51 protein-coding genes and 3 pseudogenes are annotated in these 41,712 nt (G+C 64.1%); 47 read left to right on the top strand and 7 right to left on the bottom strand.

The window, feature by feature from the left end:
- The 32 genes and pseudogenes from AB4Y43_RS25280 to dsbD form a co-directional block, all read left to right on the top strand.
- Positions 1-127 (top strand): annotated as a pseudogene (locus tag AB4Y43_RS25280) (elongation factor Tu); the annotation flags it as partial.
- Positions 128-264: 137 nt separating this feature from the next.
- Entirely contained in the window at positions 265-576 is a 312-nt protein-coding gene (gene rpsJ / locus AB4Y43_RS25275; protein ID WP_017777154.1) for a 30S ribosomal protein S10, read from the top strand.
- Between the two features lie 200 nt (positions 577-776).
- A complete protein-coding gene (rplC, locus tag AB4Y43_RS25270; RefSeq protein WP_052406167.1) occupies positions 777-1,436 on the top strand; it encodes a 50S ribosomal protein L3 in 660 nt (219 codons plus the stop codon).
- On the top strand, positions 1,436-2,056 hold the full coding sequence (gene rplD / locus AB4Y43_RS25265; RefSeq protein WP_028206512.1) for a 50S ribosomal protein L4: 621 nt from the start codon (positions 1,436-1,438) through the stop codon (positions 2,054-2,056). Before rplC ends, rplD begins: the two co-directional genes overlap by 1 nt.
- Positions 2,053-2,367, top strand: coding sequence for a 50S ribosomal protein L23 (gene rplW / locus AB4Y43_RS25260; RefSeq protein ID WP_028206513.1), 315 nt, complete (start codon positions 2,053-2,055; stop codon positions 2,365-2,367). Before rplD ends, rplW begins: the two co-directional genes overlap by 4 nt.
- A gap of 2 nt (positions 2,368-2,369) precedes the next feature.
- The gene (gene rplB, locus AB4Y43_RS25255; protein ID WP_069268211.1) at positions 2,370-3,197 is read left to right on the top strand and encodes a 50S ribosomal protein L2; all 828 of its coding nucleotides are present in this window, start codon (positions 2,370-2,372) and stop codon (positions 3,195-3,197) included.
- Positions 3,198-3,207: 10 nt separating this feature from the next.
- Positions 3,208-3,483 carry a 30S ribosomal protein S19 gene (gene rpsS / locus AB4Y43_RS25250; RefSeq protein WP_027797286.1) on the top strand — a complete coding sequence of 92 codons (276 nt, stop codon included), beginning with the start codon at positions 3,208-3,210 and terminating at the stop codon, positions 3,481-3,483.
- Between the two features lie 12 nt (positions 3,484-3,495).
- Positions 3,496-3,825 carry a 50S ribosomal protein L22 gene (rplV, locus tag AB4Y43_RS25245; RefSeq protein ID WP_004199272.1) on the top strand — a complete coding sequence of 110 codons (330 nt, stop codon included), beginning with the start codon at positions 3,496-3,498 and terminating at the stop codon, positions 3,823-3,825.
- Between the two features lie 11 nt (positions 3,826-3,836).
- Positions 3,837-4,628, top strand: coding sequence for a 30S ribosomal protein S3 (gene rpsC, locus AB4Y43_RS25240; protein WP_027797287.1), 792 nt, complete (start codon positions 3,837-3,839; stop codon positions 4,626-4,628).
- A 2-nt stretch (positions 4,629-4,630) separates the two neighbouring features.
- Complete coding sequence (gene rplP, locus AB4Y43_RS25235; protein ID WP_027797288.1) at positions 4,631-5,047, top strand: 50S ribosomal protein L16; 417 nt, start codon at positions 4,631-4,633, stop codon at positions 5,045-5,047.
- Between the two features lie 10 nt (positions 5,048-5,057).
- Positions 5,058-5,252, top strand: a complete 195-nt coding sequence (gene rpmC / locus AB4Y43_RS25230) for a 50S ribosomal protein L29 (RefSeq protein WP_028206515.1) — start codon at positions 5,058-5,060, stop codon at positions 5,250-5,252.
- Positions 5,249-5,521 (top strand): 30S ribosomal protein S17, encoded by a 273-nt coding sequence (rpsQ, locus tag AB4Y43_RS25225; RefSeq protein ID WP_028206516.1) that lies wholly within the window; start codon positions 5,249-5,251, stop codon positions 5,519-5,521. The genes rpmC and rpsQ overlap by 4 nt, the downstream gene beginning before the upstream one ends.
- A 346-nt stretch (positions 5,522-5,867) precedes the next feature.
- Positions 5,868-6,236 (top strand): 50S ribosomal protein L14, encoded by a 369-nt coding sequence (rplN, locus tag AB4Y43_RS25220; protein ID WP_028206517.1) that lies wholly within the window; start codon positions 5,868-5,870, stop codon positions 6,234-6,236.
- A gap of 9 nt (positions 6,237-6,245) precedes the next feature.
- On the top strand, positions 6,246-6,554 hold the full coding sequence (gene rplX, locus AB4Y43_RS25215; RefSeq protein WP_069268212.1) for a 50S ribosomal protein L24: 309 nt from the start codon (positions 6,246-6,248) through the stop codon (positions 6,552-6,554).
- Between the two features lie 16 nt (positions 6,555-6,570).
- The gene (gene rplE / locus AB4Y43_RS25210) at positions 6,571-7,110 is read left to right on the top strand and encodes a 50S ribosomal protein L5 (protein ID WP_069268213.1); all 540 of its coding nucleotides are present in this window, start codon (positions 6,571-6,573) and stop codon (positions 7,108-7,110) included.
- A 7-nt stretch (positions 7,111-7,117) separates the two neighbouring features.
- A complete protein-coding gene (rpsN, locus tag AB4Y43_RS25205; protein ID WP_069268214.1) occupies positions 7,118-7,423 on the top strand; it encodes a 30S ribosomal protein S14 in 306 nt (101 codons plus the stop codon).
- 14 nt (positions 7,424-7,437) lie between these two features.
- Positions 7,438-7,833: a 30S ribosomal protein S8 gene (rpsH, locus tag AB4Y43_RS25200; RefSeq protein ID WP_069268215.1), complete on the top strand. Its 396-nt coding sequence runs from the start codon at positions 7,438-7,440 to the stop codon at positions 7,831-7,833.
- Positions 7,834-7,851: 18 nt separating this feature from the next.
- Positions 7,852-8,382 carry a 50S ribosomal protein L6 gene (gene rplF / locus AB4Y43_RS25195; RefSeq protein WP_069268216.1) on the top strand — a complete coding sequence of 177 codons (531 nt, stop codon included), beginning with the start codon at positions 7,852-7,854 and terminating at the stop codon, positions 8,380-8,382.
- A 12-nt stretch (positions 8,383-8,394) separates the two neighbouring features.
- Complete coding sequence (rplR, locus tag AB4Y43_RS25190; RefSeq protein WP_027819343.1) at positions 8,395-8,760, top strand: 50S ribosomal protein L18; 366 nt, start codon at positions 8,395-8,397, stop codon at positions 8,758-8,760.
- Between the two features lie 14 nt (positions 8,761-8,774).
- Entirely contained in the window at positions 8,775-9,293 is a 519-nt protein-coding gene (rpsE, locus tag AB4Y43_RS25185; RefSeq protein WP_028206522.1) for a 30S ribosomal protein S5, read from the top strand.
- An 11-nt stretch (positions 9,294-9,304) separates the two neighbouring features.
- On the top strand, positions 9,305-9,487 hold the full coding sequence (rpmD, locus tag AB4Y43_RS25180; protein ID WP_010106952.1) for a 50S ribosomal protein L30: 183 nt from the start codon (positions 9,305-9,307) through the stop codon (positions 9,485-9,487).
- 30 nt (positions 9,488-9,517) lie between these two features.
- Positions 9,518-9,952 (top strand): 50S ribosomal protein L15, encoded by a 435-nt coding sequence (gene rplO, locus AB4Y43_RS25175; protein WP_028206523.1) that lies wholly within the window; start codon positions 9,518-9,520, stop codon positions 9,950-9,952.
- A gap of 59 nt (positions 9,953-10,011) precedes the next feature.
- Positions 10,012-11,358 (top strand): preprotein translocase subunit SecY, encoded by a 1,347-nt coding sequence (gene secY / locus AB4Y43_RS25170; protein WP_028206524.1) that lies wholly within the window; start codon positions 10,012-10,014, stop codon positions 11,356-11,358.
- An 8-nt stretch (positions 11,359-11,366) separates the two neighbouring features.
- Complete coding sequence (gene infA / locus AB4Y43_RS25165) at positions 11,367-11,585, top strand: translation initiation factor IF-1 (protein WP_004521905.1); 219 nt, start codon at positions 11,367-11,369, stop codon at positions 11,583-11,585.
- Positions 11,586-11,606: 21 nt separating this feature from the next.
- Positions 11,607-11,723, top strand: a complete 117-nt coding sequence (gene rpmJ, locus AB4Y43_RS25160) for a 50S ribosomal protein L36 (protein ID WP_027819338.1) — start codon at positions 11,607-11,609, stop codon at positions 11,721-11,723.
- 35 nt (positions 11,724-11,758) lie between these two features.
- Positions 11,759-12,124 carry a 30S ribosomal protein S13 gene (gene rpsM, locus AB4Y43_RS25155; RefSeq protein ID WP_028213337.1) on the top strand — a complete coding sequence of 122 codons (366 nt, stop codon included), beginning with the start codon at positions 11,759-11,761 and terminating at the stop codon, positions 12,122-12,124.
- 28 nt (positions 12,125-12,152) lie between these two features.
- Positions 12,153-12,557 (top strand): 30S ribosomal protein S11, encoded by a 405-nt coding sequence (gene rpsK / locus AB4Y43_RS25150; RefSeq protein ID WP_006052224.1) that lies wholly within the window; start codon positions 12,153-12,155, stop codon positions 12,555-12,557.
- 156 nt (positions 12,558-12,713) lie between these two features.
- Positions 12,714-13,337 carry a 30S ribosomal protein S4 gene (gene rpsD / locus AB4Y43_RS25145; protein ID WP_069268217.1) on the top strand — a complete coding sequence of 208 codons (624 nt, stop codon included), beginning with the start codon at positions 12,714-12,716 and terminating at the stop codon, positions 13,335-13,337.
- Positions 13,338-13,461: 124 nt separating this feature from the next.
- Positions 13,462-14,439, top strand: a complete 978-nt coding sequence (rpoA, locus tag AB4Y43_RS25140; protein WP_069268218.1) for a DNA-directed RNA polymerase subunit alpha — start codon at positions 13,462-13,464, stop codon at positions 14,437-14,439.
- Between the two features lie 128 nt (positions 14,440-14,567).
- Positions 14,568-14,960, top strand: a complete 393-nt coding sequence (rplQ, locus tag AB4Y43_RS25135; protein ID WP_027797304.1) for a 50S ribosomal protein L17 — start codon at positions 14,568-14,570, stop codon at positions 14,958-14,960.
- 249 nt (positions 14,961-15,209) lie between these two features.
- Positions 15,210-15,521, top strand: coding sequence for a divalent-cation tolerance protein CutA (gene cutA / locus AB4Y43_RS25130; RefSeq protein WP_176732981.1), 312 nt, complete (start codon positions 15,210-15,212; stop codon positions 15,519-15,521).
- Positions 15,514-17,481, top strand: coding sequence for a protein-disulfide reductase DsbD (gene dsbD / locus AB4Y43_RS25125; RefSeq protein ID WP_368729025.1), 1,968 nt, complete (start codon positions 15,514-15,516; stop codon positions 17,479-17,481). Before cutA ends, dsbD begins: the two co-directional genes overlap by 8 nt.
- Before the next feature lie 95 nt (positions 17,482-17,576).
- Here dsbD and hemB read toward each other — a convergent pair whose 3' ends face one another.
- Together hemB and yihA are read right to left on the bottom strand one after the other, a co-directional pair.
- The gene (gene hemB, locus AB4Y43_RS25120; RefSeq protein ID WP_069268220.1) at positions 17,577-18,575 is read right to left on the bottom strand and encodes a porphobilinogen synthase; all 999 of its coding nucleotides are present in this window, start codon (positions 18,573-18,575) and stop codon (positions 17,577-17,579) included.
- Between the two features lie 395 nt (positions 18,576-18,970).
- Positions 18,971-19,630, bottom strand: coding sequence for a ribosome biogenesis GTP-binding protein YihA/YsxC (yihA, locus tag AB4Y43_RS25115; RefSeq protein WP_368729024.1), 660 nt, complete (start codon positions 19,628-19,630; stop codon positions 18,971-18,973).
- Positions 19,631-19,868: 238 nt separating this feature from the next.
- On the opposite strand from yihA, the gene AB4Y43_RS25110 reads away from it, so the two are divergent.
- The 5 genes from AB4Y43_RS25110 (at position 19,869) to msrQ (ending at position 26,164) form a co-directional block, all read left to right on the top strand.
- Complete coding sequence (locus AB4Y43_RS25110; protein WP_069268222.1) at positions 19,869-20,543, top strand: cytochrome c; 675 nt, start codon at positions 19,869-19,871, stop codon at positions 20,541-20,543.
- A 164-nt stretch (positions 20,544-20,707) separates the two neighbouring features.
- Positions 20,708-22,927: a cytochrome c biogenesis protein ResB gene (locus AB4Y43_RS25105; protein WP_368729023.1), complete on the top strand. Its 2,220-nt coding sequence runs from the start codon at positions 20,708-20,710 to the stop codon at positions 22,925-22,927.
- Between the two features lie 46 nt (positions 22,928-22,973).
- Positions 22,974-24,218 carry a c-type cytochrome biogenesis protein CcsB gene (ccsB, locus tag AB4Y43_RS25100; protein ID WP_368729022.1) on the top strand — a complete coding sequence of 415 codons (1,245 nt, stop codon included), beginning with the start codon at positions 22,974-22,976 and terminating at the stop codon, positions 24,216-24,218.
- 206 nt (positions 24,219-24,424) lie between these two features.
- Entirely contained in the window at positions 24,425-25,426 is a 1,002-nt protein-coding gene (gene msrP / locus AB4Y43_RS25095; RefSeq protein ID WP_342949809.1) for a protein-methionine-sulfoxide reductase catalytic subunit MsrP, read from the top strand.
- 12 nt (positions 25,427-25,438) lie between these two features.
- Positions 25,439-26,164 carry a protein-methionine-sulfoxide reductase heme-binding subunit MsrQ gene (gene msrQ, locus AB4Y43_RS25090; RefSeq protein ID WP_083245570.1) on the top strand — a complete coding sequence of 242 codons (726 nt, stop codon included), beginning with the start codon at positions 25,439-25,441 and terminating at the stop codon, positions 26,162-26,164.
- A gap of 76 nt (positions 26,165-26,240) precedes the next feature.
- Here the strand turns inward: msrQ and lysA are convergent, their stop codons facing one another.
- Entirely contained in the window at positions 26,241-27,512 is a 1,272-nt protein-coding gene (lysA, locus tag AB4Y43_RS25085; protein ID WP_368729021.1) for a diaminopimelate decarboxylase, read from the bottom strand.
- Positions 27,513-27,522: 10 nt separating this feature from the next.
- Positions 27,523-27,870: a lipoprotein gene (locus AB4Y43_RS25080; protein ID WP_069268227.1), complete on the bottom strand. Its 348-nt coding sequence runs from the start codon at positions 27,868-27,870 to the stop codon at positions 27,523-27,525.
- 35 nt (positions 27,871-27,905) lie between these two features.
- Between AB4Y43_RS25080 and cyaY the strand changes: the two genes are divergently transcribed.
- Positions 27,906-28,223, top strand: a complete 318-nt coding sequence (gene cyaY, locus AB4Y43_RS25075; protein ID WP_342949811.1) for an iron donor protein CyaY — start codon at positions 27,906-27,908, stop codon at positions 28,221-28,223.
- A 121-nt stretch (positions 28,224-28,344) separates the two neighbouring features.
- On the opposite strand, the gene AB4Y43_RS25070 is transcribed toward cyaY, so the two are convergent.
- Positions 28,345-30,786 carry a penicillin-binding protein 1A gene (locus AB4Y43_RS25070; protein ID WP_368729020.1) on the bottom strand — a complete coding sequence of 814 codons (2,442 nt, stop codon included), beginning with the start codon at positions 30,784-30,786 and terminating at the stop codon, positions 28,345-28,347.
- 300 nt (positions 30,787-31,086) lie between these two features.
- On the opposite strand from AB4Y43_RS25070, the gene pilM reads away from it, so the two are divergent.
- The 8 genes and pseudogenes from pilM to ugpQ all read left to right on the top strand — a co-directional run bounded on the left by pilM (position 31,087) and on the right by ugpQ (position 39,142).
- Positions 31,087-32,067: a type IV pilus biogenesis protein PilM gene (pilM, locus tag AB4Y43_RS25065; RefSeq protein WP_069268230.1), complete on the top strand. Its 981-nt coding sequence runs from the start codon at positions 31,087-31,089 to the stop codon at positions 32,065-32,067.
- Entirely contained in the window at positions 32,064-32,753 is a 690-nt protein-coding gene (locus AB4Y43_RS25060) for a fimbrial assembly protein (protein WP_342949814.1), read from the top strand. Before pilM ends, AB4Y43_RS25060 begins: the two co-directional genes overlap by 4 nt.
- Positions 32,750-33,622: a hypothetical protein gene (locus AB4Y43_RS25055; protein WP_368729019.1), complete on the top strand. Its 873-nt coding sequence runs from the start codon at positions 32,750-32,752 to the stop codon at positions 33,620-33,622. The genes AB4Y43_RS25060 and AB4Y43_RS25055 overlap by 4 nt, the downstream gene beginning before the upstream one ends.
- Positions 33,619-35,229: a type IV pilus secretin PilQ gene (gene pilQ, locus AB4Y43_RS25050; protein WP_368729018.1), complete on the top strand. Its 1,611-nt coding sequence runs from the start codon at positions 33,619-33,621 to the stop codon at positions 35,227-35,229. The genes AB4Y43_RS25055 and pilQ overlap by 4 nt, the downstream gene beginning before the upstream one ends.
- 131 nt (positions 35,230-35,360) lie before the next feature.
- Entirely contained in the window at positions 35,361-35,915 is a 555-nt protein-coding gene (aroK, locus tag AB4Y43_RS25045; protein ID WP_028213320.1) for a shikimate kinase AroK, read from the top strand.
- Between the two features lie 66 nt (positions 35,916-35,981).
- The gene (aroB, locus tag AB4Y43_RS25040) at positions 35,982-37,073 is read left to right on the top strand and encodes a 3-dehydroquinate synthase (RefSeq protein WP_176732982.1); all 1,092 of its coding nucleotides are present in this window, start codon (positions 35,982-35,984) and stop codon (positions 37,071-37,073) included.
- Between the two features lie 127 nt (positions 37,074-37,200).
- A pseudogene (locus tag AB4Y43_RS25035) lies at positions 37,201-38,334 on the top strand (deoxyguanosinetriphosphate triphosphohydrolase); the annotation flags it as partial.
- Positions 38,335-38,383: 49 nt separating this feature from the next.
- Positions 38,384-39,142 (top strand): glycerophosphodiester phosphodiesterase, encoded by a 759-nt coding sequence (gene ugpQ / locus AB4Y43_RS25030; protein ID WP_069268236.1) that lies wholly within the window; start codon positions 38,384-38,386, stop codon positions 39,140-39,142.
- A 36-nt stretch (positions 39,143-39,178) separates the two neighbouring features.
- On the opposite strand, the gene AB4Y43_RS25025 is transcribed toward ugpQ, so the two are convergent.
- Complete coding sequence (locus AB4Y43_RS25025; RefSeq protein ID WP_069268237.1) at positions 39,179-39,553, bottom strand: YqjD family protein; 375 nt, start codon at positions 39,551-39,553, stop codon at positions 39,179-39,181.
- A 374-nt stretch (positions 39,554-39,927) separates the two neighbouring features.
- Positions 39,928-40,647 carry an OmpW family protein gene (locus tag AB4Y43_RS25020; RefSeq protein ID WP_368729017.1) on the bottom strand — a complete coding sequence of 240 codons (720 nt, stop codon included), beginning with the start codon at positions 40,645-40,647 and terminating at the stop codon, positions 39,928-39,930.
- Positions 40,648-40,836: 189 nt separating this feature from the next.
- Between AB4Y43_RS25020 and AB4Y43_RS25015 the strand changes: the two are divergent.
- Positions 40,837-41,526 (top strand): annotated as a pseudogene (locus AB4Y43_RS25015) (transposase); the annotation flags it as partial.
- Positions 41,527-41,712 lie beyond the last annotated feature (186 nt).

The following is a 41,712-nucleotide window of genomic DNA, read 5'->3' as shown; positions in this document are numbered from 1 at the left end:
GGGCGACAACGTGTCGATCACGGTGAAGCTGATCGCTCCGATCGCGATGGAAGAAGGTCTGCGCTTCGCAATCCGCGAAGGTGGCCGTACCGTCGGCGCCGGCGTGGTTGCAAAGATCATCGAGTAAATCGGGTAGAATACCCGGCTTGCTGTAGAAGTTGATGTACCCAGGGACCACCTCGCGGCGCCTTGCCGCGGGGTGGTCCTGCGCTCTTTATATCGTCTGGCGGCGCAAGTCCGCCTCGCTCTTTTCAAGGAATCATCATGCAGAACCAAAAAATCCGTATCCGCCTGAAGGCTTTCGACTACCGCCTGATCGACCAGTCGGCGGCTGAAATCGTCGACACGGCGAAGCGTACGGGTGCAATCGTTCGTGGCCCGGTGCCGCTGCCCACGCGTATCCAGCGTTTCGACATCCTGCGTTCGCCGCACGTCAACAAGACGTCGCGCGATCAGCTCGAAATCCGCACGCACCTGCGCCTGATGGACATCGTCGACCCGACGGACAAGACCGTTGACGCGCTGATGAAGCTGGACCTCCCGGCTGGCGTGGACGTCGAAATCAAGCTGCAGTAAGAGCCTCCAGCGCCGCCAGAATCTTCGGGTGGCGCTAAGTCTTTGATTGCTTGCGGAAAACGAAAAAGGACGTTATACTTGACGTCTTTTCGCGCGTTTGCGCAAAAAATCGGTGTGTCCCCTTCGAGCCTTTACCTCGAAAACATGCCGGTACTTTGTAAATTAGCCCCGACCAATCGCAGTCGGGAATGGAGAAAACGATGAGCCTTGGACTCGTAGGTCGCAAGGTTGGCATGACCCGTATCTTCACGGCCGAAGGGGATTCGATTCCCGTGACCGTGCTGGACGTGTCCGACAACCGCGTGACGCAGATCAAGACTGTTGAAACCGACGGCTACACGGCCGTGCAGGTTGCTTTCGGTACTCGCCGCGCATCGCGCGTGACGAAGCCGCTCGCAGGTCATCTCGCCAAAGCTGGCGTTCAAGCCGGTGAAATCCTCAAGGAATTCCAGATCGACGCCGCTAAGGCCGCCGAACTGTCCGCTGGCGCCGTGATCGGTGTGGAACTCTTCGAAGAAGGCCAGAAGATCGACGTGCAAGGCACCTCGATCGGTAAGGGCTACGCCGGTACCATCAAGCGTTACAACTTCGCTTCGGGTCGTGCTTCGCACGGTAACTCGCGCTCGCACAATGTGCCGGGCTCGATCGGTATGGCGCAGGATCCGGGTCGCGTGTTCCCGGGTAAGCGCATGACCGGTCACATGGGTGACGAAACCGTGACGGTGCAAAACCTCGAAATCGCCCGTATCGACGCAGAGCGCAAGCTGCTGCTGGTCAAGGGTGCCGTGCCGGGTGCAAAGGGCGGCAAGGTTTTCGTGACGCCCGCCGTCAAGGCGCGCGCCAAGAAAGGAGCGCAATAATGGAACTGAAGCTCCTGAACGCTAATGGTCAGGAAGGCGCAGCTGTTAACGCGTCGGACGTCGTGTTCGGCCGTGACTACAACGAAGCGCTGATCCACCAGATCGTTATCGCCTACCAGGCGAACGCGCGCAGCGGCAACCGCGCGCAGAAGGACCGCGAACAGGTCAAGCACACCACCAAGAAGCCGTGGCGTCAGAAGGGTACGGGCCGCGCTCGTGCCGGTATGTCGTCGAGCCCGCTGTGGCGTGGCGGTGGTCGCATCTTCCCGAATTCGCCGGAAGAAAACTTCTCGCACAAGGTCAACAAGAAGATGCATCGCGCAGGTCTCTGCTCGATCTTCTCGCAGCTGGCCCGCGAAGGCCGCATCTCGGTCGTCGAAGAGCTCTCGCTCGAAGCGCCGAAGACGAAGCTGCTGGCCGAAAAGTTCAAGGCCATGGGTCTCGAATCCGTGCTGGTCATCACCGACACGGTCGACGAGAACCTGTATCTCGCGTCGCGCAACCTGCCCCACGTGGCAGTCGTTGAGCCGCGTTTTGCCGACCCGCTCTCGCTGATCTACTTCAAGAAGATCCTGATCACGAAGGCAGCGGTCGCCCAGATCGAGGAGTTGCTGTCATGAGCGAGATTCGCAAGAACGATCATCGTTTGATGCAGGTCCTGCTCGCACCGGTGATCTCCGAAAAGGCGACGCTGGTTGCGGAGAAGAACGAACAAGTCGTCTTCGAAGTCGCGCCGGACGCGAACAAGCAGGAAGTCAAGGCTGCTGTCGAGCTGCTGTTCAAGGTGGAAGTCGAGTCCGTCAACGTGCTGGTCCAGAAGGGCAAAGCCAAGCGCTTTGGCCGCTTCAACGGCAAGCGCAAGGACGTGAAGAAGGCGTATGTCTGCCTGAAGCCCGGCCAGGAAATCAACTTTGAAGCGGAGGCCAAGTAATCATGGCAATCGTGAAAGTTAAGCCGACCTCGCCGGGTCGCCGCGCGATGGTCAAGATCGTCAACAAGGACCTCCATAAGGGCGCGCCGTTCGCGGCACTGCTCGAAAAGAAGTCCTCGACGGCCGGCCGTAACAACAACGGTCGCATCACGACGCGTCACCAGGGTGGCGGTCACAAGCAGCACTACCGTGTGATCGATTTCCGTCGTACGAAGGATGGCATCCCCGCGAAGGTGGAGCGTCTCGAGTATGACCCGAACCGTAGCGCGAACATTGCGCTGGTTCTTTACGCAGACGGCGAGCGCCGCTACATCATCGCGCCGAAGGGCGTGACGGTTGGCACGCAGCTGATGTCGGGTTCGGAAGCGCCGATCCGTGCAGGCAACACGCTGCCGATCCGCAACATTCCGGTCGGTACGACGATCCACTGCATCGAAATGCTGCCGGGCAAGGGCGCGCAAATGGCGCGTTCGGCTGGCACGTCGGCAATGCTGCTGGCACGTGAAGGCGTCTACGCGCAGGTTCGTCTGCGTTCGGGCGAAATCCGTCGCGTGCACGTTGAATGCCGCGCAACGATCGGTGAAGTCGGCAACGAAGAGCACAGCCTCCGTCAAATCGGTAAGGCTGGCGCGAACCGCTGGCGCGGTATCCGCCCGACGGTCCGTGGCGTTGCAATGAACCCGGTCGACCACCCGCACGGTGGTGGCGAAGGCAAGACTGCGGCTGGTCGCGACCCGGTGAGCCCGTGGGGCACGCCGACGAAGGGCTATCGCACCCGCAGCAACAAGCGCACGACGAGCATGATCGTCCAGCGCCGTCACAAGCGTTAAGGAGTAGGCAATGGCACGTTCTATTAAGAAAGGTCCGTTCTGCGACGCCCATTTGCTGAAGAAGGTTGAGGCGGCTGCAGCTACGCGCGACAAGAAACCGATCAAGACCTGGTCGCGTCGTTCGACGATCCTGCCGGACTTCATCGGTCTGACGATTGCCGTGCACAACGGCCGTCAACACGTTCCGGTGTATGTCACGGAAAACATGGTCGGCCACAAGCTTGGCGAGTTCGCATTGACCCGTACGTTCAAGGGTCACGCGGCCGACAAGAAGGCCAAGAAATAAGGGGCAATCAAGATGGAAGTGAAGGCAATTCATCGCGGTGCCCGCATCTCGGCGCAGAAGACGCGCCTTGTGGCTGACCAGATCCGCGGTCTGCCGGTCGACAAGGCACTGAACGTTCTGACGTTCTCGCCGAAGAAAGCGGCTGGCATCGTGAAAAAGGTTGTGCTCTCGGCGATCGCAAACGCGGAACACAACGAAGGTGCTGACATCGACGAGCTCAAGATCAAGAGCATTTACGTCGACAAGGCAGCTTCGCTGAAGCGTTTCACCGCGCGCGCCAAGGGCCGCGGCAACCGCATCGAGAAGCAATCCTGTCACATCACTGTGACGGTCGGGAATTAAGGAGCCATACGATGGGACAGAAAATTCATCCGACTGGCTTCCGTTTGGCCGTCAGCCGCAATTGGGCTTCGCGTTGGTACGCGAACAACAACAATTTCGCGGCGATGTTGAAGGAAGACATCGGTGTTCGTGAATACCTGAAGAAGAAGCTGAAGAACGCTTCGGTGGGCCGTGTTGTGATCGAGCGTCCGGCAAAGAACGCTCGCATCACGATTTACAGCTCGCGCCCGGGTGTGGTGATCGGCAAGAAGGGCGAGGACATCGAACTCCTCAAGGCCGAACTCCAGAAGCGCATGGGCGTTCCGGTTCACGTGAACATCGAAGAAATCCGCAAGCCGGAAACCGATGCTCAACTGATCGCCGATTCGATCACGCAGCAGCTCGAGCGCCGCATCATGTTCCGTCGCGCAATGAAGCGCGCGATGCAGAACGCGATGCGTCTGGGTGCCCAGGGCATCAAGATCATGAGCGCCGGCCGTCTGAACGGTATCGAAATCGCACGTACCGAGTGGTACCGCGAAGGTCGAGTGCCGCTTCACACGCTGCGTGCTGACATCGACTACGCAACCTCGGAAGCGAAGACGACGTACGGCATCATCGGCGTGAAGGTTTGGGTCTACAAGGGCGACACGCTCGGCCGCAACGACGCACCGGTGGTGGAAGAAGTCGCCGAAGAAAAGCGTCCGCGCCGCAACGCGCGTCCGGGCGATCGTCGTCCGCGCCGTGATGGCGAAGGCGCACCGGGTGCCCGTCGCGGCGCACCGCGCCGTGGCGCCGGCGGTGACGGCAAGAGTGGAGAATAACGATGCTGCAACCGAAACGCAGGAAGTATCGCAAAGAGCAGAAGGGTCGTAACACCGGCGTCGCAACGCGCGGCAACGCAGTTTCGTTCGGTGAATACGGTCTGAAGGCTATCGGTCGTGGTCGCCTGACCGCGCGTCAGATTGAAGCAGCGCGTCGTGCAATGACGCGTCACATCAAGCGTGGCGGCCGCATCTGGATCCGTATCTTCCCGGACAAGCCGATCTCGCAAAAGCCGGCGGAAGTGCGTATGGGTAACGGTAAGGGTAACCCTGAGTACTACGTCGCCGAGATTCAGCCGGGCAAGATGCTGTATGAAATGGATGGTGTGTCCGAAGAACTGGCCCGTGAAGCCTTCCGTCTGGCTGCAGCCAAGCTGCCGCTGAAGACGGTCTTCATGGTTCGCCAGCTCGGCGCCTAAGGAGTGATTGATGAAGGCATCTGAACTTCTTCAGAAAGACAAGGCCGCGCTCGACAAAGAGCTGTCGGACCTCTTGAAGGCGCAATTCGGCCTGCGCATGCAACTCGCGACCCAGCAGCTCACCAACACGAGCCAGCTGAAGAAGGTTCGTCGCGACATCGCACGTGTGCGGACCGTCCTGACTCAGAAGGCGAACCAGAAATGAACGAAAGCGTGAAAACCTCGCTTAAGCGGACGCTGGTCGGCAAAGTCGTCAGCAACAAGATGGACAAGACGGTCACCGTCCTGGTCGAGCGCCGCGTCAAGCACCCGATCTACGGCAAGTACGTTGTGCAGTCGAAGAAGTACCACGCGCACGACGAAGCGAACACGTACAACGAGGGTGACCTCGTTGAAATCCAGGAGACCCGTCCTCTCTCGAAGACGAAGGCCTGGACCGTGTCGAAGCTGATCGAAGCAGCACGCGTCATCTAAAAGTGACGCAACACCCCGGGGAGCCATTTCCCGGGGTGTAGAAGTAATTGAAATCGCTGAAGATTTCGCTTGCTAGGCCAAGATTATCGAGTTATAGTCTTGGTCTTCCCTGCTTATGGGTTTGCTGTTGGCAAAGCAGCAGGCGGATGTAGGTGGGGAAGCAGATTCGGGCGCCAGTCCGGGTTAGCAAGATTCACCGGAATGCGATGGCCGGTTTCGTTTGCCGTCGCTGCTGTTCTTACCCAAGCAGCTGAGCGGTCGTTCTAGTGGCGGCGCGGCTGACGGGACCAAGACTGACCGGATGTGCCATGGTGGCGCGACCGGATTAAGTTGGGAAAGATAAACCATGATCCAGACCGAAACTCGGCTTGAAGTAGCCGACAACACGGGTGCACGCGAAGTTCTGTGCATCAAGGTGCTCGGCGGCTCGAAGCGTCGTTATGCCAGCATTGGCGACATCATCAAGGTGAGCGTCAAGGAAGCAACGCCGCGCGGGCGCGTGAAAAAGGGCGAAATCTACAACGCTGTTGTGGTTCGCACTGCGAAGGGCGTGCGCCGTCAAGACGGCTCGCTGATCAAGTTCGATGGCAACGCCGCCGTGCTTTTGAATACCAAGCTTGAGCCGATCGGCACCCGTATCTTCGGGCCGGTTACGCGTGAGCTGCGTAGCGAACGATTCATGAAGATCGTTTCGCTGGCGCCGGAAGTGCTGTAAGGAGCCGCGATGAACAAGATTCGCAAGGGTGACGAAGTTATCGTCGTTACCGGCAAAGACAAGGGCAAGCGCGGCGTCGTGCTGGCCATCGGCGAAGAGCGCGTCACTGTCGAAGGCATCAACATCGCGAAGAAGCATGTGAAGCCGAACCCCATGAAGGGTACGACGGGTGGCGTGGAAGCCAAGGCAATGCCGCTGGCTATCTCGAACGTCGCACTGGTCGACGCGAACGGTAAGCCGTCGCGCGTGGGCATCAAGGTCGAAGGGGACAAGAAGGTTCGTTTCCTGAAGACGACCGGTGCTGTTCTGAGCGCCTGACGCTGCGGAGTAAAAAATGGCACGTTTGCAAGAATTTTATAAAGAGAAGGTCGTTCCTGGCCTGATCGAGAAGTTCGGTTACAAGTCGGTCATGGAAGTGCCGCGCCTCACCAAGATCACCCTGAACATGGGTGTTGGTGAAGCCGTCGCTGACAAGAAGGTCCTCGAGCACGCCGTTGGCGACCTCACGAAGATCGCCGGCCAGAAGCCCGTCATCACGAAGTCGCGCAAGGCAATCGCCGGCTTCAAGATTCGCGAAGGCTACCCGATCGGCACGATGGTTACGCTGCGTGGCAATGCCATGTACGAATTCCTGGATCGTTTCGTGACGGTTGCGCTGCCCCGCGTGCGCGACTTCCGTGGCGTGTCGGGCAAGGCATTCGACGGCCGTGGTAACTACAACATCGGTGTGAAAGAGCAGATCATTTTCCCCGAAATCGACTACGACAAGATCGACGCGCTGCGTGGGCTGAACATCAGCATCACGACGACCGCGAAGACCGACGAAGAAGCAAAGGCACTGCTCGCCGGCTTCAAGTTCCCGTTCAGAAACTGAGGTTACCGTGGCTAAACTGGCACTGATCGAACGTGAAAAGAAGCGCGCTCGTCTGGCAGCGAAATTCGCGCCGAAGCGCGCAGCGCTGAAGGCGATCATCGACGACCAAAGCAAGTCGGAAGAAGAGCGCTATTCGGCTCGCCTGGAACTGCAACAACTGCCCCGCAACTCGAACCCGACTCGCAAGCGTAACCGCTGCGCACTCACGGGTCGTCCGCGTGGCACGTTCCGCAAATTCGGTCTCGCACGTAACAAGATTCGTGAAATCGCGTTCCGTGGTGAGATCCCTGGCATCACCAAGGCGAGCTGGTAATAGGAGAAACATAAATGAGCATGAGTGATCCTATCGCCGATATGCTGACTCGCATCCGCAATGCGCAGATGGTCGAGAAGGTTTCGGTTGCTATGCCCTCGTCGAAAGTGAAGATTGCGATTGCGCAGGTTCTGAAGGACGAAGGTTATATCGACGACTTCGCGGTGAAGACCGAAGGTGCGAAGTCGGAATTGAACATCGCGTTGAAGTACTACGCTGGCCGTCCCGTTATCGAGCGCATCGAACGCGTCTCGAAGCCGGGTCTGCGCGTGTACCGCGGCCGCAACGAAATCCCCCAGGTCATGAACGGCCTTGGTGTGGCGATCGTTTCGACGCCGAAGGGTGTGATGACGGACCGCAAGGCGCGCGCTACTGGCGTCGGCGGCGAAGTTATCTGCTACGTCGCTTAAGGCCTAAGGAGAAGAAACATGTCTCGAGTAGGTAAGAGCCCGATCGCGCTGCAAGGCGCAGAAGCGACGCTCAGCGACGAGAAGATTACCGTCAAGGGCCCGCTGGGTACGATTTCGCAAGCTGCGAACCGCCTCGTGAAGGTGGTGAACGACAACGGTACGCTCAAGTTCGAGCCGACCGACGAAAGCCGCGAAGCCAATGCGATGTCGGGCACGATGCGCGCGATTGTCGCGAACATGGTGCAAGGCGTGACGAAGGGTTTCGAGCGCAAGCTGACGCTGGTTGGCGTTGGTTATCGTGCTCAAGCGCAAGGCGACAAGCTGAACCTGTCGCTGGGTTTCTCGCACCCGGTGGTGCACCAGATGCCGCAAGGCGTGAAGGCTGAAACCCCGTCGCAAACGGAAATCGTGATCAAGGGGATCGACAAGCAACAAGTTGGCCAGGTCGCTGCGGAAGTCCGCGGCTACCGCCCGCCGGAGCCCTATAAGGGCAAGGGTGTGCGCTACGCCAACGAGGTTGTGATCCTCAAAGAAACGAAGAAGAAGTAAGGGTGCGCAATCATGGATAAGACTCAATCTCGCCTGCGCCGCGCTCGTCAGACGCGTCTCAAGATCGCTGAGCTGCAGGTCGCGCGTCTGGCCGTGCATCGCACGAACACGCACATCTATGCGCAAGTGTTCTCGCCCTGCGGCACCAAGGTGCTGGCCAGCGCGTCGACGCTTGAAGCTGAAGTGCGTGCGCAACTGGCTGACCAGTCGGGCAAGGGCGGCAACGTCGCTGCAGCCTCGCTGATCGGCAAGCGTATTGCAGAAAAGGCTAAGGCCGCCGGCATCGAATCCGTCGCCTTTGACCGCTCGGGTTTCCGCTATCACGGCCGCGTCAAGGCGCTGGCTGATGCTGCGCGCGAAGCCGGGCTCAAGTTCTAAGGAAGGAATTCGTCATGGCAAAGATGCAAGCGAAAGTTCAGGCTGACGAACGCGACGACGGCCTCCGCGAAAAAATGATTTCGGTCAATCGCGTGACCAAGGTTGTGAAGGGCGGCCGTATTCTCGGCTTCGCCGCTCTGACCGTGGTTGGCGATGGTGATGGCCGCGTCGGTATGGGCAAGGGCAAGTCGAAGGAAGTGCCCGTCGCTGTCCAGAAGGCGATGGAACAAGCTCGCCGCAACATGTTCAAGGTGCCCCTGAAGAACGGCACCCTGCAACACGAAGTGCACGGCAAGCATGGCGCATCGGTCGTCCTCCTCGCTCCGGCGAAGGCAGGTACGGGCGTGATCGCCGGCGGCCCGATGCGCGCAGTGTTCGACGTGATGGGCGTGCAGAACGTCGTGGCCAAGAGCCACGGTTCGACGAACCCGTACAACCTCGTTCGCGCCACGCTGGACGGTCTGCGCAAGCAGTCGACCCCGGCTGACATCGCGGCGAAGCGCGGCAAGTCCGTCGAAGACATTCTGGGCTAAGGGTGGGTACCATGTCTGAAAAAACTGTCAAGGTTCAGCTCGTCAAGAGCCTGATTGGGACCCGCGAAACGCACCGTGCCACCGTGCGCGGTCTCGGCCTGCGCCGCCTGAACTCGGTCTCCGAGCTGCAGGACACGCCGGCTGTGCGCGGCATGATCAACAAGGTCTCGTACCTCGTTAAGGTCATCGGCTAAGCGGTCGACCAAAGACTCCAGGAGTTGAAAATGGAATTGAATAACCTGAAGCCGGCAGAAGGCGCGAAGCACGCAAAGCGTCGCGTCGGCCGCGGCATCGGCTCCGGCCTCGGCAAGACCGCTGGCCGTGGTCACAAGGGTCAGAAATCGCGTTCGGGCGGCTTCCACAAGGTCGGCTTCGAAGGCGGTCAGATGCCTCTGCAGCGTCGTCTGCCCAAGCGTGGCTTCACCTCGCTGACGAAGGAATTCGTTGGTGAAGTGCGCCTCGCCGACATCGAGAAGCTGCCGGTCGACGAAATCGATCTGTTGGCTCTCAAGCAGGCAGGCCTCGTGGGCGAACTGACCAGGAGCGCGAAGATCATCGCTACCGGCGAGATCAAGCGTAAGGTCGTCGTGAAGGGTCTGGGTGCGACGAAGAATGCGCGTGCTGCGATTGAAGCAGCAGGCGGTTCTTTTGCCGAGTGATTGTGAGTGGTGCGTGCGGGCTTGCCCGCCGTCACTAGCATCTGCATCGGAGAAGCTACTTGGCTAACAGCCCGAGTCTCGCAAAAACCGGTCGCAGCGCTCCGAAGTTCGGCGACCTGCGCCGGCGTGCAGTGTTCCTGCTGCTGGCGTTGGTCGTTTATCGTATCGGCGCGCATATTCCGGTTCCGGGTATCGATCCGGACCAACTGGCGAAGCTCTTTCAGAGCCAGTCGGGCGGCATCCTTGGCATGTTCAACATGTTCTCGGGTGGCGCACTGTCTCGGTTCACGATCTTCGCGCTGGGTGTGATGCCGTATATTTCGGCGTCGATCATCCTGCAGCTGATGGCGATCGTCTCGCCGCAGCTGGAAGCGCTGAAGAAGGAAGGGCAGGCTGGACAACGCAAGATCACGCAGTACACGCGGATCTTCACGGTGGTGCTGGCGACGTTTCAGGCGTTCGGCATCGCGGTCGCGCTGGAAAACCAGCCTGGCCTCGTGATCGATCCGGGCATGGTGTTCCGCTTGACGACGGTCGTGACGCTCGTAACGGGCACGATGTTCCTGATGTGGCTTGGTGAGCAGATCACGGAACGCGGGCTTGGCAACGGTATCTCGATCATCATCTTCGGCGGGATCGCGGCAGGCTTCCCGAATGCGCTCGGTGGGCTTTTCGAACTGGTTCGCACCGGCTCGATGAGCATCATCTCGGCGATCATCGTGGTCGTTCTGATCGCAGCCGTGACTTACCTGGTGGTGTTCATCGAACGCGGCCAGCGCAAGATCCTCGTGAACTATGCGAAGCGCCAGGTCGGTAACAAGATTTACGGCGGGCAGTCGTCCCACCTGCCGCTCAAGCTGAACATGTCGGGTGTGATTCCGCCGATCTTCGCGTCGTCGATCATCCTGTTCCCGGCAACCATCCTGAACTGGTTCAGTTCGGGTTCGCGAACCGGCTGGTTTGCGGACACGCTGCACAACGTGGCCGAAGCCCTCAAGCCTGGCCAGCCCGTGTACGTGTTGCTGTACGCGTTGGCGATCGTGTTCTTCTGCTTCTTCTACACCGCACTGGTGTTCAACAGCAGGGAAACGGCCGACAACCTGAAAAAGAGTGGCGCGTTCGTACCTGGCATCCGTCCGGGCGATCAGACGGCACGCTATATCGACCGCATCCTCACGCGTCTGACGCTGGCCGGTGCGATCTATATCGTGTTTGTTTGCCTGCTGCCGGAGTTTCTGGTGCTGCGCTGGAATGTGCCGTTTTATTTTGGTGGAACGTCGCTGCTGATCATTGTCGTCGTCACAATGGACTTCATGGCGCAGGTGCAGTCGTACGTGATGTCGCAACAATATGAATCGCTGCTCAAGAAGGCTAACTTCAAGGGCGGCGGCGTCCCGATGCGTTAAAAGGACCTATGGCCAAAGACGATGTAATCCAGATGCAAGGCGAGGTTATCGAAAACCTCCCCAACGCAACCTTCCGGGTGAAGCTGGAAAACGGCCATGTCGTTCTGGGACATATTTCCGGAAAAATGCGGATGCACTACATCCGCATTCTCCCGGGCGACAAGGTGACGGTTGAGTTGACGCCTTACGATCTGTCGCGTGCGCGGATCGTGTTCCGGGCGAAGTGATTTAGGAAAAAGGGTAATATCATGAAAGTGATGGCATCGGTAAAGCGCATTTGCCGCAACTGCAAAATCATCAAGCGCAACGGCGTCGTTCGCGTGATCTGCAGCTCGGACCCGCGCCACAAGCAGCGCCAAGGCTGATTAGCGCGCTTGCGCTTTTTGTTTGAGGAAAAACAATGGCTCGTATTGCAGGGGTTAACATCCCGAACCACCAGCACACCGAAATCGGCCTGACGGCAATTTTTGGTGTTGGCCGCACGCGTTCGCGCAACATCTGCGTGGCCGCCGGTGTGCCGTTCAACAAGAAGGTCAAGGACCTGAACGACGCGGATCTGGAAAAGCTGCGTGAGGAAGTGGGCAAGTTTGTCGTCGAAGGCGATCTCCGCCGTGAAGTGACGATGAACATCAAGCGCCTGATGGACCTCGGCTGCTACCGCGGCGTGCGCCATCGCAAGGGCCTGCCCCTGCGTGGCCAGCGTACGCGTACCAACGCACGTACGCGTAAGGGTCCGCGCCGCGCAGCACAGTCGCTGAAGAAGTAAGCGGAACTGAAAGTTACAGGAAAACGTAATGGCTAAGGCTTCGAACAACTCCGCGGCGCAACGCGTTCGCAAGAAGGTTAAGAAGAACGTCGCCGAGGGCGTGGTTCACGTTCACGCGTCGTTCAACAACACGATCATCACGATCACCGACCGTCAAGGCAACGCGCTTGCCTGGGCAACGTCGGGCGGTCAGGGCTTCAAGGGTTCGCGTAAGTCGACGCCCTTCGCAGCTCAGGTCGCAGCTGAATCGGCTGGCCGTGTTGCAATGGAATACGGCGTCAAGAACCTCGAAGTGCGTATCAAGGGCCCCGGCCCGGGTCGCGAATCGGCGGTGCGCGCGCTGCATGGTCTTGGCATCAAGATCACCGCGATCTCCGACGTTACGCCGGTCCCGCACAACGGCTGCCGTCCGCCGAAGCGCCGCCGTATCTAAGGCGTCGCTTTAGCCGAACGCCTGAGCCGCCGGAAACGGCGACCCAGGCTCTCGGCGTTATTGAATTGACTAAGCCCACCGTTCGGTTCAAAGAGCCGGACTAGCGCGAAGGCCGGCGTTTAGCCCTCGCGTGATCAATTATCGAAGGAAAGCAACGTGGCACGTTATATCGGCCCGAAGGCCAAGCTGTCCCGCCGTGAAGGCACCGACCTCTTTCTGAAGAGCGCACGCCGCTCGCTCGCCGACAAGTGCAAGCTCGACAGCAAGCCGGGTCAGCACGGCCGCACCTCGGGCGCACGTACGTCCGACTACGGCACGCAGCTTCGCGAAAAGCAGAAAGTGAAGCGTATCTACGGCGTGCTCGAGCGCCAGTTCCGCCGCTACTTCGCGGAAGCTGACCGTATCAAGGGCAACACCGGCGAAAACCTGCTGCAACTGCTCGAATCGCGTCTCGACAACGTCGTGTACCGCATGGGCTTCGCTTCGACCCGCGCTGAAGCGCGTCAGCTCGTGAGCCACAAGGCTCTCACGGTGAACGGCGTCGTTTCGAACATCCCGTCGATGCAAGTGAAGGCAGGCGACGTCGTCGCGATTCGCGAAAAGGCGAAGAAGCAGGCGCGTATCGTCGAAGCCCTCTCGCTCGCAGAGCAAGGCGGCATGGCAGGTTGGGTGTCGGTCGACGCGAAGAAGTTCGAAGGCACGTTCAAGAGCATGCCTGAGCGCAGCGACATCGCTGGCGACATCAACGAAAGCCTGATCGTCGAATTGTATTCGCGGTAATCGGATTGACGGCCGGGGTAACCTCTGTGCTTCGCGCAGGAGGCGGCCTCGGCCGTTTTTTTCAGGTTGTTGCCATCTCAGCCTTATCGGTGTAACGAGCCGAGGGTATTGAAAAGGAAAACCTATGCAAACCAGTTTGTTGAAACCCAAGATCATCGCTGTGGAATCGCTCGGCGACAACCACGCGAAAGTGGTCATGGAGCCGTTCGAACGCGGTTATGGCCACACCTTGGGTAACGCGCTCCGGCGCGTGCTGCTGTCGTCGATGGTGGGCTACGCGCCGACCGAAGTGACGATCGCAGGCGTCGTGCACGAATACTCGACGCTCGATGGTGTGCAAGAGGATGTGGTCAACCTGCTGCTGAACCTGAAGGGTGTCGTTTTCAAGCTGCATAACCGTGACGAAGTGACGGTTACGCTGCGCAAGGAAGGCGAAGGCGTTGTCACCGCTGGCGACATCGAACTCTCGCACGACTGCGAAGTGATCAACCCCGATCACGTGGTTGCGCATCTGACGAAGGGCGGCAAGCTCGACGTGCAGATCAAGATCGAAAAGGGCCGTGGCTACGTGCCGGGCAACGTGCGCCGTTACGGCGAAGAGTCGGCCAAGATCATTGGCCGCATCGTGCTGGACGCGTCGTTCTCGCCGGTTCGCCGCGTGAGCTACGCCGTGGAAAGCGCGCGTGTCGAGCAGCGTACCGACCTCGACAAGCTCGTGATGAACATCGAAACCAACGGCGTGATCTCGCCTGAGGAAGCGATCCGCCAGTCGGCCCGCATCCTCGTGGATCAGCTGTCGGTGTTCGCGGCTCTGGAAGGCACGGAAACGGCCGCGGAAGCGCCTTCGCGCGCCCCGCAGATCGACCCGATCCTGCTGCGTCCGGTGGACGATCTCGAACTCACGGTTCGCTCGGCGAACTGCCTGAAGGCCGAGAACATCTACTACATCGGCGATCTGATCCAGCGCACCGAGAACGAGCTGCTCAAGACCCCGAACCTGGGTCGCAAGTCGCTCAACGAGATCAAGGAAGTGCTCGCTTCGCGCGGTCTCACGCTCGGCATGAAGCTCGAAAACTGGCCGCCGGCTGGTCTCGACAAGTAAGAAGTCTGGCACGGACGCGGATTTTCCTTTAAAATCCGCGTCTTGCCTTTTTCACGTACCGGCCCGTGCCCTGGTAGTTGCAGGGCGATAGAAGAGCTGGACCAAAACTTTGTTTCAAGGAAATTGAAATGCGTCACCGTCATGGTCTGCGGAAACTGAACCGCACGAGCAGCCACCGTCTGGCAATGCTCCGTAACATGTCCAACTCGCTCATCGAGCACGAAGTCATCAAGACGACGCTGCCGAAGGCGAAGGAACTCCGTAAGGTTGTCGAGCCCCTCATCACGCTGGGCAAGAAGCCGTCGCTCGCAAACCGTCGTCTGGCGTTCAACCGCCTGCGCGATCGTGACTCGGTCACGAAGCTGTTCGACGTGCTCGGTCCGCGTTTCGCGAACCGTCCGGGCGGCTACCTGCGTATCCTGAAGTTCGGTTTCCGTGTTGGCGACAACGCACCGATGGCACTGGTCGAACTGCTCGACCGTCCGGAAGTCGCGGAAGAGAACGTCCAGGAAGCGGAATAAGCTTTCCGTCGCTCGATCCCGGGATTGAGCGGCATGCGAAAAAGCCAGGCCTAGCCTGGCTTTTTTTGTTTTCCGGCGTGGATGAAATCGCGCCGTACCGTGTTTGCCGGTTGCAGTCCCCTTTTGCCACACGGTGCACGAGAGAAGCCGATCGGCGCCGATGGTACGATTACGTTCTGCCCCGAAGCCCGTTTGCCGTCGCACGCGGGCACCACGCCGGAGTTCGTCGTGACCCTCAATGTGACCCTGATGCTGACTACGGTGCCCGATGAGGGCACCGCCGAAACGCTCGCCGCCGGAGCGCTCGCGCAGCGTCTCGCCGCGTGCGTGACGCGCCTGGGCGCCGTGCACTCACAGTATCACTGGCAGGGCAACATCGAGTCGGGCAACGAGATCCAGCTGCTCTTCAAGACGAGTCTCGCCCGCGCGGCCGAGCTCGAACAGTTCATCCAGACCCAGCATCCCTACGAGACGCCCGAGATTCTCTCGTGGCAAGCCATGGCGTCGAACGCCTACGGGCAATGGGTCAATGCCGAGACTCAGCGCACCCTTCATGTCTAACCGCTTCGATCGGCGCTTGCGCGCCAAGCCGTACGCTACGCTGTCCAGCTTTCTGCTGCTCGTCTGCGCTCTGCTGCCAATGCTGCTCGGTGCGTCGCTCGCGCGTGCGGCCGACGACGACTTCCTGCCGCCCGACCAGGCCTTCACGTTCAGTGCGAGCGAAGCGCCGGGCATGGTCGACGTGCACTTCAAGATCGCCGACGGCTACTACATGTACCGCGAGCGCTTCGCCTTCGCAGTCCGCAACGGCACGGCGCAATTGGGCGAGGCGCAAATCCCGCCCGGCCACGTCAAGTTCGATCCGACCTTCCAGAAGAATGTCGAAACCTATCGCAGCGAGCTGACGATCCGCGTGCCGGTGCAGAAGGCGAGCGGTCCGTTCGATCTTGCGGTGACATCGCAGGGCTGCGCCGATGCTGGCATCTGTTATCCGCCCGCGGAACACGTGTTCCACGTGAGCGGCGCCGCTTTGCAGGACGCGACGGCTGGCCAGAGCGCCGTGCCGGGCGCAGCGAACCCGACGCCCGCGCCTCAGCCGCAAACCACCGCAGTACCCGCAGCAGGTGACACCGAAGAACCCTGGTACGAGCGCGCCACGAGCGCCGACTACGCGCAATCGCTGTTGCAAGGCGGCGGCTTTTTCGCCGTGGTCGGCCTGTACTTCGTAGCCGGCATGGTGCTGAGCCTCTTGCCCTGCTCGTACCCGATGATCCCGATCCTGTCGGCGATCATCGTCGGTGAGGGCGCTCGCGTCACGCGCTCGCGCGGCTTCGCGCTCTCGTTCGTCTACGTGCTCGGCATGGCGCTCGTCTACACGGTGCTGGGCATTGCCGCTGCGCTGGTCGGCCAGAGCCTTGGCGCTTGGCTGCAGAACCCATGGGTGCTGGGCTTGTTCGCAGTGCTCCTCACCGCATTCGCCGTCATGCTGATCGCGGGCTACGACATCGCCCTGCCGCAGCGCTGGCAGGACGGCGCCTCGCGCGCCACCCAGGGCCGTTCCGGCGGCAAATTCGCCGCGGTCGCCGTGATGGGCGCGCTTTCCGCGCTCGTGGTGGGGGCCTGCATGACCGCGCCGCTCTTCGCGGTGCTGGCGTTCATCGCGCACACGGGCAACGCCGTACTCGGCGGCGCGGCGCTCTTTGCGATGGGCCTGGGTCTCGGCGTCCCGCTGATGGTCCTCGGCCTCGGCGCGGGCTCGCTGCTGCCGCGTGCGGGCACGTGGATGGATGGCGTGAAGGTGTTCTTCGGCGTCGTGCTGCTCGCGGCCGCGCTCTGGATCGTCTGGCCGGTGCTCGGCGCCACCGCGCAGATGCTGCTCGCCGCCCTCTGGCTGCTGCTCGCGGCCGCCGCGCTTGGCCTCTTCACGCCGAACGCGGGTGCGGCCAATGTGTGGCGGCGCCTCGGGCGTGGCCTCGGCGCTGCGTTCGCGATCTGGGCGGCGACGCTGATCGTCGGTCTTGCGGCGGGTTCGACGGATCCGCTGCGTCCGCTCGCGGTGCTGGCCGCGCGCGTGGGCGGCGCGAGCGATGTTGCCGCTGCAGGCGCGGCGCAGTCCGGCGGCGCCAACGAAGCGAACGCGCTGGTGTTCGCGCCCGTGCGCTCGCCCGCACAACTCGATGCGGCGCTCAAGACCGCGGGCAAGCCGTCGATGCTCGACTTCTACGCCGACTGGTGCGTGAGCTGCAAGGAAATGGAGAAGTTCACCTTCAGCGACCCGCGCGTGCAGGCGCGCCTCGCGGAGCTGGGCCTGTTGCGCGCCGATGTGACCGCCAACAATTCGGACAACCAGGCACTGCTCAAGCGCTTCGGCCTCTTCGGACCGCCGGGCATCATCTTCTTCGATACGCAAGGGCGCGAAGTGCTGCGCGTGGTCGGCTACGAAAATGCCGACCGCTTCCTCGCGCGTCTCGATCGCGTGACGGCGCCGGCGCCGCAGACGCCGGCAGCGCCATCGGCCTGATCGGCGGCAAGGCGCGCGCGTGAGAACGCGCCTCGGCCCAAAAGCAAAAAGGCACGTCCATGGACGTGCCTTTTTTCATGCGACGCGTGCAGTGCTTACTTCTGTGCGCGCAGCAAACGCGCGGCGTCTAGCGCGAAATACGTGAGGATGCCGTCGGCGCCCGCGCGCTTGAACGCGAGCAGCGATTCCATCATCACCTTGTCGTGATCGAGCCAGCCGTTTTGCGCGGCGGCCTTGAGCATGGCGTACTCGCCGCTCACCTGGTACACGTAGGTCGGAAAGCGGAATTCGTCTTTCACGCGGCGCACGATGTCGAGATACGGCATGCCGGGCTTCACCATCACCATGTCGGCGCCTTCCTCGATGTCGAGGCGCACTTCGCGCAGCGCCTCGTCGGAGTTCGACGGGTCCATCTGGTAGGTCATCTTGTTGCCCTTGCCCAGATTCGACGCCGAGCCCACGGCATCGCGGAACGGACCATAGAACGCCGAGGCGTATTTGGCCGAGTACGCCATGATGCGCGTGTGGATGTGGTTCTCGCTTTCGAGCATCTCGCGGATCGCACCGATGCGCCCGTCCATCATGTCCGAAGGCGCGACGATATCGACACCGGCTTGCGCCTGCGCGCGCGCCTGCGCGACGAGGATTTCGATGGTCTCGTCGTTGATGACGTAGCCGTTCTCGTCGAGCACGCCGTCCTGGCCGTGGCTCGTGTACGGGTCGAGCGCGACGTCGCAAAGCACGCCGAGGTCGGGGAAACGCTTCTTCAGTTCTCGCACGGCGCGCGGAATCACGCCGTCGGGGTTCGTCGCCTCGATGCCATCGGGCGTCTTGAGCGCCGGATCGACAACGGGGAAGAGCGAAAGCACCGGAATGCCGAGTTCGACGCACTGCTCGGCGACGCCCATCAGCAGATCGATCGACACGCGTTCGACGCCGGGCATCGACGGCACGGCTTCGCGCACGTTGTTGCCCGCGATGACGAATACGGGGTAGATCAGGTCGTTCGTGGTGAGGAGGTTTTCGCGCATCAGACGGCGCGAGAAATCGTCACGTCGCATGCGGCGCGGACGATGATGCGGATAGAAGCTCATGTCGGCGGATATCTTGAAACGGGATGGGTCCCGGGGCGCAGGAAACTTTTCGGGACAATGGTATATCATACCGATCGAGCGAGGCGCCTGGCGCCGAGCTCCCCGCTTCTCCTCCCTGAGCGGGTGCCTGTCGTTTTTCGATAAGGCTGTTTAACCCGCCGGAAATCACGGCGGGTTTTTTTATGTGCGCCGGAAGGGGCGTAGCAAGACCCGCGGCGCAGGCCGGAAAGGGCGCTTATGCCCGGCGTTGGCGTGGTCTGCGTGCGCTAGCGCACATAACGCGGCAGATGCCGCGCCGGCCTTGCGAAAAGATCTAATGAATGCGTGTGAAAAGCCCGACAGTGTGGCCTTTTGCATGATCGAGGGCCGGCCTGAAGCGACTGGCCCGAGGGGCGTTACTCCGCTTGCGCGTCGGTTTCGCCGACAGATGCCTGCGGCACGATCCAGCTCTCGATCACGGCGTGCGCCTCGTCGAGCCCCACGCGCTTGAGCGCCGAAAAGAGCTGGGCGCTCAGCTTCCCTACGTAGCCTTGCTTGCTGTACTCGTCGAACGCCTTGTTGGTCGTGCGCAGCGCGAGCACGCTTTCCTGGCGCGTCAATTTGTCGCACTTCGTAAGGAGTGCGTGAATCGGTTTGCCCGTCGGCGCGAACCACTCGATCATGCGGCGGTCGAGGTCGGTGAGCGGGCGGCGCGCGTCCATCATCAGGATGAGGCCGGAGAGTTGCGCGCGCGTTTGCAGATAGAGCGAAAGCAACTGCTCCCAGTGCGCCTTCGCGGCGGCCGGCACTTCGGCGTAACCATAGCCGGGCAGGTCGACGAGATAACCCGCCGGTTCGTCGGCGGGGCCGACCGAGAAGTAGTTGATGTGCTGGGTGCGGCCCGGCGTCTTCGAGGCGAAGGCGAGCCGCTTCTGGTTGCACAGCAGATTGATGGCGGTGGACTTGCCGGCGTTCGAACGGCCGGCGAACGCGACCTCGGGCCGCGCCGTAGCGGGCAGGTCGCGCAGATGATTCACCGTCGTGAAGAAGCGGGCTTGGTGCAGCAGGAAGGCCATCGGAAAAGGACCACAATGTGAGACAACGCGGCGGGTGGCCCGCCGGGCCCGGACGCGCCCGGGATGGATTCTGGGATATCGGGGGCAGGCCCGACTGGCGCCGTGGCGCCTTGCGCGCTATTGTACAATGCGATGGTTTACTGAATACCAGCAAGGCCAGCGCGGGCCTTTCGAGGTAGATCGGTCGCTGTCGTACATTGCAGAACCTGATTCCCACAAGACGAAACAAGGTGCGCGAATGAATCGACTGGGCAAGTGCTTGAAGGTATTCGAGAGTGCGATAGCGTCAGGTCTTACAGCAGGTTTATTCATGATGGCGGGGCAGGCAAGCGCGGCGGATCAGGGAACGCCGGCCAAGCCCGACGTCGCCCGGGGGCAAGCCATTGCGGCGCAGGTCTGCGCGGCCTGTCACGCGGCCGACGGCAACAGCTCCGGCGGCGCGTATCCCAAGCTCGCCGGGCAGCACGCCGACTATCTCGTCAAGCAACTCAAGGACTTCAAACCGCAGCCCGGCGGCAAGCCGGCGGCGCGCGCAAACCCCATCATGGCCGGCTTCGCTGCCGCGCTGTCAGACCAGGATATGATCAACGTCGCAGCCTGGTTCGCCTCCCAGACACCCAAACCCGGCTACGCGCACGACGCGAAGACCGTGCCGTTTGGCCAGTCGATCTGGCGCGGCGGCATCGCCGACAAGGGCGTGCCAGCCTGTGCAGCGTGCCACGGACCCACTGGACAGGGAATTCCGATCCAGTTTCCGCGCCTTTCTGGCCAGTGGTCGGAATATGTCGTTGCACAACTCAATGCTTTCCAGCAGGGCACGCGTAACAATAACGATCCGATGCGAACCATCGCGCACCGGCTCTCGGACGACGAGATCAAGGCGGTCGCCGATTACGCCGCCGGCCTGCATTGAGCGCAGCAGGTTCGCCGCGCGTGTGATCAGCAGTCTCACGGCGCGGCTGGCCGGAAAACAAGAAAAGGGTGAGGGCGTCGTCACGCTGACGGCGCGCCTGCACCCTTTTTTGCTGTAGCGCCTCATCGGCAAGAAAGCAGCAAGAGCGAAAAAGCGGAGTTTGAATGAGCGTCACCACGCAGGGTTTGCAGTTGAATGTTCGCCAGAAGGCCGTGAAAAGCGCCGTCGAGCTGATCAGTTCGATGCGCTTCGCGATTGCGCTGCTCGTCGTGCTCGCCATCGCGAGCATCATCGGCACGGTGCTCACGCAGGACGACCCGTACCCGAACTACGTCAACCAGTTCGGCCCCTTCTGGGCCGACATCTTCCGCTCGCTGAGCCTCTACACGGTCTACAGCGCGTGGTGGTTCATGACGATCCTCGGCTTTCTCGTGGTGTCGGTTTCGCTGTGCGTGATCCGCAACGCGCCGAAGATGATCGCCGACATGAAGAGCTGGAAGGACAAGGTCCGCGAAGGCAGCCTGCGCGCGTTCCATCACAAGGGCGAGTTCGCGGTGGAGGGCGGCACGCGCGAGCAAACGGCCGCCACGCTCGGCAAGCTGGCGGGGCGCATGGGCTACCGGTTCGTCACGCGCGAGAGTGATGGCGCCACGCTCATCGCGGCCAAGCGCGGTGCGCTCACGAAGATCGGCTATATCTTCGCCCACCTCGCGATCGTGATCATCTGCCTCGGCGGCCTGCTCGACAGCAATCTGCCGATCAAATTCCAGATGTGGCTGTTCGACAAGACGCCCATCCGCAGCAACGCGGTCATCAACGACATTGCGCCCGAGCACCGGCTCTCGCAGTCGAACCCGACCTTCCGCGGCTACGCCTGGGTGCCCGAGGGCCAGTTCGTTTCCACGGCCATCCTCAACCAGCCCGACGGCTCGCTGATTCAGGACCTGCCGTTCTCCATCCAGCTCAACAAGTTCATCGTCGACTACTACTCGACCGGCATGCCCAAGCTCTTTGCGAGCGACATCGTCGTGATCGACCACAAGACGGGCCAGCGCGTTCCGGCGCGCATCGAGGTGAACGAGCCGTTCGAGTACGACGGCGTGTCGATCTATCAGTCGAGCTTCCAGGACGGCGGCTCGCAGATGTCGATGACGGCGTGGCCGATGTCGGGGGCGAGCGCGAAGCACTTCCCGTTCGGCGGCACGATCGGCAATTCGGCGCCGCTCGCGGTGCCCGCCGGCCAGACGGTGCCGGGCGTGGATGGGCAGACGATCGAATTCGCGGACTTTCGGGCGATCAACGTCGAGAACATCTCGAACGGCAGCGGCGCGAACGACGCGCGCGGTGTGGCCCACCAGTCGCTCAAGGAAGCGTTCGACGAACGCCTCGGCTCCGGTGCGAAGAGCTCGAAGCCGCTCGATCTGCATAACGTCGGCCCCTCGGTGCAGTACAAGGTGCGCGACAAGAACGGCCAGGCGCGCGAGTACAACAACTACATGCTGCCCGTGGACGTGGGCGGCGGCGACCGCATGTTCCTCGCGGGCATGCGCGAGAATCCCGACGATCCGTTCCGCTACCTGCGTATTCCCGCCGACACCGGCGGCACGCCGAAAGAGTGGATGATGCTGCGCGCGGCTTTCGAGGACCCCGCCTTGCGCGCGCAGGCCGCGAAGCGTTTCGCCGCGCGCTCCGTCCCCGATTCGAACCGCGAGTTGCAACAGCATCTCGAAGACAGCGCCGAGCGCGTCTTGACCCTTTTCGCGGGCTCGGACGCGCCGCAGGCAGGTGCTGCGGTTGCTGCAGGCGCCGCTGGCGGCTTCCAGGCCGTGGCCGCGTTCATCGACAAGTCGGTGCCGAAGGAGCAGCAGGAAAAGGCCGCGAGCCTCCTGCTGCGCATGCTCGAGGGTGCGACATGGGATCTCTGGCAGCTCGCGCGCGAGCAGGCCGGCGAGCCCGATCTGAAGCCCGATGCCGACGCCGCGCGCTTCGTGCAGGACTCGATCAACGCGATATCCGATAGCTTCCTGTATGGATCTCCTGTCTATCTACAGCTCGATTCATTCAAGCAGGTGCAAGCTTCGGTATTTCAGTTGACGCGCGCGCCGGGCAAGAAAGTCGTGTATCTTGGCAGCCTGTTGCTCGTGCTCGGCATCTTCTCGATGTTCTACGTGCGTGAGCGGCGTCTGTGGTTCTGGCTGAAGGACCGGAAGGGGCAGGACGGTCAGGACCACGGCGTCGACGTCATCATGGCGATGTCCACCGCCCGCCGTACCCTCGACTTCGAGAAGGAGTTCGCCCGTACCCGCGATGCGGTCGGCCGTGCGCTAGGCGCGGCGCCGCAAACGGGCGACACGAACGGCAGCGGCACGGACCGTGCGCCCTGATTCACGCACGTGATTGCAGCCACTCACGATCAACACCGGTAAGCCCATGGACTTGTCTCAGGTTTCCTCCTCCGCGAAGGCTCGCCGCGCCGAACGTGCGCAGGTGGCCAATGCCGCTGTGGCGCACGGCGCCGCGACTGCCCGCGATCCGCTCGCCGACGTCCTGTTCGACGAACGCCCTTTCCTGCGCCGCCTGACGGCGGTGGACTGGCTGTTCGCGCTGGCGCTCGTGGCGGGCGCGGGCTTCGCGCTCTCGCGCTACCACGCGCACATGAACTACTACGACAAGCTGGTGCTGTGCGGCACGACGCCGGCGCTCGTCGTGCTGGGCTGGCGCTGGAAGCCGGCGCGGCTGCTTATGGCCGGTATCGCGGTGCTCGCGCTGTTCGCGATCCAGATCTACCAGGGCGACCTCGCGCGCGCGGATCAGGCGTTCTTCCTCAAGTATTTCCTCTCCAGCCAGTCGGCCATTCTGTGGATGAGCGCGCTGTTCGTGCTCGCCACGCTGTTCTACTGGATCGGCCTGCTCTCACGCTCGCCCTCGGGCGGCTCGATCGGCTCGAAGCTCACATGGGCGGCGGTGCTCATGGGCTTCGTCGGCCTGATGGTGCGCTGGTACGAGTCCTATCTCATCGGGGCGGACGTCGGGCACATTCCCATCTCGGACCTCTACGAAGTGTTCGTGCTGTTCAGCCTCATCACCGCGCTCTTCTATCTGTATTACGAAAGGCACTACAACACGCGCGCGCTCGGCGCGTTCGTGCTGCTCGTGATCAGCGCGGCCGTGGGCTTCCTGATGTGGTACTCGATCTCGCGCGACGCGCAGCAGATCCAGCCGCTCGTGCCCGCGCTGCAGAGCTGGTGGATGAAGATCCACGTGCCGGCGAACTTCATCGGCTACGGCAGCTTCGCGCTTTCGGCCATGGTGGGCGTGGCGTACATCATGAAGGAGCGCGGCGTGCTGGCGGACCGTCTGCCCGCGCTCGAGGTGCTCGACGACGTCATGTACAAGTCGATCGCCGTGGGTTTCGCGTTCTTCACCATCGCGACCATTCTCGGCGCGCTGTGGGCGGCGCAGGCCTGGGGCGGCTACTGGAGCTGGGACCCGAAGGAAACCTGGGCGCTGATCGTGTGGCTCAACTACGCCGCCTGGCTGCATATGCGCCTCATGAAGGGCCTGCGAGGCGGCGTGGCGGCCTGGTGGGCACTTACCGGGCTGCTCGTCACGACCTTCGCATTCCTCGGCGTGAACATGTTCCTTTCGGGCCTGCACAGCTACGGCAAGCTGTAACCGAATCGGCCTGCAAGACGAACTAACCGTCGGATGCCTCGCGCTCCGACGGTTTTTTTTCGTCCGCCGGGAAGTTTTCTGCGAATTGCGCGTTTGCCCGCTTGAGGTCATCCCGTCGATCCACGTCGTGCACAGCACGGCAGGACGGGTCGAGATACGATCAATGTGCTGGCGGCGCACGCCACGCAAGAAGCAGGAGCAGCGATATGTGGATCAAGCGGAGCAGCAGGATCTTGCTCAACGGTGACGACATCCCCGCGAGCGAAATCACGCCGCAAAAGGTGTACGAACAGCGTCGGCGCATTCTGCGGGCAGCGGGCGCGCTTGCGCTCGGCGGCATTGCGGGGCCGTTCGGTGCAAGAGAGGCGCTTGCGGAATACGCCCCCGGCGACCCGAAGGCGCAGAAGCTCGCCGCGCAGACGAACACGAAGTTCGTCGCGCTCGACAAGGTCACGCCCTACAAGGACATCACGACCTATAACAACTTCTACGAGTTCGGCACCGACAAGGGCGATCCGGCTCAAAACGCGCACACGCTGCGGCCGCGTCCGTGGAAGCTGAGCGTCGAGGGCGAGGTGAAGAACCCGAAGGTCTATGACATCGACGAGATTCTCAAGCTCGCGCCGCTCGAAGAGCGCGTGTACCGGCATCGTTGCGTGGAGGGCTGGTCGATTGTCGTGCCGTGGATCGGTGTTTCGCTTTCCGAACTGATCCGCCGCGCGCAGCCCACGGGCAACGCGCGCTACGTGCAGTTCATCACGCTCGCCGACCCCTCGCAAATGCCGGGTCTCGCCGAGCCGATTCTCGACTGGCCGTATTCCGAAGGCCTGCGCATGGACGAAGCGATGAATCCGCTCACGCTGCTCACGGTCGGCCTTTACGGCCAGGTGCTGCCGAACCAGAACGGCGCGCCCGTGCGTGTGATGGTGCCGTGGAAGTACGGCTTCAAGAGCGCGAAGTCGCTGGTGAAGATCCGCTTCGTCGAGAACCAGCCGCCCACGAGCTGGAACAAGTACGCGCCGAACGAGTACGGCTTTTATTCGAACGTGAACCCGAACGTCGATCACCCGCGCTGGAGCCAGGCCACGGAGCGGCGCATCGGCGAAGACGGCTTCTTCCAGCCCAAGCGCAAGACGCTCATGTACAACGGCTACGGCGACCTCGTCGCGTCGATGTATCAGGGCATGGATCTGCGCAAGAACTTCTGAGCAACGAGCTTGATGGAGCGAGAGATGGAATCGACGACGACACCACAGGCCGCCGCGCGCGTGGGGGCGGGCCAGGCGCGCCCTGCGCGAAAGGCGGGTGTGGCGAGCGTGACGGGCCCGCGCTGGCTGCCGTGGGCGAAGGTGGCGGTGTTCGTCGCGGGGCTGTACCCGCTTGCGCGCCTCGTGCTGTTCGGCTTCACGGACGGGCTCGGTGCGAATCCGATCGAGTTCATCACGCGTTCCACGGGCCTGTGGACGCTGGTGTTCCTCTGCATCACGCTCGCGGTCACGCCGCTGCGACGAATCACGGGCTGGAATACGCTGGTCCGCTTTCGGCGCATGCTGGGCCTCTTCGCGTTTTTCTACGCGACGCTGCACTTCACGACCTACATCTGGTTCGACAAGTGGTTCGACGTCGCCGCGATGCTCAAGGACGTGGGCAAGCGGCCGTTCATCACGGTGGGTTTTGCGGCGTTCGTGCTGCTGATTCCGCTCGCCGTGACGTCCACGCGCGCGATGGCGCGCCGGCTCGGACGGCGCTGGCAGACGCTGCATCGGCTCATCTACGCGATCGGCGTGCTGGCGATTCTGCACTTCTGGTGGATGAAGGCGGGCAAGCACGACCTCGTGCTGCCCAAGCTCTACGGCGCGATTATGCTGGCGCTGCTCGGCTGGCGCGTGGCCGTGTGGCTGCTTGCGCGCTGGCGTGCCGCGCGCCCGGATGCGGGCGCCGCGTAGGTGCAGAGCACGCAGGCAGGCAAATAAAAAGCGACGCCGAGGCGTCGCTTTTTTCACGGGCGGGCGGACGAAAGACTCAGTCCGGCAGCACGCGCTCACTGGCGAACAACTCCGCCACGTTTTCGCGCTCGCGCGCGAGATGCACGCGCTTGCCGTCGACCATCACTTCGGCGGCGCGCGCACGCGTGTTGTAGTTCGAGCTCATCACGAAGCCGTAGGCGCCCGCGGAGCGGATCGCGAGCACGTCGCCCGGTTCGATCGCGAGCGAGCGTGCGCGGCCCAGCCAGTCGCCGCTTTCGCACACCGGGCCGACCACGTCGTAGGTTTGCGGTGCCGACTGGCGCGCAACGACCGGCTCCATCGCGTGATACGCGTCGTACATGGCGGGACGGGCGAGGTCGTTCATCGCGGCGTCGACGATCGCGAAGTTCTTCTCCGAGCCTGGCTTCAGGAACTCGACCGTGGTGAGCAGGATGCCCGCATTGCCCACGAGCGAGCGGCCCGGCTCGAAGTACACCTCGCGCGCCTTGCCCGTTTTCGCGCCATACGCCTCGATGCGGTCGAGCACCGTGCGCACGAACTCGCCGATGTCGGGCGGCGTTTCGTCGTCGTAGGTGATGCCGAGGCCGCCGCCCACGTCGATGTGGCGGATGCTCACGCCGTCGGCTTCGATCTGGTCGACGAGTTCGAGCAGCTTGTCGATGGCGTCGAGATACGGCGCGATTTCGGTGATCTGCGAGCCGATGTGGCAGTCGATGCCGACCACGTCCAGGTGCGCCATGGCCGCAGCGGCGCGATAGGTCGCGCGCGCTTCCTCGAATGCCACGCCGAACTTGTTCGCCTTCAGGCCGGTGGAAATGTACGGATGCGTTTTCGGATCGACGTCCGGATTCACGCGCAGCGAAACCGGCGCCTTCTTGCCGAGCTGGCTCGCCACCTCGTTGAGGCGGTCGAGTTCGGGAATCGATTCGACGTTGAAGCACTTCACGCCCGCTTCGAGCGCCTCGCGCATTTCGCCGGCGGTCTTGCCGACGCCCGAGAACACCACGTCCTGCGCTTTGCCGCCTGCCGCGAGCACGCGGGCGAGCTCGCCCGCCGAAACGATGTCGAAGCCCGCGCCTTCGCGCGCGAACACGTTGAGCACGGCGAGGTTGCTGTTCGCCTTGACCGCGACGTGCACCTTGGCGCGGCGGCCGGCGCAGGCGTCGGCGTAGGCGTGCCATGCGGCGGTGAGCGCCGCGCGCGAATACACATAGAGCGGCGTGCCGTACTGTGCGGCGAGATCTGCGGCCGAGACGCCTTCTACGAAGAGCGTGCCGTTATCGCGGTGAAAAGCGGACTGGGTCATGCGAGCGTTTTTACTGGGTTGGCGTGGCGTCGGAAGCCGCCTGCGGGCTGCCGGTGGTCGCGGGTGGGGTGCCGAGTTCGGTGTCCGGGGACAACGACAGCGGCGTGCCGGAGGTGTCCGGAATCGTGCCGATGGGCGCCGATGCAGACTCGGGAGCGCTCGCGGGCGTCGCGCCGGTTTCCGGCTGCGTGGTTTCGAAATTGGGCTTGGGCGGAAGCGGCGGCACGGTGGGCATGTAGAGCGCGCCGCGCTGGCCACAGCCTGCGAGCGCGACGGCGCCGATCGCAAAAGCCGCTAGAATCGCGCGGGGCGTCCATGCGCTGGGGGCCGCTGCGCGCGTCCGGGAAATGACACGCATAATTGTCCCTGAATGAATAACCGGTGGAGTTTAGCATGCCAGACAATGACTACCTGAGCCGCGCGGAGGCCGTGCTGGCGGCCGTAGAGCGGGCCGTGGACGAGGCCGAAGCGGACATCGAACTCGAGCGCAGCGGCAACGTTCTGACGCTCGAATTCGAGAATCGCACGAAGATCATCGTGAACCTGCAGCCGCCGATGCGCGAAATCTGGATCGCGGCGAAGGCGGGCGGTTTCCACTATCGCTTCATCGACGACAAATGGCGCGACACGCGCACGGGCACCGAATTCTTCTCGGCGCTCACGGCCTATGCAACGGAGCAGGCGGGCGAGCCGGTACGGTTCGAGCCATAAGCGCGCAAGCGTGAGCTCATAAAAGAAACGGGCGCGAGTCGCAAGACTGTGAACTGAACCCCAAGAGTTGGACATAGATCCGACCCTTGGGGTTTTTTCATGGCCATTGCTGCGGAGTGCCTCAGTGCCCGCGGAACAGATTCATGATGTCTTCCTTCTCCTTCTCCTTCGCATTCACGTGCTCGGGCGTCGGATCTGCACCGGCATCGTCGGCGCCCGATGCGCCGCCAGCCGACGCCTCGAGCGCCGCCTGACTGATGCCCACTGTCGAGACGAAGCCGTGGCCCGGCGTGGCGTCGGCGTAGTAGAGCTCGTCGCCGAGCGTGACGATGCCGTCCGGCATCGCCATCTTGTACTCGGGCACGCCGCTTAGCGCCTTCTGCATGTAGTCGATCCAGACCGGCAGCGCGAGACCGCCGCCCGTTTCCTTGTCGCCGAGGCTGCGCGGGTTGTCGTAGCCGATCCAGGCGATCGCGGCCAGCGTGTGCTGATAGCCCGCGAACCACGCGTCGCGCGAGTCGTTGGTCGTGCCGGTCTTGCCGCCCAGGTCGGTGCGCTTGAGGACGTTCGACTTCGCGCCCGTGCCGCGCTGCGCGACGCTCTGCAAGAGGCTGTTCATGATGAACGCGTTGCGCGGGTCGATGGCGCGCGGCGCGTTCTGCTCGGCCACGAGCGGCTGCGCCTGGGCGACCACCATGCCGCGCTGGTCGGTGACTTCGGCGATCAGATACGGATTCACGCGATACCCGCCGTTGGCGAACGCCGAGTAGCCGGCGGCCATCTGCAGGGGCGTGACGAGACCCGCGCCGAGCGCCATCGGCAGGTAGGCGGGATGCCGGTCGGCGTCGAAGCCGAAGTGCGTGATGTACTGCTGCGCGTACTTCGTGCCGATGTGGTTGAGGATACGGATCGACACGAGGTTCTTCGACTTCATGAGCGCCGTACGCATGCTCATGGGGCCGTCGAAGCCGCCGCCGTAGTTCTTCGGCTCCCACGGCTGGCCGCCCGTTTCGGCGGCGCTGAAGAAGAGCGGCGCGTCGTTGATGACCGTCGCCGGCCCGAGCCCCTTGTCGAGCGACGCCGAGTAGATGAACGGCTTGAAGCTCGAACCCGGCTGACGCCACGCCTGGGTGACGTGGTTGAACTTGTTCTTGTTGAAGTCGAAGCCGCCCACGAGCGCGCGGATCGCGCCGTCCTGCGGCACGATCGAGATGAATGCGCCTTCGATTTGCGGCAGCTGCGTGATCGACCAGTCGCCTGCGTTGTTGCGCGCGAGGCGGATGATCGCGCCCGGCCGGATCTTCTGCGACGGCTGCGCGCGCGTGGAGAGCGCGAACTGCGCGAAGCGCAGCCCGTCGCCAGTGACGCTCGTGGTGTTGCCGTCCATGAACGTGACCCGCACTTCCTTCGGGCTCGCCGCCGTGACGACCGCCGCCACGAGTTCGCCGTTGTCGGGGTGCTCGACGAGCGCGTCGTCGATGGCCTGCTCTCGCTCGTCGCTGTCCGTGGGCAGGTCGATGAACGCCTCGGGGCCGCGATAGCCGTGGCGCCGCTCGTAGTCCATCAGTCCCCTGCGCAGCGCGCGATAGGCGACATCCTGATCGGCGGAGTCGATGGTGGTGACGACGTTCAGTCCGCGCGTGTACGCCTCCTCGTGGTACTGCGCGTACATCATCTGGCGCACCATTTCCGCGACGTACTCGGCGTGGACGCTGAATTCCTTGCCCGCACCCTTGACGACGAGCGGCTGCGCCGCGGCCTCGTCGTACTGCTGCTGGGTGATGTAATGCAGCTCGAGCATGCGCTGGAGAATGTACTCCTGGCGCACCTTCGCCCGCTTCGGATTGACGACCGGGTTGTAGGCCGACGGCGCCTTGGGCAGCCCGGCCAGCATCGCGCACTCGGCGAGTGTGAGATCTTTCAGATCCTTTCCGAAGTACACGCGCGCGGCGCTCGCGAAGCCATATGCGCGCTGGCCCAGATAGATCTGATTCATGTACACCTCGAGAATCTGATCCTTCGAGAGCTTCGACTCGATCTTATAGGCGAGCAGCATCTCGTAAATCTTGCGCGTGTAGGTCTTTTCGCTCGAAAGGAAGAAGTTGCGCGCCACCTGCATGGTGATCGTGCTGGCGCCTTGGGTGGCATGGCCATTGGTGAGCGCGACGAAGCCCGCGCGCGCAATGCCGGCGAGGTCGACGCCGCCGTGATCGTAGAAGCGCGCGTCTTCGATGGCGAGAATGGCCTTCTTGAGGTTGTCCGGCACGTCCTTGAAATGGACGATGTCGCGCCGCTCCTCGCCGAATTCGCCGATCAGCACATGGTCGCGCGTGTAGATGCGCAGCGGCACCTTCGGGCGATAGTCGGTGAGCGCCTCGAGCGACGGCAGGTTCGGTGTCGCCACGACGAGCGCGTAGCCGAGTACGAGCGCCACACACACCACGCCGGCGAAAATGAGGCCGAAAAAGGCGATCAGCAGCGTGGCCCACCACGGGCGCTTGCGCCGCCGGGGCGGCTCGGGCGGCGTGGAAGGCGGTACGGACGAAGGAAGCTGATCTTGCATACGAACACCAGAAAAACAGTCCCGCGATTATAGCCGCCGCTCGCCCGCTGGCTTTCGAGATGCTTACATGGACGGCGCGGGCGAGCACGCGATCCGCTGTTTCTGTCGATGCGTCTGCTGACGCCTCTGCTGACGCCTCTGCTGATATTCGCACTGTAGACGCGCCCCTCGCGCGTGGATAGCGCTGGCGGCGACCGTTGGCCGTTCGGCCGAGTATTCGTGCGCCACCGCGATTCGCACAATTTCTCCATCGACGCGCTGCGAACGGTTTGCGGCGCGCGGACGTACGGGAGGGATGCGATGGGTTTCGGGAATCCGCTGTTGTTGGGCGCTCGCCGGTTTGCCGCGGGTGTGGATTTAAGTGCGCGCGGGGTCACGCTGGTGGTGTTGAGCCAGCGCATTGTCGGGGCGGGGCCGGTCCGCCTCGAATGGCTGGCGAGCGCGCCGCTCGCGCGCGAGGCGCTCGCCGGCGCGGAGATCGTCGACCGGGCGGCCATCGTCGCGGCGCTTCGCTGCGTGTTTGGCGAGTTGCCGCGCGCCAGCGCGGCGGCGTCGCTGCGTTGCGCCATGGCGCTGCCCACGAGCGCGACGCTCGTCGCGACCGTGCCGCTTGCGCGTCTGGCGCCGGCGGGCGCGACGGACGAATCGGGTATTCACGCAGCGCTGGAGCCGCTCGTGCTGGCGGAGGCGGAGCGCACGGCGGGCGTGGAGCGCGGCGAGCTGGCGGTCGACTGGAGCGTGCTGCCGGCCACCCCGCGCAGCCGCGAAGCACAGGTGACGATCGCGGCGACGCCGCGGCAGCATCTCGAATCGCGCATCGAATGCGCGGCAATGGCGGGCATCACGCTGTGCGCCGTGGACGGCGAGGCGCACGCCGCGTTGCGCGCCATGCGGCACGCGGCGGTGTACGAGTTGCCGCCGCACGAACCCTGGGTGGCGATCTGGGTCGGCCCGGAAGGCGTGCACGGCTGGTTGCTCGTCGACGACTCGGTCATCCGGCACATGCGCTTTCCCGCGCTCGAACATGCCGATCTCGTGGAGGCGCTGCACGACCTCGTCGACGGCGAGCAGGCCGGCTGCGTGCAGGTCTCGGGCGAGCTTGCCATGCTTCGCGGCGCAAACTTCACGATGGCCGACATCGGCGACGCGCTGGGTGCGCCAGTGCTGCCGTTCGAATGCGCACCGCTGGCCGACGTCGAGTGGCCGCTCGCGGCGACGCTGTTGCACGATCCGGCGTGCGCGGTGGCCTTCGGGCTCGCGCTGCGCGGGGTGGCGGAATGACGCTCGCGCGCGCTGTGCGCGGCTTTCCGGGCCGGGCCGTCGGCGGTTTCAACTTGCTGCCGTGGCGGCGCCGCGCCATCCGCAGGAGGCTCCGCTGGCGCCTGCTCGAATGGGGCGCCGCGGCGCTTGGCGGATGCGCGTGTGCGCTGGGTGTCGTGCTTTGGCAGCGCATCGAATGCAGCACGCTCGAGGCTCGGCGCGAGGCGCTGGAGCGGCCACTGGCGCAGTGGCGCGCACCGCTCGCCGAGGCGCAGCGCCTCACGCGGGAGATCGAAGCGCGCCGCATCGGCGATCGACTCGCCCGACAGCACGCGCAGGCGACGGCGCGCTTTTTCGCCCTTGCGGACGCGTTGGCGAGTGAGCCTGCTCCAGGCGTCGGCTTGCAGCAGCTTGCGCAGTCCGCCGATGAAACCGATCTGCAGGCGAGCGCGGCGGACGAATCGGCGGCTGCGGCCTGGCTCGGACGCCTGCGCTCGCTGCCCGACGTCGAGGCCTTGAGCGTGCGCGAACTCAAGCGCGGCGTGCCGGCTGGCGCTGCACGTGAGCGTGTGCCCGATGGCGAACCGATTCGCGTGGCAGCTCATCTCGTCTGGCAAGGCGCGAGCACTGTGCCGCAGGGCGGCGCACCGCGAGTGCGCGAGGCGTCCCGAGCGTCGAGCGGCGCCGCCGCGAAGGAGGCGACATGAGCACGATGCCTGCGCACGCTGGACAGGAGCGGGGGCTTGTTTCGCCGCAGTCAGGCAGGGGCAGCGCATTGCGCGGATGGCCGCCGCTTCACGTGTGGAGCACGCGCCGCCGCCGGGCTGTCGCGTCGATGATTGCCGTGCTGGCTCTCGCCGCCGCGAGCGTCGCCTGCATCGTCGGGGATCCACTCGGTGTGAATGCAGCTCGCGCCGAGCTGCAAACCGCTCAAAAGCGCTACGGCGATGCCCAGCAAGTCCTGGCGCGCCTGCCCGCGCTGCGCGACGCTGCGGCGCGAACGGCTTCGCGTGCGCCGCGCGCTGGCAATTCCGCCGACGATATTCGCCGCATCTCGCAGCTCGCCGCGCAATCGGGCCTCGTGCTGCATGCGCTGGAGCCTGGCGTTGCGGGCGGCGCACAAGCCGAGGCGTTCCGGTCGATCAAGCTGGTCGCGCAAGGCAGCTTCGCGCAACTGCGTGGACTGCTCGAAGGGTTGGCGCGCGAGCCGGCGCTCACGGTGCCATCCGGGCTTGCAGTCCGGCGCACGGGAACCGGTTTGTCGGTCTCGGCAACGTTGCGTGTGTACGATGCGCTTCCCGCCGTGCCGCTGGCGGTGGCTCCGGGAGCGGCGGCTCGCGATCCCTTCACGCATGCGGCTGCGGCCGGTACGGCGGAAGACGGGTGGCGCCTTGCCGGCATCCTCCAGGATCGGCAGCGCATCGTCGCGCTGGTGGAAACGCCTGATGGCGTCGTGACCGCGCAGGCGGGAGAGGCGATCGGCGACGCTCGCGTGCTGGAAATCAGGCCGGCGGGGGTTGTCGTCGCGGCGGGTGGGACGACGCGCGCGCTCGGCTGGGCGGAGCCGGTGAAATGAGCGCGCTGAAGCGGACCGTTGCCGTCCTCGCCCCGTTGATGGTGAGTGTTGCCGCGGGCGCTGCATGGGCCGCGGTGCCTCAGCCTCGGCCTGGGTGGGCACATTCGCCGGCGGCGCTCGCGCACTACGAAGTGCCGCCGTTGCCCGATGGTGCGGCGGAGCCCGCAGCGAAACAGTGGACCGCCAATCCGTTCGTAGGAGGCAGCGATGCCCCGATGCCCGAAGACGTTTCGCAGGCACTCGCAGACGGCGGCGCTCGCGTATCCCAACCTGCAGCCGAACCTTCGCGCGAACCCGGCGACGCGTCGGCAGCCGGGCCGCTCGAAGGGCCGCCCGTACCGCTGCGCGCGCCGATGCGGCTTGGCGACGCGGCGGCAGACAACGACGGTTTGCCGCCAAACCGGCCGATCACGCTCAACTTCCAGCGCGCTGAAATCATCGCCGTTCTGCAAGCGTTCGCCCAGTTCACGAAGCTCAATATCGTCGCAAGCGAACGAGCGCGCGGCCAGGTGACGTTGCGCCTCGACCGCGTGCCGTGGCGTACCGCGTTCGACCTGCTGCTCGAGGCGAACGGCCTGGCGATGTCGCGCATCGGCGATGTGATCTGGGTCGCGCCCGCCGCGGAGCTGGCGGCGCGCGAGCGGCAGCGTTACGAGGCGCACGCCCGGGCCGCGGAGCTGGAGCCGCTCGCCAGCCGCTCGTTCGAGCTGCATTACGCGCGCGCCGAGGAATTGCGGCGTTTCCTGACAGGCACGGGGTCACAGCGCGCACTCTCGAAGCGCGGCACGGCGGTGGCGGACGCGCGCACGAACCTCCTTTTCGTCACCGACCTGCCGGCGCGACTCGACCAGATCAGCGAGCTCGTGTGGCGGCTCGACGCGCCCGCTCGTCAGGTGCTGATCGAGGCGCGCATCGTCGAAGGAGACGAGGGGCTGTCGCGCGAGCTGGGCGTGCGTCTTGGCGTAACGCCGGTGAGTGTGGACGGCTCGACGGCCCGCGGCTTGACCGCCCGAGCCGACGGCACGGTGTACGACCTCGCGGCGGGCCCGATTTCCGGCTTCGAGCCTGCAGGCCTTGGGCTCACGCTGCTGGCCGCGCGCGCCACGCGCCTGCTCGACATCCAGTTGAGCGCGCTCGAGGCCGAAGGGCGCGGGCGCGTGGTGTCGAGTCCGCGCGTCGTCACCGCCGACCGCACGAAGGCCGTCGTCGAGCAGGGCACCGAGCTGCCTTATCAGGCCAAGGTCGGGCAGGGCGTTTCGGGCGTGCAGTTCCGGCGCGCAAGCCTGAAACTCGAAGTCGAGCCGCAGATCACACCCGATGGCCGCGTGATACTCGACCTCGATGTGGCGAAGGACAGTGTCGGCGAGCAAACGGCCGCCGGGCCTGCAATTAACACCAAACACGTGCAGACGCGCGTGGAAATCGAGGACGGCGGGACGGTCTCAATTGGCGGCATCGACGCGACGGATGACCGCGATGATGTGACGCGCGTGCCACTCCTGGGCAAAATACCGGTTCTGGGCGCGCTTTTTTCGCATCGCGCGCACCGGGATCAACGCAGCGAGCTGGTGGTATTCATCACGCCGCGCGTCGTGGAGCCGAATTGACCCTGATTGATCGGGCGACCCGGCCGCAAGCGCGAAGCCGCATGCTTGCGGGGCCGGAACACCGAGGCCGCAGGCTCGACAATGCCGCCGCTTTGCCAGTAAGCTGCGGCACCAACCTTTCGTAGGAAACGCTGCAAGTGCGGGACGCAAACGCCAATGTATTTTTCGTAGGGCTCATGGGCGCCGGCAAGACGACCGTGGGCCGGGCGGTCGCGCGCCGGTTGGAGCGTCCGTTCTTCGACTCCGATCACGAGATCGAGGCGCGCACGGGCGCGCGCATCCCGGTGATCTTCGAACTCGAAGGCGAAGCGGGCTTTCGCGACCGCGAGGCCCAGATGATCGAAGAGCTCACGGGGCGTGAAGGCATCGTCCTCGCGACCGGCGGCGGCGCGGTGCTGCGGCCCGAGAATCGCGCGGCGCTCAAGGCGCGCGGCTTCGTCGTGTATCTGCGCGCGCATCCGCACGACCTGTGGCTGCGCACGCGGCGCGACAAGAATCGTCCGCTCCTGCAAACCGAAGACCCCAAGGCGCGGCTCGAAGCGCTCTACGAAGTGCGCGACCCGCTGTATCGCGAAGTCGCGGACTTCGTGATCGAAACCGGCCGGCCTTCCGTCAACGGACTCGTCAACATGGTGCTGATGCAGCTCGACATGGCCGGCGTCGCGCGGGCCACTGCGCGCGAGTAGGGCGCAGGTGGCGCAGTGAGTCGCGCAGTGAGTCGTGAAGCAGGCAGTGCATCGGAAACCCAAAAGATTCAGAGCATGATTACCGTCAACGTCGAACTGGGCGAGCGCGCCTACCCCATCCATATCGGCTCCGGCCTGATCGGTCAGACGGCGCTCTTCGCGCCTCATATCGCCGGCAAGTCGGTGACGATCGTGACGAACACCGTCGTCGATCCGCTCTACGGCGAGACGCTGCGCACCGCGCTCGCGCCGCTCGGCAAGGACGTCAATACGGTGGTGCTGCCCGATGGCGAGGCGCACAAGAACTGGGAAACGCTCAACGAGATCTTCGACGCGCTGCTCACCTCGCGCGCCGACCGCAAGACCACGCTCATCGCGCTTGGCGGCGGCGTGACGGGCGACATGACGGGTTTCGCGGCCGCCTGCTACATGCGCGGCGTGCCGTTCATCCAGGTGCCGACCACGCTGCTTTCGCAGGTCGATTCGTCGGTGGGCGGCAAGACGGGCATCAATCATCCGCTCGGCAAGAACATGATCGGCGCGTTCTACCAGCCGCAGGCCGTGATCGCCGACATCGGCGCGCTCGCCACGCTGCCGGAGCGCGAGCTGGCGGCGGGCATCGCCGAGGTCATCAAGACCGGCGCAATCGCCGATGCCGAATTCTTCGACTGGATCGAAGCCAACGTCGAATCGCTCAACCGTTGCGAGCCCGAAGCGCTCGCGCACGCCGTCAAGCGCTCGTGCGAGATCAAGGCATCGGTCGTGGCCGCCGACGAGCGCGAGGGCGGCCTGCGCGCCATCCTCAACTTCGGCCATACGTTCGGCCACGCGATCGAGGCCGGGCTCGGCTACGGCGAGTGGCTGCACGGCGAGGCGGTGGGCTGCGGCATGGTGATGGCGGCGGACCTTTCGGTGCGCATGGGCATGCTGGACGAAGCCTCGCGCACGCGCCTCGTGCGCGTGGTCGAGGCCGCGAAGCTGCCGGTGCGTGCGCCCGCGCTCGGCGCGGACCGCTATGTCGAGCTGATGCAGGTCGACAAGAAGGCCGAGGGCGGGGCGATCAAGTTCATCCTGCTCAAGCGCTTCGGCGAGACGCACATCGGCCGCGCGCCCGACGAAGCCGTGCAGGCCACGCTCGCCGCCGCGACGCAGAGCTGAGGCGGCGCCGGCGACAACCCCTTGCGGAGGAACGGTGAGCGACACCCGCAGCGACAACCGTAGTGATCCCCGTAGTGTCCAGGAAGGTAGCGACGCGCATGGCGGCGACGCCAGCGCCGCGCTGATCGCGTCATTCGAGGCGGGCCTCGCGCCTTACGCGGCGCACGCCTCGCGCACGCGCGGGCGGCGCTATCCCGAGCCGCCGCCCGCCGCGCGCAGCGAGTTCCAGCGCGATCGCGACCGCATCGTCCATTCGACGGCGTTTCGCCGCCTCGAGTACAAGACCCAGGTGTTCGTGAATCACGAGGGCGATCTCTTTCGCACTCGGCTCACGCACAGCCTGGAAGTCGCGCAGATCGCCCGCTCGGTCGCCCGTAACCTGCGCGTGAACGAGGATCTGGTTGAAGCGATCTCGCTCGCCCACGACCTCGGCCATACGCCGTTCGGCCATGCGGGCCAGGACGCGCTCAACGAGTGCATGCGCGAGCACGGTGGCTTCGAGCACAATCTCCAGAGTCTCGCGGTCGTGGACGAGCTCGAAGAGCACTACGGCGCGTTCGACGGCCTGAACCTGTGCTTCGAGACGCGCGAAGGCATTCTCAAGCACTGCTCGCGTGAGCATGCGAGGCATCTGGGCGATCTGGGTGAGCGTTTTCTGCTCGGCCGGCAACCGTCCATCGAAGCGCAGATCGCCAACATCGCCGACGAAATCGCCTATAACAACCACGACGTCGACGACGGCTTGCGCTCGGGCCTGCTCACCATCGAGCAACTCGCCGAGGTCGAGCTCTGGCAAACGCACTACGACGCCGCGCGCGCGGAATATCCGCAGATCGAGGGCCGTCGGCTGATTCACGAGACGGTGCGGCGCATCATCAACACGCTGATCGTCGATCTGATCGGGCAGACGCGACGCAATCTCGCCGAGTGCGCGCCGCAGTCGCTCGACGACGTGCGCGCGGCGCCTGCGCTCGTCGCGCACAGCGAGCACGTGGCCGCGCAGGCGGCGGCGCTCAAGCGCTTCCTGTACCGCAACCTGTACCGCCACTATCGCGTGATGCGCATGGCCAACAAAGCGCGGCGCGTGGTGAAGGGGCTGTTCGAGGCGTTCAGCGAAGACTCGCGCCTGCTGCCGCCGCCGTACCAGACGCAGGACGCCGCCGTGCAGCCGCGGCTGATCGCGCATTACATCGCGGGCATGACCGACCGCTATGCCCTGAAGGAGTACCGCCGCCTCTTCGTCGTCGCCGATGACGTTTGAGGGCACGGCTCGCCCCCTCTCACCGCCCCTGCCGATTCCGGGAGCCGATTTGATCAAGTCCTGGCCGTATCCGCGCGTTGCCGCGCACCGAGGGGGCGGCACGCTCGCGCCCGAGAACACCCTGGCGGGTCTGCACACCGGCGCGAGCCTCGGCCATAAGATGGTCGAGTTCGACGCCAGGCTGTCCGTCGACAACGTCGCGTTCCTGCTCCATGACGACTCGGTGAATCGCACGTCGAGCGGGCACGGCGCGGCCGCGTCCATGCGCTATGCGGAACTTGCCGCGTTGGACGCGGGCAGCTGGCGGGACGCGCGTTTTGCGGGCGAGCCAATGCCGACGCTCGCTCAAGTCGCAGCGTGTTGTCGCGAACTGGGGCTTGCGGCGAATGTCGAGATCAAGCCCTGCGCGGGTCGCGACGTGGAGACAGGGCGCATTGTCGGCGCCGAAACGGCGCGCCTATGGGAGAGCGAAGCGCGGGCAGGCACGCCGCCTTTGCTGTCGTCGTTCTCTTATGCGGCGCTCGAGGCGGCGCGCGAGAGCGCGCCGGAACTGCCGCGCGGGCTGCTATTCGAGCGGGTGCCCGCCGACTGGCGCGAGCAGACGGCGGCGCTCGAGTGTGTGTCGCTGCATGCGAGCCATCGCCATCTGGACGAGGCGCTCGTCGAGCGCATCAAGTCGGCGGGGCTTTTCATCCTCGCCTATACGGTGAACGAACTCGACCGCGCTCGCCAACTCGTGAGCTGGGGCGTCGATACGGTCTGCACCGACCGTATCGACCTGATCGGGCCGCACGCGCTCGACGCCTGAGGCCCCGGGCCGGGCGGCCGGTGCCCGGCTCCTCCTTCAGCGGCGCGAGAGCAGCGCGCCCAGTACCAGCGCGACGCCGCCGGCAATCGCTACGGCCTGCCAGGGATTGCGGTGTACGTAGTCGTCGGCGCCGGCGATGGCCGCGTCAGTGTGGTCGCGCGCGGCTGCACGCGCGACTTCGAGCCGCTCGCGGGCGGCGTCCAGACGCTTGCGGATGTCGGCGCGCAGCGCAGCTGCATCGGCCTGGGTTCCTTCGCCCAGCGTGTTTTCCAGCTCGGCGAGCAGATCACGCAACTCGTCGGTGATATCGGCGGCGGCGCTGCGGCCGCGGCGTGCAATGCGCCGCGCGTGTCGGCTCGTGCGCGTCCAGGAATCTCCGAGGGCTTCTCGCGTGTTCGGAAAGGCGCTCATGTATGGCTCCGTCGTTGAAAAGTCACAGGTAAAAGGCTCGCCGCGGCGCGCACGAAAAAGGGCGCGGGAGGGCGAGGACCGGAGTGCAAGTATTGCGCAATTCCAGTGCCCGAGCCTTGAACGCGCGCAGCGAGCCGGGCGCAAACGCCCGCCAGGCGGGGCTTCCTTCTCTGGTGACAAAACAGGTGATTACGGGGACAGCACGCTTTTTCGCAGAGGCATAGAATCAGGATAAGCCCATGCGAAGGCGGGGAGAATCGATGGAGACGCGCAGACGGGAAGGGCACGGCCGGGCGGGAAACGCCGCCCTCCGCCAGACGCCGCAAGGGCGAGGCGAAGGGCCGGCGCGAGGTACTGCGTGGCGCTGCAGCGCGTTAGAAGTTGTAGCCGACCTTCAGGTACGTCACGAGCGGGTTCAGGTGAATCTTCGATTCCGCAACGCGCTGCGTCCCGAACTGGTTGTTCAGCGTCGTGTTGTACGTAGCCGTCACGTTGATCGGAATGTACGAGAGCGAGAAACCGGCGAACCAGTGCTTCGTGAAGTTGTAGTTGAAGCCCAGGTTAAACACGGGGGCCCAGGAACGATCCGTCGAAACACTGGTCGGACCCCCAAGCACACCGTTTTCGAAGGAGCCGTTGGTTATCTTCGCGTCGGTGAACCAGGCGTAGGTCACGCCGACGCCGAGGTAAGGACGGAATTTGGCTTCCGGGCTGTTGAAGTAGTACTTGAACAGCAGCGCGGGGCTCCACAGTTTCGCCGAGCCGACTTTGCCGAAGCTGCTGAAGCTGCCGCCGCCGGAAATATCGAACTTCGGCGGAATGCCGAGTTCGGCTTCGGTCGCGAAGTGGTCGGTGATGTAGTAGCCGAGGGAGAAGCCCACGGTGTCGGCCGAGCCGACGCTGGCGCCCGTGTTCGGAACGGCCATGTTGACGGGCGTGCCGCCGACACTGTCGATCTTGAGCGGATCGCTGGTGTCCTGCGGCATGAAGCGGAACCAGCCGGTGGTGACGTAGAACGTGTTTGCGGATTGTGCGTGTGCCGCCGTGAAACTGGCGAGCGCGGCGACCCCTGCCAGCGCCTGTTTTAATTTCATATTAATTGCTCCTCCATGAAAGGCCCGCTCATTATGAACACAACGTTTGCAACAAACCAGACGCGACCGTTAGAGCTTTTTTACTAAGCGCCGCGAGCTTTCCGCCGAAGCCGCATGCCAGCGAGAACTAGCGCTGGTGGGGCCTGGCGGGTCTGCGGGTATTCACCAACGGAACCAGGAAAATCGAGCATGGCACGGCTTGCACGTCTTTATGTTCCCGATCAGCCACAGCATGTGATCCTGCGCGGACTCGATCAGCAGCCCGCGTTCGTCGATGACCAGGACTACGAACTGTTCATCGACTGCCTGAAGGCCGCGGCGCGCGATCATCATCTGGCGGTGCATGCGTGGGTTTTGATGCCCGGCGCGGTGCAACTGCTCGTCACGCCTTCCGACGAATCCAGCCTGCCCAAGGCAATGCAGGCGGTCGGCCGGCGCTACGTGGCGCATTTCAACCGGCGCTATGCGCGTCGCGGCACGCTCTGGGAGGGGCGCTACCGCGCGACGGTCATCGAGGGCGAGCGCTTCTTCCTGCTGGCGAGCCGCGTCGTCGAGCTCGCACCGGTGCGCAGCCACCTCGTGACGGCGCCCGAAGACTATCGATGGTCGAGCTACCGGCATCACATCGGCCTCACCGTCGACAGCCTCATCACCGACCATCCGCTGTACTGGGCGCTCGGCAATACGCCTTTCGAGCGTCAGCGCGCGTATCGCGAACTCTGCGAGCAGGTGCTCGACGAACGCGAAACGACACAGCTCATGCAGGCCACGCTCAAGGGCTGGGTGCTCGGCAGCGACACGTACCGCGATTGGGCGTCGCGCACGGCGAACCGGCGCGTCTCGCCGCTGCCGCGTGGGCGCCCGCGCAAGGTGCGCGAGGCGCCAGGCACGCCTGCGGCGACGCCGGGCGCCGTTGGCGCCGCGGCCACCGCGAGCCCGGCTTCGACGCCTGCGGCCGGATCGGGCGGGGCCGGTGGTCAGCCGGCGAGCCATGGCGCGACACAATCTGGCCCCCATTCTACCTCGCACGCCGGCGCCAACCCGGCTGGCCCGACCTCGACGCAG

Origin of the sequence: Paraburkholderia sp. BR10872, from assembly GCF_040965835.1 — a bacterium.
GTDB classification, from domain to species: domain Bacteria; phylum Pseudomonadota; class Gammaproteobacteria; order Burkholderiales; family Burkholderiaceae; genus Paraburkholderia; species Paraburkholderia nodosa_A.
The sequence above is the reverse complement of the archived record's forward strand: the minus strand, read 5'-3'. Positions and strand labels throughout refer to the sequence as shown.

Coding starts and splice junctions, on each gene's coding strand:
- rplR (WP_027819343.1), top strand. CDS start 8,395: ATGGATAAGACTCAATCTCGCCTGCGCCGCGCTCGTCAGACGCGTCTC.
- rpmD (WP_010106952.1), top strand. CDS start 9,305: ATGTCTGAAAAAACTGTCAAGGTTCAGCTCGTCAAGAGCCTGATTGGG.
- pilQ (WP_368729018.1), top strand. CDS start 33,619: ATGAGCGCGCTGAAGCGGACCGTTGCCGTCCTCGCCCCGTTGATGGTG.
- rpmJ (WP_027819338.1), top strand. CDS start 11,607: ATGAAAGTGATGGCATCGGTAAAGCGCATTTGCCGCAACTGCAAAATC.
- AB4Y43_RS25055 (WP_368729019.1), top strand. CDS start 32,750: ATGAGCACGATGCCTGCGCACGCTGGACAGGAGCGGGGGCTTGTTTCG.
- msrQ (WP_083245570.1), top strand. CDS start 25,439: ATGGAGCGAGAGATGGAATCGACGACGACACCACAGGCCGCCGCGCGC.
- rplC (WP_052406167.1), top strand. CDS start 777: ATGAGCCTTGGACTCGTAGGTCGCAAGGTTGGCATGACCCGTATCTTC.
- rpoA (WP_069268218.1), top strand. CDS start 13,462: ATGCAAACCAGTTTGTTGAAACCCAAGATCATCGCTGTGGAATCGCTC.
- AB4Y43_RS25105 (WP_368729023.1), top strand. CDS start 20,708: ATGAGCGTCACCACGCAGGGTTTGCAGTTGAATGTTCGCCAGAAGGCC.
- rplQ (WP_027797304.1), top strand. CDS start 14,568: ATGCGTCACCGTCATGGTCTGCGGAAACTGAACCGCACGAGCAGCCAC.
- rpsK (WP_006052224.1), top strand. CDS start 12,153: ATGGCTAAGGCTTCGAACAACTCCGCGGCGCAACGCGTTCGCAAGAAG.
- msrP (WP_342949809.1), top strand. CDS start 24,425: ATGTGGATCAAGCGGAGCAGCAGGATCTTGCTCAACGGTGACGACATC.
- cutA (WP_176732981.1), top strand. CDS start 15,210: ATGCTGACTACGGTGCCCGATGAGGGCACCGCCGAAACGCTCGCCGCC.
- AB4Y43_RS25060 (WP_342949814.1), top strand. CDS start 32,064: ATGACGCTCGCGCGCGCTGTGCGCGGCTTTCCGGGCCGGGCCGTCGGC.
- rplO (WP_028206523.1), top strand. CDS start 9,518: ATGGAATTGAATAACCTGAAGCCGGCAGAAGGCGCGAAGCACGCAAAG.
- rplP (WP_027797288.1), top strand. CDS start 4,631: ATGCTGCAACCGAAACGCAGGAAGTATCGCAAAGAGCAGAAGGGTCGT.
- rplB (WP_069268211.1), top strand. CDS start 2,370: ATGGCAATCGTGAAAGTTAAGCCGACCTCGCCGGGTCGCCGCGCGATG.
- AB4Y43_RS25080 (WP_069268227.1), bottom strand. CDS start 27,870: ATGCGTGTCATTTCCCGGACGCGCGCAGCGGCCCCCAGCGCATGGACG.
- ccsB (WP_368729022.1), top strand. CDS start 22,974: ATGGACTTGTCTCAGGTTTCCTCCTCCGCGAAGGCTCGCCGCGCCGAA.
- yihA (WP_368729024.1), bottom strand. CDS start 19,630: ATGGCCTTCCTGCTGCACCAAGCCCGCTTCTTCACGACGGTGAATCAT.
- lysA (WP_368729021.1), bottom strand. CDS start 27,512: ATGACCCAGTCCGCTTTTCACCGCGATAACGGCACGCTCTTCGTAGAA.
- AB4Y43_RS25070 (WP_368729020.1), bottom strand. CDS start 30,786: ATGCAAGATCAGCTTCCTTCGTCCGTACCGCCTTCCACGCCGCCCGAG.
- rplE (WP_069268213.1), top strand. CDS start 6,571: ATGGCACGTTTGCAAGAATTTTATAAAGAGAAGGTCGTTCCTGGCCTG.
- AB4Y43_RS25020 (WP_368729017.1), bottom strand. CDS start 40,647: ATGAAATTAAAACAGGCGCTGGCAGGGGTCGCCGCGCTCGCCAGTTTC.
- rpmC (WP_028206515.1), top strand. CDS start 5,058: ATGAAGGCATCTGAACTTCTTCAGAAAGACAAGGCCGCGCTCGACAAA.
- rpsJ (WP_017777154.1), top strand. CDS start 265: ATGCAGAACCAAAAAATCCGTATCCGCCTGAAGGCTTTCGACTACCGC.
- AB4Y43_RS25110 (WP_069268222.1), top strand. CDS start 19,869: ATGAATCGACTGGGCAAGTGCTTGAAGGTATTCGAGAGTGCGATAGCG.
- rpsM (WP_028213337.1), top strand. CDS start 11,759: ATGGCTCGTATTGCAGGGGTTAACATCCCGAACCACCAGCACACCGAA.
- rplF (WP_069268216.1), top strand. CDS start 7,852: ATGTCTCGAGTAGGTAAGAGCCCGATCGCGCTGCAAGGCGCAGAAGCG.
- rplN (WP_028206517.1), top strand. CDS start 5,868: ATGATCCAGACCGAAACTCGGCTTGAAGTAGCCGACAACACGGGTGCA.
- rpsS (WP_027797286.1), top strand. CDS start 3,208: ATGGCACGTTCTATTAAGAAAGGTCCGTTCTGCGACGCCCATTTGCTG.
- rpsQ (WP_028206516.1), top strand. CDS start 5,249: ATGAACGAAAGCGTGAAAACCTCGCTTAAGCGGACGCTGGTCGGCAAA.
- infA (WP_004521905.1), top strand. CDS start 11,367: ATGGCCAAAGACGATGTAATCCAGATGCAAGGCGAGGTTATCGAAAAC.
- rplV (WP_004199272.1), top strand. CDS start 3,496: ATGGAAGTGAAGGCAATTCATCGCGGTGCCCGCATCTCGGCGCAGAAG.
- rpsC (WP_027797287.1), top strand. CDS start 3,837: ATGGGACAGAAAATTCATCCGACTGGCTTCCGTTTGGCCGTCAGCCGC.
- rpsH (WP_069268215.1), top strand. CDS start 7,438: ATGAGCATGAGTGATCCTATCGCCGATATGCTGACTCGCATCCGCAAT.
- rplW (WP_028206513.1), top strand. CDS start 2,053: ATGAGCGAGATTCGCAAGAACGATCATCGTTTGATGCAGGTCCTGCTC.
- AB4Y43_RS25025 (WP_069268237.1), bottom strand. CDS start 39,553: ATGAGCGCCTTTCCGAACACGCGAGAAGCCCTCGGAGATTCCTGGACG.
- cyaY (WP_342949811.1), top strand. CDS start 27,906: ATGCCAGACAATGACTACCTGAGCCGCGCGGAGGCCGTGCTGGCGGCC.
- pilM (WP_069268230.1), top strand. CDS start 31,087: ATGGGTTTCGGGAATCCGCTGTTGTTGGGCGCTCGCCGGTTTGCCGCG.
- rpsE (WP_028206522.1), top strand. CDS start 8,775: ATGGCAAAGATGCAAGCGAAAGTTCAGGCTGACGAACGCGACGACGGC.
- dsbD (WP_368729025.1), top strand. CDS start 15,514: ATGTCTAACCGCTTCGATCGGCGCTTGCGCGCCAAGCCGTACGCTACG.
- rplD (WP_028206512.1), top strand. CDS start 1,436: ATGGAACTGAAGCTCCTGAACGCTAATGGTCAGGAAGGCGCAGCTGTT.
- hemB (WP_069268220.1), bottom strand. CDS start 18,575: ATGAGCTTCTATCCGCATCATCGTCCGCGCCGCATGCGACGTGACGAT.
- rplX (WP_069268212.1), top strand. CDS start 6,246: ATGAACAAGATTCGCAAGGGTGACGAAGTTATCGTCGTTACCGGCAAA.